Raw genomic sequence first — 55,172 nt, forward strand, 5'->3', positions numbered from 1 at the left:
GGAAGGACCAACAAGAATGTCCGCAACAAAAATCCTCTGGGGCCAACTCCTCGTCGTCATCCTGATCGTCATCATGTCGATCTGGACGGCAACACAGTGGACCGCATGGCAACTCGGGTTTCAGGCGCAGCTTGGAACCCCGTGGTTCGAGCTGGGCGGAATGCCGGTCTATTATCCGCCCGCTTTTTTCTGGTGGTGGTATTTCTACGATGCCTACGCCCCCGACATTTTTACCATGGGCGGGATGATCGCCGCATCCGGCGGCTTCATCGCCGTCGCTGTCGCCATCGGCATGTCGGTCTGGCGCGCACGCGAGGCGAAGAACGTCGCGACCTACGGATCGGCCCGCTGGGCGCAACCCGACGAGGTGAAGGCGGCGGGGCTGCTCGAACCCGGCGGCGTGGTGCTCGGCAAACTCGATCGTACCTACCTCCGCCACGACGGACCGGAGCATGTGCTGTGCTTCGCCCCGACCCGCTCCGGTAAAGGCGTCGGGCTGGTGGTTCCCTCGCTCTTGACCTGGCCGGGATCGGCGATTGTCCACGACATCAAGGGCGAGAACTGGACGCTGACCGCGGGCTTTCGGTCGCGGCATGGCCGGGTGCTGCTCTTCGATCCGACCAACAGCAAATCCTCCGCCTATAATCCGCTGCTCGAGGTGCGCCGCGGCGAGTGGGAGGTCAGGGATGTGCAAAACATCGCCGATATCCTCGTCGATCCTGAAGGCAGCCTAGAAAAGCGCAACCATTGGGAAAAGACATCCCACGCCCTGCTGGTCGGCGCCATTCTGCACGTCCTCTATGCCGAGACCGACAAGACGCTGGCCGGCGTCGGCGCCTTCCTCTCCGATCCGAAGCGACCGATCGAAACCACGCTCGCCGCGATGATGACGACGGCCCATCTTGGCGAAGCCGGGCCGCATCCCGTCATAGCCTCAGCCGCGCGGGAGTTGCTGAACAAATCCGACAATGAACGCTCCGGCGTGCTGTCCACCGCCATGTCGTTCCTCGGCTTGTATCGCGATCCCGTCGTGGCGGAGGTGACGCGCCGCTGCGACTGGCGCATCGGCGATATTGTCGGCGGAAAACTCCCGACCACGCTTTACCTCGTCGTCCCGCCCAGCGACATCAACCGCACCAAACCGCTGATCCGCCTGATCCTCAACCAGATCGGCCGGCGGTTGACCGAAGATCTGAACGCCAAAGGCGACCGTCATCGGCTGCTGATGATGCTCGACGAGTTTCCGGCCTTGGGGAGACTGGACTTCTTCGAGAGCGCGCTGGCCTTCATGGCGGGTTACGGCCTGAAGGCGTTCCTGATCGCGCAGTCGCTGAACCAGATCGAGAAAGCCTACGGCCCGAACAACTCGATTCTCGACAACTGCCATGTCAGGGTCTCGTTCGCGACGAACGACGAGCGCACGGCTAAACGGGTGTCAGACGCCCTCGGCACAGCGACCGAGATGAAGGCGATGAAAAACTACGCCGGGCACCGGCTGTCCCCCTGGCTCGGTCATCTGATGGTGTCGCGCTCTGAGACCGCTCGGCCGCTGCTGACCCCCGGCGAGATCATGCAGCTTCCACCCGTCGACGAGATCGTCATGGTGGCGGGAACGCCACCGATCCGGGCGAAGAAGGCCCGCTATTTCGAGGACGCGCGGTTTCAGGAGCGCGTCCTGACCCCGCCGACGCTCTCGAAACCGAAGACCGCAAAGCCCGACGACTGGAGTGCGCTGCCCGTGCCGGCACGGCCCGAGATGGCGGCCGCGTCATCCAGCGGCGGCAAAACCGATGACGACGATCCGACCGAATCCGAACGCCGCCATCAGCCCGAACTGAACAAGGCCAAGGCCGTCGAGAAGCGAGAACCCATCAACAACGAGTTCGAGCCGGACCCAGCCGATGAAACCGAGGATGATGCGGCGCGCAACAGCCGGATGAACCGGCTCATGCAGCGCACGGCCCGCCTCGCCTCGCTCGATCCCGGCGACGGCATAGAGATGTGAGACGCCCGATGAAGAAACCCGCCAAGAAACAGCGCCTGTCCGTCTATCTCGACCCGGATATCATGAAGACGCTGGCCGGCTATGCCGCCCGCCGCGATCAATCCCGTTCGTTGATCGCCGAAGCGGCCATCGCGTCCTTCCTGTCGCCGGACGCAGCCGAACGGCAGGAGGCGGCGACAACCAGGCGCCTGGACCAGCTCGATCGCCGCATGACGCGGATGGAGCGGGATCTGGGCATCTCGGTCGAGACGCTGGCCGTGTTCGTGCGGTTCTGGCTGACGACGACCCCGGCCCTGCCCGAGCCTGCGGCACAGGCAGCGCGCGCCAAGGCCGGTGAGCGTTACGACGCGTTTATCGTTGCTCTTGGACGACGACTCGCGAAGGGGCCGAAGCTTAATCAGGAAATCTCCGAAGACGTCGAACCTCCACGCGACGCGGAATAATCATCGTTCCGCGCCTTCACAAGTCATCGGCCATTCCGCCGATCCCCTGTTGTTCTACGCTAGGCCGCTACTACGTCCAAGACCTTGTTGCGACGCCCTGATTTCTGCCTCTCTTACTCATCCCCGATCCAGGGCTGGCCGAACGGTCCCTGAACGCAAGGGGACGACATGGCGGAATCTCACCAGACATCACAGGCGACAACGCGGGGTGCGCGCATGCTGCGTACCGCCCTTGGCCCCGCCATCGCCCGGTTTCTGGAAGACCCGTCGATCGTCGAGGTGATGCTCAATCCTGATGGCCGGCTCTGGATCGACCGGCTTTCCGAAGGTCTGTCCGATACGGGCGAGAAGCTGTCGCCGGCAGACGGCGAGCGCATCGTCCGCCTGGTCGCGCACCATGTCGGAGCCGAGGTGCATCCCGGCTCGCCGCGCGTCTCGGCCGAGTTGCCCGAAACCGGCGAGCGTTTTGAAGGCTTGTTGCCTCCCGTGGTCTCGGCCCCGGCCTTCGCCATCCGCAAACCCGCCGTCGCGGTGTTCACCCTCGATGATTACGTCGCTGCCGGGATCATGTCGGTCGACCAGGCCGAGGCGCTGCGCGTCGCGGTCGCCGCGCGCAAGAACATCCTCGTCGCGGGCGGCACCTCAACCGGCAAGACCACGCTGACCAACGCGCTGCTGGCAGAGGTCGCCAAGGGCACGGATCGCGTCGTCATCATTGAAGATACGCGCGAGCTGCAATGCGCCGCCCCCAACCTCGTCGCCATGCGCACCAAGGATGGCGTCGCCTCGCTCTCCGATCTGGTCCGGTCCTCACTGCGCCTGCGCCCCGACCGCATCCCGATCGGCGAGGTGCGCGGCGCCGAAGCCCTCGACCTGCTCAAGGCCTGGGGCACCGGCCATCCGGGCGGCATCGGCACCATCCATGCCGGCAGCGCCATCGGCGCTCTGCGGCGGATGGAGCAGCTCATCCAGGAAGCCGTCGTCACGGTCCCCCGCGCCCTGATCGCCGAGACCATCGATCTGGTCGCCGTGCTGTCCGGCCGCGGATCGCTGCGCCGCCTTGCCGAACTCGCCTGCGTCGAGGGGCTAGGCCCCGACGGCGACTACCGCGTCACCCCTTCAACCCAGCCCCCAACAGGAGAACTCACATGATCCGTCATGCCATCCGTATCCGCCGTCATGTCGCGACGGCCGCCGCCGTCACCTATGTCAGCCTGTTCCTCGCACCCGCAGCTCATGCGTCGGGATCGTCGATGCCGTGGGAGGCCCCGCTTCAGTCGATCCTGCAATCGATCGAAGGGCCGGTCGCCAAGATCATCGCGGTAATCATCATCATCGTCACCGGCCTGACGTTGGCCTTCGGCGACAGCTCCGGCGGCGCGCGCAAGCTGATCCAGATCGTCTTCGGTCTGTCGATCGCCTTCGCGGCCAGCTCCTTCTTCCTCAGCTTCTTCAGCTTTGGCGGCGGGGTGCTCGTCTGATGGCGACGTCGCTGGAAAACCTGGCCGAGGTGCCGGGCTTCGTGGCCCCCGTCCACAGGGCGCTGACCGAGCACATCCTGCTCGGCGGCGCCCCGCGCTCGCTCGCCATCGTCAACGGCACGCTGGCCGCAGCCCTCGGGCTCGGCCTGCGGCTCTGGCTGGTCGGCATCGCGCTTGGCCTGCTCGGCCACTTCGCCGCCGTCTGGGCCGCCAAGCGCGATCCGCTCTTCATCGATGTGGTCCGCCGGCATCTGCGCATCCCCGGTCATCTCCGCGTCTGAGGACCCCCCCATGATGAATCTCGTTGAATATCGCCGCACCGCTACGCGCCTCGCCGACTTCCTGCCCTGGGCGGCATTGGCAGGTGACGGCGTGGTGCTGAACAAGGATGGTTCATTCCAGAGGACGGCGCGGTTCCGTGGCCCCGATCTGGACAGCGCCGTTCCCGCCGAACTGGTCGCCGTCGCCGGGCGATTGAACAACGCCTTCCGTCGCCTCGGAAGCGGCTGGGCGATCTTCGTCGAGGCGCAGCGCCATGCCGCCGCGACCTATCCGGCAAGCCGGTTTCCCGATGCTGCATCGGCCCTGGTCGACGCGGAACGCAAGGCGGATTTCGAGGAGGCAGGCAGCCATTTCGAGTCCAGCTATTTCCTGACCTTCCTCTATCTGCCACCCGCCGAGGACGCCGCTCGCGCCGAGACCTGGCTTTACGAGGGTAAGGCCGAATCCGGCGTCGACGCCCGCGCCATCCTCTCCGGCTTCATCGACCGCACCGACCGCGTGCTACAACTGGTCGACGGCTTCATGCCGGAGTGCGACTGGCTCGATGATGCCGAAACCCTGACCTATCTGCATGGCTGCATCTCGACCAAGCGCCACCGGGTCCGCGTGCCCGAGGTGCCGATGTATCTCGACGCGCTGCTCGCCGATCAGCCGCTGACCGGAGGGCTGGAGCCGCGTCTGGGCGATTCCCACCTGCGTATCCTCACCATCGTCGGTTTTCCCACGGCGACCACGCCCGGCATTCTCGACGAGCTCAACCGGCTGGCCTTTTCCTATCGCTGGTCGACGCGGGCCGTGATGCTCGACAAGACCGACGCGACGAAGCTGCTGACCAAGATCCGGCGGCAATGGTTCGCCAAGCGCAAGAGCATCGCGTCCATCCTCAAGGAAATCATGACCAACGAGGCCTCGGCCCTGGTCGATACCGACGCCTCCAACAAGGCCGCCGACGCCGACCTGGCGCTTCAGGAACTGGGCGCCGACTACGCCGGTCAGGCCTATGTCACGGCCACGGTGACGGTCTGGGACGACGATCCGCGCATCGCCGACGATAAACTGCGGCTGGTCGAGAAGGTCATCCAGGGCCGTGACTTCACTTCCATGCCTGAGACCATCAACGCGGTGGACGCCTGGCTCGGCAGCTTGCCAGGCCATGTCTATGCCAATGTCCGGCAGCCACCGGTATCCACCCTGAACCTCGCCCACATGATCCCGCTTTCGGCGGTGTGGGCAGGGCCGGAACGGGACGAGCATTTTGCAGCGCCCCCTCTGCTCTTCGGCCAGACCGAAGGCACGACCCCGTTCCGGTTTTCCCTTCACGTCGGCGATGTCGGCCACACCCTGATCGTCGGCCCGACGGGTGCGGGTAAATCCGTGCTGCTGGCGCTAATGGCGCTCCAGTTCCGCCGTTATGCCGGCGCCCAAATCTTCGCCTTCGACTTCGGCGGCAGCATCCGCGCCGCCGCGCTCGCGATGGGCGGCGACTGGCACGATCTCGGTGGCGGGTTAAGCGAAGGCGCCGCGGATAGCGTCGCGCTGCAGCCGCTCGCCCGTATCCATGACACCTACGAACGGGCCTGGGCCGCCGACTGGATCGTGGCGATCCTGTCGCGCGAAGGCATCACCATCACCCCGGACGTCAAGGAGCATCTGTGGTCGGCGCTGACCTCGCTGGCCTCGGCCCCGGTTCAGGAACGCACCATCACCGGGCTGGCGGTCCTGCTGCAATCCAACGATCTCAAGCAGGCGCTACGCCCCTACTGCGTCGGCGGCCCCTACGGCCGGTTGCTCGATGCCGAAGCCGAACATCTGGGCGGCGCATCCGTCCAGGCATTCGAAACCGAGGGCCTAATCGGCACCGGCGCCGCGCCCGCTGTGCTCGCCTACCTGTTCCACCGCATAGCCGACCGGCTCGACGGATCTCCGACCCTGTTGATCATCGACGAGGGCTGGCTGGCGCTGGACGACGACGGCTTCGCCGGCCAGCTCCGCGAATGGCTGAAGACGCTGCGCAAGAAGAACGCCAGTGTCGTCTTCGCCACGCAATCGCTTAGCGACATCGACAATTCCGCCATCGCCCCGGCCATCATCGAAAGCTGCCTGACCCGTCTGCTGTTGCCGAACGAAAGGGCGATCGAACCGCAGATCACAACGATCTATCGCCGTTTTGGTCTCAATGACCGGCAGATCGAGATCCTCGCACGGGCGACGCCCAAGCGCGAATATTACTGCCAGTCGCGGCGGGGCAACCGGCTGTTCGAGCTGGCCTTGAGCGACGTGGCGCTGGCGCTGTGCGCCGCTTCCTCGAAAACCGACCAGACCAGCATCGCACAGATCGTCGCCGAGCACGGCCGCGAGGGCTTCCTCACCGCCTGGCTGCGCCACCGCGACGTGGCGTGGGCCGCCGACCTCATCCCTGACCTTACCAACCTGGAGACACCATCATGACCATCCGCCGTTCCCGCGCGGCCTTCATCGCCGCCACCATCCTCGCCACTCCCCTGGCGCTGTCTCCGATCCTGACGACGCCGGCGCACGCCATCATCGTCTATGACCCGACCAATTATGCGCAGAACGTGCTTCAGGCCGCGCGCGCGCTCCAGCAGGTCAATCAGCAGATTACCCAGCTTCAGAACGAAGCGACGATGCTGATCAATCAGGCGCGCAATCTCGCGAGCCTGCCATATTCGTCGCTCCAGCAGTTGCAGCAATCCGTGCAACGGACGCAGCAGCTTCTCGCCCAGGCGCAGGGCATTGCCTTCAACGTCCAGCAGATCGATCAGGCTTTCCAGACCAAATACGCCAACGTCTCGCTATCCGCATCCGATTCCCAGCTTGTCGCCGATGCCCGCTCGCGCTGGCAGAACACCGTCGGCAGCCTTCAGGACGCCATGAAGGTGCAAGCGACCGTCGTGGGCAACATCGACACCAACCGCACCGAGATGTCGGCGCTGGTCGGCCAGAGCCAGGGCGCCACCGGAGCCTTGCAAGCGACGCAGGCCGGCAATCAGCTTCTCGCCCTTCAGGCCCAGCAACTCGCCGACCTCACAGCCGTCGTCGCCGCCAACGGACGAGCGCAGGCGTTGCAATCGGCTGAAGCGGCAGCGGCGGCCGAACAGGGGCGCGAGCAGCGCCGCCGGTTCCTTACCCCCGGCTCCGGCTACCAGCCGGGGAACGCCCAAATGTTCAACAACAACTGAAAGCCGAAACGGGGGAATCCACCATGGACGGCAAGATGCTCGCTCGCCTCGGCGCCGTCGTCTTTGTCGCAGTCGCGATCACCGCGACCGCGATCGAGATGACCCGCAAGGAAGAAGTCCCGGCGCCAGCCTCCACCCGGCAACTTCAGCCGTCCACCCCCGATCCACTGCGCGCCGGTCAACGCCGCTGCCAGCAGCTCGGTGAAGCCGCGACCCGCGACGCCGAATGCCTGGGCATCTGGGCCGAAAGCCGTGATCGCTTCCTCGGAACCCCGTCGCCAGTCGCACCGGCCGCTCCCCATCAGGACGAAGGACAATAATCATGGGCGGCACCGGCGTCATCGACCAGTTTCTTCAGGTCTTCACCAGCTACATCGACTCAGGGTTCGGCCTGCTCGGCGGCGAGGTCGCCTTCATCGCCACCACGCTGATCGTCATCGACGTGACGCTGGCCGCTCTGTTCTGGTCGTGGGGCGCCGATGACGACATCATTGCCCGGCTGGTGAAAAAGACCCTGTTCGTCGGCGTCTTCGCCTACCTGATTTCCAACTGGAACAATCTGGCGAAGATCGTCTTCGACAGCTTTGCCGGCCTCGGCCTCAAGGGTTCCGGCACCAGCTTCACCACGGCCGATCTGCTCCGCCCCGGCAAGGTCGCCCAGACCGGCCTCGACGCCGGACGGCCGCTGCTGGAGTCGATCTCCGGCCTGATGGGCTACTGGGCCTTTTTCGAGAACTTCATCCAGATCGCCTGCCTCCTGTTTGCCTGGGCGCTGGTGTTGCTCGCCTTCTTCATCCTGGCCGTCCAGCTCTTCGTCACACTGATCGAGTTCAAGCTGACGACGCTCGCCGGCTTTGTCCTCATTCCCTTCGGCCTGTTCGGCAAGTCCGCCTTCATGGCCGAGAAGGTCCTCGGGAACGTCATTTCCTCCGGCATCAAAGTGCTCGTCCTCGCCGTCATCATAGGCATCGGCTCGACCCTGTTCGGCCAGTTCACCGCAGGCTTCGGCGGCGCAACGCCGACCATCGACGACGCCATGGCCATCGTGCTGGCGGCGCTTTCCCTCCTCGGTCTCGGTATTTTCGGCCCCGGCATCGCCAACGGCCTTGTCTCCGGCGGTCCCCAGCTCGGCGCCGGCGCCGCTGTCGGAACCGGCCTCGCCGTCGGTGGTGCAGCCATGGCGGCAGGCGGCGCGGCAGGTCTCGCTATGAAGGGTGGTGCCGCGGCTTTGTCCGGTGGCGCGGCCGCCGTTCGCGGGGGCGCCGCCGCTGCCGGCGGAGCCTCTACCGCCTATGGCCTCGCCTCTGCTGGTCAGTCCGGCGCGAGCGGTGTCGCTTCCGGCCTTGGCGGCGTGGCGAAGGCAGCGGGCAGCGCAGCCGTATCGCCACTGAAGCGCGCAGCCTCGAAAGCCGCTGAGAGCGTCAAATCCAGCTTCTCGGGCGGCGCGAAATCCGCCTTCGAGACCACCGGCGGCTCCTCGACCATGGGAACGGTCGGCGGCGAGGCCGAAGCCGCTGCCCCGTCATCTCCCGCCGCCCCGAACGGCCCGCCTGACTGGGCCAAACGGATGAAGCGCTCGCAGGGCCTGTCCCACGGCGTTTCCGCCGCCGCCCATGCGGTGCGCTCCGGCGACAGCCACGGCGGCGGCTCTTCCATCAACCTTTCTGAAAGTGACCGCTGATGTTCAAACGACCCGCCACCCATTACGGCAAGACGCCCGAACCCGAGACCCCTTACCAACGCGCCGGACAAGTCTGGGACGAGCGCGTCGGCTCCGCCCGCGTCCAGGCGAAGAACTGGCGATATATGGCCTTCGGTTCGCTGATCCTGTCTGCCGGCTTCGCCGCCGCCCTCGTCTGGCAGTCGGCGCGCGGCACCATCGTCCCCTGGGTGGTGCAAGTCGACCGTCTCGGCCAGTCGCAGGCGATCGCGCCCGCGGTTGCCGACTATCGCCCGACCGATCCCCAGGTCGCCTGGCACCTGGCCCGCTTTGTCGAACAGGTCCGCTCGATCCCGGCCGACGCCATCATCGTGCGCCAGAACTGGCTGCGCGCCTATGACTTCACGACCGATCGAGGCGCGATGGCGCTCAACGATTACGCCCGTACCAACGACCCTTTCACCAAGGTCGGCAAGCAGCAGATAGCCGTCGACGTCTCCAGCGTGATCCGAGCCTCGCCGGACTCGTTCCGCGTCGCCTGGGTGCAACGCACCTATCAGGACGGCTCACTGGCCTCGACCGAACGCTGGACCGCCATCCTCACCATTGTCGTGCAGTCGCCCCGCGACGCCGAAAAACTCCGGGCCAATCCGCTCGGCATCTACGTCAACGCAATCAACTGGTCGAAGGAGCTGGGGCAATGAGCCGGCAGACGATGAACCCTGCCGGACTTCCGGCTTTCCGCAAAACCGCCATTCTGGCCGTGCTGCTGGCGACGACAGCGCTGGCCGGCTGCGCCACCATGAAGAAGCCGCCGGAAATCTCTTACGACGATGCCGCGCCCGCTGTGCAGACCGTCGATCCGGCCTCGCCGGTAAGAGTGGTCGAACTGCCGCGTCCGCTGCCGCTACCTGGACAGATGAAGCCGGTCGAGGAGTCCCGCCGCGCACCTGAGCCGACCGATCCGGCTGCCCGCGTCAATCAGGCCAATGCCGCCGCCCGCATCCAGCCAGTGCGCGACGGCTTCATCAACGCCATGCAGGTCTATCCCTATACTGGCGGCGCTCTCTATCAGGTCTATACCGCCGTCGGCCAGATCACCGACATCGCGTTGCAGCCCGGCGAACAGCTTGTGGGGTCAGGCCCGGTCGCCGCCGGCGACACCGTGCGCTGGATCATTGGCGACACCGAAAGCGGCTCTGGCGCGACGCGCCAGATCCACATCCTCGTCAAACCCACCCGCGCCGAGCTGATGACCAATCTCGTCATCAACACCAACCTGCGCACCTATCACATGGAACTGCGCTCGACCGAGCGCACCTATATGGCGTCGGTCTCCTGGCAGTATCCGCAGGACCAGCTCATTGCGCTGCGACGCCAGAATGTTGAAGCCCAGGCCCAGCAGCCCGTCGCGACCGGCGTCGATCTCGCCAATGTCAATTTCCGCTACGCCATCGAAGGTGACCGCGCGCCCTGGCGGCCGCTGCGCGCCTATGACGACGGGCGGCAGGTGTTCATCGAATTCCCGCGCGGCATTGGCCAGGGCGAGATGCCGCCGCTGTTCGTCGTTGGCCCGGAGGGCAATACCTCGGAACTGGTGAACTACCGTGTCAGCGGCCGCCACATGATCGTCGACCGCCTGTTCGCCGCTGGTGAGCTTCGCCTCGGTTCCGGCAATTCCCAGAAGCGCGTCCGCATCACCCGCACCGATGGGAGGCCTGCATCGTGAGTGAAGAAGAATCCCGAAAAGAGGACGTGGACGCGCCGCTGGTCGGAGCGCCGGGCGAACCGGCGGCGCCCATGCGTCTGCGCGCGGAAGCCCCACGCGTCACCCGCCTGTCGCGCAAGGTGCTGGCGGGCCTCGGGCTCGTCGCCAGCCTCGGTGTCGGCGGTGCGCTGATCTATGCACTCCAGACCCGCGATCCCGGCACCGGCAATGAGGAACTCTATTCCACCGACAACCGCGCCACGGCCGACGGCATCGCCGGCCTGCCGAGGGACTATACCGGCCCTGTCCTGGGACAGCCGCTCCCCGGTGATCTCGGGCGTCCCATCCTCGATGCGCAGAACAGAGGCCAGGCCGTGCCGGTCCCCGGCATGGCGGTTCCCGATCCGGGCCTCAGCGCCGAGGAGCAACGACGGATTCAGGAGCTGGAGGCAGCGAGGACCGCGCGGCTGTTCGCCTCGACGGAAACGCGGACGACGACATCCGCTGTCACGGCTGGCGACAACCATTCGCCTGCGCCACCGTCGCTGGCCAGTCTCGGACTAGGCCCGCAGCCTTCCACACCCAACGCCCAGGATCGCCAGCTCGCCTTCCTCAATGCCGCGGTCGACCGGCGCACCGTGTCGCCGGATCGGATCGCCGCACCTGTATCGCCTAACGTCCTGCAGGCGGGCTCCATCATCTCGGCCGCGCTGATCACCGGCATCCGTTCGGATCTTCCCGGCCAGATCACCGCCCAGGTGACGGAAAACATCTATGACAGCCCTACGGGCCGCATTCTGCTTGTGCCGCAGGGCACGCGCATCATCGGCGAATACGACAACGGCGTCGGCTTCGGACAGCGCCGCGTGCTGCTGGTGTGGAACCGCCTGATCCTGCCCAATGGCAAGTCCATCGTGCTGGAACGCCAGCCGGGCGCCGATGCCGAAGGCTATGCCGGTCTCGAGGATGGTGTCGACTATCACTGGTGGGACCTGGCCAAGGCCGCCGCTCTTTCGACCCTGCTCGGCGTCGGCGCAGAACTCGCCACCGACGACAATGACCGTCTGGTCAGCGCCATCCGCGATGGCGCGCAGGACACCATCAACGACGCCGGCCAGCAGATCGTCCGCCGTCAGCTCAATGTCCAGCCGACGCTCACGATCCGACAGGGTTTTCCGGTCCGCGTGGTTGTGACCCGCGATTTAGTCCTCGAACCTTACGGAGGCTGACATGACCAAGCTGAAACTTGGACCGATCACCGAAGACAAGCCGGTCAAGATCACAATCGATCTACCCGGCAGCCTGCATCGCGATCTGGTCGCCTACGCCGAAGCCCTGGCTAGAGAGATCGACCAACCGGCGACCGATCCGAAGCGGCTGATCGTGCCGATGCTGGAACGATTCATTGCGACGGATCGGGGGTTCGCGAAACTTCGCCGTGCGCCGGAACACGCTTCACGCCCTGTGAAGCATCCGTCAGACCCTTCGCAATGACGCACTCCCCACAGCTTTTCGAGATGACCTTCGCCAGGCTCAGAAACCGCCGGAAGGCGGGGTTGTCGTTGCGGGGCGACCAGACCGCGCAGAAGGGCAGGATCTCGCCTGCGAGCGGGCGATACACAACACCGGGGAATTGCGCGGCAACGGTCGCTTCGCTGGTCAGCGTCAGGCTGTGTCCACCGGCAACGATCTGCATCAGGGTGTCGCGATAGACCGCATGATGCTGGATGTCAGGGCTATAGCTAGGCTCGGAAAGATGCTTCACCAGATAATCGTGGATTTCCGGCCCCGACTGCGCCTCGCTGACAATGAATGCCTGGCCCCGAAGGTCGCTCCACTTGATTTCCGCCTTACCGGCGAATTCGTGTGCGATCGACATAGCCACATAGATCCGCTCGTTCCACAGATGCGTAACATCGCACCCCTCGACCGCAGGCGTGCCGGTCAAGAAGGCGACATCCAACCGATTCTGCTGGATCGCCGGAATGTGTTCGGAAGCGTCACCTTCGATATAGTCGATCCTCACCTCTGCATGGTCAGCACCGTAGGCATCTAGCAGTGTGGCAATAAAGCCCGATGCCATTGAGGACATCAGGCCTATTCGAACGATCCCCGCCTGCCCTCGCCCGACCATGCCAACCTCTTGCGCAGCATAAGTGAGTTGGTTCAACGCTCGGCGCGCTCTTCTTATGAACCGTTCGCCCGCAATAGTGAGGCTGACGCCGCCATGCCCTCGAAGGAACAGAGCAGCGCCAATCTCGTCTTCCAAGTCGCGGATTCGACGGCTGACAGTGGATGGCTGGACATTGAGCGCCCTAGCCGCACGCCGGACACTCCCAAGCTCCGCCATTGCGATGACGTAGCGCAAATGGCGGATTTCAAATCTGGGAGCCTTTGCGTCGTCCATAGCGCCTCGCATCGCGGATCAGCTCAGTACGGGAAGCCGTCGGTGCCTGTTAGTCCCACCTCCGTGAAGAACGTTTGTAGTGCGGCAGCCTCGTCTGCGGTCACTATCGCGGCGACATAGCCGTCAGGTCGGACCAGCACCCATTCGCCGGATGCCAATTTGTACGCATCGCGGAAATGACTGCCCACGTCCTGTAGCTCGCAGCCGGCTCCGACCCTGTGAATGTGCAACCCACGTCGCGGCTCGATAATATCGCGCTCTGTCTCGAAACCGATGAGCGTCCAGTGCGAGCCGCTGAACAGCTCGAAGAGGCGTCGGGAACATCCGGCCGCGCCACGAAGCGGTGCGTCAGGCGCCCGATCTCCTGCAAGCAGGGTGCCGACGCGACCGGAAGGATCAAGCGCAAGCGGCGACTGGGGATACCCTATGTCGAGCTGGCGCACCTCACGACCGCGCCGCATCTCTCCTCGTTTTGCGGCCTCGAGAAGGCCGGTCGCAAGCCCTAGCATCGCTTGGGCGATCGGCCGCCGCTCGTTTTCATAGCTGTCAAGCAGACGTTCCGAAGCACCATTGAGCACTGCCGCCAGCTTCCAGCCCAAATTGTAGGCGTCCTGCACGCTGGTATTGAGGCCCTGGCCGCCAGTGGGCGGATGGATGTGGGCGGCGTCGCCGACGAGGAGCGCGCGGCCGACCCGGTAGCGATCGGCAAGCCGGGCATTCATGAAATAAGCCGACGCCCAGGTCACCGATTGAACCTTCACGTCATTGCACGCGGTTCGCTCGGCGATCACTCGCTCGATCCCTTCGGCCGAGAGGTCGACTTCACCGTCCAGCGGCACGGGCGCCTGGATCTGGAACAGATCGGTTCCGGCGAGCGGGCAGATCGAGACCATACGCTCCATGTCGCCGTCGTTGAACTGATGCCAGGCCCCGCGGTCGAGGCCGGTCAGCGCCACGTCCGCCACTACTGCCCTCACACCGAGCGTCTTCCCGGGGAAATCTACACCGAGGGCACCCCGCACAAAGCTTCGGCCGCCGTCAGCTCCGACGAGGTAACGGCTGCGCACGATCTCTTCGCCGGCTGGTCCCACCAGGTGCGCCGTAACGCCTTCCTCGCCCTGCTCGAAGCCGATCAGTTCGCATCCGAATTCGACCTCTCGACCAAACTCCGCCAGCCGATCGCGCAGCACCCGTTCCGTCAGAAACTGCGGAACCATCAGCGCGATTTGATAGGGCTCTGCCGGCGTTGGATCGTCCTGCTCGGCCATATCCTTTTCGACATAGGTGCCATCATTCCGATACTCGCGCATCCGCGGATAGGTGCCGCCTGCCGCGACGATCCGGTCGATGATACCGAGGTCCTCGAAGACTTCCTGGGTTCGTGGCTGAATGCCCTTGCCGCGCGAACCTGAAAATGGCTGAGCCATCTTCTCGATCAGGCGGAACGGCACGCCGCGCCGCGCCAGGTCGATAGCCAGTGTCAGACCGGCGGCGCCGGCACCGCAGATCAGCACCGCCGTAGTGTTTTCATCTTCCATTACCGCCTCCAATGTGTATGATGCACATATCATCAGGAGGCTTAGGCGTGTCAATAAAAAAAGTGCAAAATGCACATATCAAGAAGTCACTGCCCGAGTTGCACCGGTCGCTCATTGACATTGCCGGGCTCATGAACCGCCCTGAGCGGGATGCGCAATTGCTGGAAATGGCCGGCCTTACGCTGGAGCGTGCGCTGTTTCCTCTTCTCGTGTCGATCGAGCGGCGGGGACCGATCGGCGTTGTCGAACTCTCCGACGGGGTTGGGCGCGACTACACCACGGTCAGTCGCCAGGTTGCACGTCTGGAGGCGCTCGGCCTCGTCGAGCGCCGCTCAGGCGCGACTGACAAGCGAGTGCGCGAGGCGGTCATTACACCGCGAGGGAAGGCTGCGACCGATGCAGTCGATGTCGCGCGGGAAAAAATGGTGCTGACCCTGTTTCAGGATTGGACGCGCGAAGACTTCGACGAGCTACTGCGGGTCATGCGGATGCTCGCCGACAGCATGGGTGCCGAGCCAGTTCTCGAACGTTGAAAATGACGCGAGAGGGCTGACGGATAGGGTGCAGCCAGCTCTGGCACGAGTGCCTCATTTCGCTACGCTCAACGCTTGCCTACGCGCTCAGTCGGACTCGGCCGTCAGACAGTGAATACAGTGCGGTTCTTGCTGTCGTCCGCATTCCACGCCTGGCTCCCGCCCGAAAGAGCGGCCGACTTGAATGCGATCTTGAAGTTTCCAGGCAGCACCGCTCGCAACAAGGCTGTCACCGCGCCGAGATGACGCTCAAGCGAAATGCTACCATGGCCGCTGCCCATGAGTTCAATTGGAGATGATCTCAGAACGGCGCTAGGCAGCGTGATATCCGCGCCGCTGACGGAGCCGATCTGAACGAAGCGGATCGGGATTGCATCCGGCCCGGCCTTGGCACCCGCGATCAGCAGGCGCTCTGCGCTAGGCCCCCAAAGATAGTCCACGACCACGTCGATTCTCTCTGCGAATTGTTCGATGAACCTTTGCTCAAGCGCGTCTCCATCTGCGACCAGTGGAATGGTCACATCAGCGCCCAGTGCAGCAACGTCGCGAAGAGCTGCTTGATCGCGGCCGGTCGCAATGACCTTTGCTGCGCCCATATGCTTGGCGATCTGAACGGCGAGCCTCCCTGCGGTCCCGGTAGCGCCGTTAACGAGAACAGTCTCGCCAGCCTTGAGGTTCGCGCGCTCCGCATAGGCGACCCAGGACGACATGCCGGGGTTGGCGATTGCCGCGGCCGTCAGGTCGTCAAGTTCGGGCGGTAAGGGAAGGCATTGGGCTGCGGAGACGACGGTCCGTTCGGCCATGCTGCCGAAGGGGGGCCGCGGCAGGACAAAATAAACTCTGCGGCCATCATCCAGCAGGCCTACCCCGTCAATGCCCGCGACAAACGGGAGCATCCTCGACGAGCTGTAATGGCCACCCGAGGCCCGGCTCTTGACCAACTGGCTCATCGCAGCGGCCTTCACGGCGACCCGCACCTCGTCCGGTCCGACGATCGGATCGGCAAAATCCATATAAATCGGCGACTGCCCGATTTTTTGAACAACCAAAGCCTTCATAGCGCTTCCCTCATCCATTGCGTGCACGATGCACATATAAGGGATGGAAAATAACGTCAACATAAATGTGTATTATGCACTTTTCTGTTGACGACCTTCATCTATCGTCGTTATGTGCATACTACACATTGATCAGGTGATGACAAATCCCTGCGCAGCGAATTTGGTCATCCGCGACGCATGTCCGGTCAACAGCAGGGAGTCGCGAGATGAACGTCGGCGCATCAATAGTAGGGAACGATAAGGCAACGCCAAGACTTGATTGGCGAGTGATGCTGCCGGTCTTCCTGGTCGTCAGTCTCTACGCAGCAAGTGCTGCCGCCGTTTTGCCAATCCTGCCTTTCTACCTCAAAGAAATGGGCGGAACGCCGCTCATCTTCGGTATTGTGATAGCCACGGAAGCTCTCACGCAGTTTGTGGCGGCGCCTCTTGTCGGTCAGCTTTCTGACCGCTTGGGACGAAAGAAGATCCTGCTGTCAACTCAGGCGGCTGCTTTCACCAGCCTCCTACTGCTCGCTCTAGCAAAGGCCGTGTTCCCGGTCCTGCTGGCGCGCATATTGTTCGGCTTCACAGCAGGGACTTTCACCGCTGCTGCCGCCTACGCCGCAGACCACAGTTTCCCGGCCAACCGCCGCCAGGCAATCGGCATTCTACATGCCGGTGTCGGGCTCGGTGGCATCGTCGGAGCGAGCCTGTCAGGCTATCTGTCCGGAATCTCGCTGACCGTTCCAATTTACGCCGCTATGGCGCTGTCGGCGGCCAGCCTCGCCGTGACAGCTATCTGGATCAAGGGCAGTTATGCGGCGTCCCACCGCTTCGATGAGTCGGCTCCAAACGAGGCTTCCCTCGGTAAGGTCTCATTCAGATCGATCGTCAGTTCTCCTTTGATCCGCGTACTTGTGATCGTACTTCTCTGCTACTTCTTTGCCTATGGCATGTATAGCTCTCAGATCGCCAATTACCTCCAGGCAACCTTTGTCAGTGAGGGCAATTCATTCGGACCTCGCGAACTCGGTTACATCTTGGCCGCGGACGGTGCTATCAACATCATCGTCCAGTTGTTCCTGCTGCAATGGCTCGGGCGGTACTTCACGGAACGTCGGCTGATCGTTCTCATATGCGCCATTGTGGCCATCGGCTACATCACTGTCGGCTTTGCGATGACGCTTCCGGTTCTCGTCTTTGCCATCCTTTGCGTAAGTGCCGGTGACGCTTTGGCCCGCCCCACCTTCTTCTCGGCGCTTTCCGTCCATGCCCCGCAGGAACGGCAGGGCATCGTCATCGGAACGACCCAGGCACTGATTGCGATGACGGATGTCATGTCTCCCGTTCTGGCCGGCTTTCTCATTGGTCAGGCGCTGTACGGGGTTTGGACGGGCGGGATTCTCGCGTTCGTTGCAATCGCAGGGGCAATCGCCTGGACGCGACTTCCGCAGACCGACCCTGAGGTAGTAGCAGGAGCGAGCCGTTCCAACGATCAAATGCCTCGAAACGCCGATGACTGAGGGCGACGGCAAGAGACGTCCCGCCGGTGAACCCTCGGCAATGCAAGATCATCCGGCATCTGCCCAGCGAAAACGATCGAACTCTGCTGGCGGGGCGCATTCAGTGACAAGCCAAATTCCGATTGAGTGCGCCAAGGCTGATATCCTGCCCTCGCCCGACATAGCTACGGCTTCTGCTGCCCAATATATCTCGCGCTCCTTGGCCGGCTTGATGTCTCCCAGAATTGCTCTAGGAACGATCCGCCGTTCAGTCTGCACAGTCACGTTTCTCCTTTTCGTTGCAATGATCCTGTCGGGATGCACCCAGACGTTGGAGCGCGCTTCCGATGCGCAAGAGGCCAATAATGCGTTCGTTGTCGGTTATGGCGAGATCCGCGCCCAGCGGTTTGCGTCCCGCAACGAAACCCTCACGAAGCATCGCGACTGGGCACTTACAGCGCAGTCCGATCAGCAAAACATCCTGATGATTTCCGGCGGGGGCGCCGGAGGCGCTTTCGGTGTCGGCGTCCTCACGGGCTGGACTGCCTCGAAAACACGCCCACACTTTGATGTCGTAACCGGCGTCAGCACGGGTGCACTGATCGCGCCATACGCGTTTCTCGGCACCGCCTACGACGACACATTGGTGCATCTTTATACCGGCGGCGTCGCTCAAGACCTCGTCGCGATCAATGGTCCGTTCGGAGTGTTCGGATCGAGTCTGCTCAAATCCGGGCCGCTGAAGAGACTCGTCGATCAATTCATCACGCCAGATGTCCTCAACGAAATTGCTGTCGAGCATCGCAAGGGCCGCCGACTGTTCGTCCTCACGACGAACCTAGATACTCAACGCGGCGTGATCTGGAACATGGGCGCCATCGCTGCAAGCGGAAACCCCGATGCGCTGAATCTGTTTCGAGATGTCATCGTTGCTTCTTCAAGTGTTCCGGGCGTCTACCCGCCCGTTATGATCCAAGCCGCGTCCAATGGCCGACATTTCCAGGAAATGCACTCGGATGGAGGCTCGACCTCGCAGATCCTGACTCCCCCGCTCCTCACCGCAAGCGCCCATCCTGCAAAAACGTCCATCCGACTACAAATCAATCTCTACGTCATCGTCAACAACGCACTCATACCGGAGTTTAACGTCACGCCGAACAGAACGGTATCCGCTCTCGGGAGAGCTTACTCGACTTTCCTTAAGTCCCAAGCACAGAGCGAATTGACTGCTCTTTACAACTACGCCAGTCGAACTGGGGCACGTTTGCAAGTAGGATCGATCGAAGCTCAAGTTCCCTATTCGATGCTCAATCCGCTTGATGGCAGTTATATGCAAGCGGTGTACAAGCTCGGATACGATCGGATCACTTCAGGAACCTTGTGGAAGAACACGCCGATTTTTCGCTAATGCTGTGGCATTAGCCAGTGCACCAATGGCTTCCTCACCGCGGGTCGCTGTCGCTCGCCGGGTTCTCGTAAATTCTCATTCGGCAGCCAGACGTGACGTCATTGCGACCAATTGTTGTTCGGTGAGACTACGGCAGTCCATCCGAAGAATGCGATAGCGTAGTCAAATAATGTGCATCATACACTTTTATCATTGACACGGCCTCGCCTCTGTCAACTATGTGCATAATGCACATAGAGGTAGACTCAGGATGACAAACGAAACTGATGCACGGCGTCCGACAGAGACAAGGACTGTGCTGCTGCCGATTTTCGCGGTCGTCGTCGTGGACACCGCCAGTGCTGGCCTTATCTTGCCCCTCCTGCCATTTTATGCGCAGGAGTTTGGTGCCACTCCGCTCATGATCGGTCTATTGATCGCAAGCTTCGCCATCTGCGAACTGTTTGCAGGGCCGATCCTGGGGAAGGCGTCTGACCGATACGGCCGCAAGCGTCTTCTACTGATCAGCCAAATCGGCACATGCGCGAGCTTTCTTATCCTCGCCTCAGCGCATAGTCTTCCCATTGTTTTTGCCGGACGCATCGTGGACGGTTTGTCCGCGGGCAACGTTGCGATCGCCATCGCTTACGTCTCGGATCGGAGCGAACCCGGAAAACGGCGCCAAGCTATCGGCGTCGTGAGCGCGGCGATGGGTTTAGGCACCATGATTGGGCCGGCCCTTGGTGGCATGCTCGCTCCAATCGGACCCGCCGTGCCTTTTTGGCTAGCTGCGGCCGTCTCTTGTGCCAGCATCGTATTGACCTGCGCTCTCCTCCCTGTTGACGTTCGCACTTCGTCCGGCGCCCGGGTCTGGAGCCGCGTCTTTGGGACGGGGCAACCGTCGGCAGCTCAATCGCATTTCGACGAACAAGCTGACGTCGTGGGGGCAGCCATTACCCCGTTGCCATCGAAAAGATTCTTTCGTGAGATCAGCGACCTAGTTAAGCTGCCAAATGTGAAGGCGCTTCTGACCGCAATCGCTTTGTTGTATATGGCGTTCAGCTTGTTCAGTTCGCAACTCGCTCTTGTGCTTCAAGCGCGATACCATTGGGGCGGCGAATCCTTTGGCCCGACAGAAATCGGGCTCCTATTCACTGCCGCCGGCGCAACAAACATTCTGATTCAGATTGTGGTGATGCGCGCCATTGGCTCGACTTTCCACGAGAGGACGGTCGCCGTAGCTTCGTTCGCCTTGCTTGCGTCCGGTTTCGTCCTCATCGGTTTCGGCAATACGATCCCTGGGCTGGCAGTTGGAGTTCTTGCGATCGCCTCCGGCGTAGGGCTGGCAAGACCCACACTCGTCGCAGCGCTAAGCCTTGCGGTGCCGCCCACCTCGCAGGGCGTTGCGATGGGGATGGCTCAGTCGCTTGCCTCCCTCATCAATATCATAGCGCCCATCGCGGGTGGGCTTTTGATCCAGCAGCAAAACTTCATAGGCTGGGCCGTGGCCCTCACCGCCATCGCACTGACTGGATTGGGCGCGGTTGGGCTACTCTCTATGTTCCCCAAAAAGTCTGCTTCCGAAAGAGTGTGATGAGACATCTGCAGGTTTTCGCGGACCGAATTAACCCGCAGTCGCCGAGCTTGGAGATCAGACCTGCTCGGCCGACACTACGACACGACACTTACCTCAGCTTCGATCATCGTCTCGAATGTTTGCATACATCCGCCTAAGAAAAGATAGTAAAACATTGACGTCCTCCGGCGAAAATCCCGCAAGGGAACGGTTGTTGCCTTTCTGAAGTAAATGTTTACTCTGTGGCAAAATCTCGTGAGCTGCGGGCGTCAGGTCAATTCGCTGTATGCGTCTATTCGAACTAAGCGGAGTTCGAGTTATGAAACCGTCTCGTTCAAGTCGCGCAAGCGTTTGGGCCATGGAAGGTTGTTCAACGTGGAGCAACCTCGCGAGATCTGCCTGTGTAGAAGCCTCGCCGGTCTTCAGCGCTGTCAACACGGGGAGGCTTCCCATCCCCAAGTTAAGAGGCCGTAGCTCAGCTTCTGCCAAGCGCGTCAGTTCCTGCGCCACCCGCTTGATATAAAAGGATGGCGACTGTCTGGGATCTATGTCGTCCATAGTGTGCCTGCCGCCGCCTTCCCATCTCCAATATTCGCCCGTTCGCTCATCAGCCCAACCACCTCTCCATCGCATCAGCCAGTGAGGCGCTAGTTGATGGCTCGCCCTCTGCCTCAACCCAAGCGACGTAGCCGTCCGGCCGAACGAATGCCGCCGCCAATGCTGGAATTGAGCCAAGCACAGGAAGGTGCCAGTTCAGCGAGTTGCCGTCGACGTCGGGGCTGACTTCGAAGTAGTCGACCGCCGAGATCCAGCGGTCTGGTACGACTGTTCCCTTCGTTTGATTGAAACTCAGCAAAAGCGGGCGCGCTGAGTGCATCAGCGTAAATGTATCCTGCTTCCCATGGTCCGTAAGCAGGGAAAGATTCGGCATGCGTCGTCCTACGAGGGGATGCAGATCCGCGCCCCATGGATACCGGAGCGCAAGACCGCTCAACGTCCCTGCCATCCCACGCATCACTTCCGGTATGTCGAGCCACATTCCAACGACGTTGCGCAATGCGTCGATCTGATGTCCAGGCTTGATGAGCGCCGTCTGCGCTCTCGCCAACTCCAGCACCCGCTCCGCGACCGGATGGCGCTCCTGATGATATGTATCGAGCAAAGGCTCGGCCGACGCGCCAGCTACAACTGCACCGAGTTTCCAACCCAAATTCACCGCGTCCTGGATCCCGAGATTGAGGCCTTGGCCGCCAATTGGCGAGTGCGTATGCGCGGCATCTCCCGCGAGGAAGACTCGTCCGTGACGGTACTGATCTACCTGTCTGCAACCATCCGCGAACCTCGACATCCAACGAGCCTTGAGCAAGCCGTAGTCGGTACCGAGACCTTCGAGCATAGCTTGACGTAACTCGTCCAACGTGACCGGCGCGTTCCGATCGTTCGGAGCGGCGAGTTTCATCAAGCTGACGCGATACCAATCCGGCTCCGCGCGCGAGACTTGGTAGGTTCCGATCCGTGTATTCCGCCCAAACGATTCACGTTCGTTGGGAGGATTACCAAGCTGAACATCGGCGACGATCCAGTGGGAAACTGGGTCATCTCCAGGGAAGGCCAACCCGCAGATTCGCCGCACGGCGCTATGACCACCGTCACATCCGACAACATACTGTGCCCTCAGCGCTCTCGCCTCGCCCCCATCGTCGACGATGAGATCCACGCCGAACGTGTCCTGAGCAAGGTGCAAAAGCTCCGTCGACCATCTGATGGGCACCCCAAGCTCCTCGACGCGTTCTCCCAATATCCGTTCGGTTTCAGACTGCGGCAGGATAAGAGCATCCGGCCAGTCCGGATCCACCTCTTTCGGCATCATGGGAAGACCCGAAAACAGCACGGCTGGAAGTTGGCGTCCCCGCTCGAGAAATCGTTGGGCCAAATTTCGCTGGCCGAATATCTCCATTGTGCGAGCATTGATGCCGGGAGCGCGTGACTCGCCAAAAGTGCCCGTGGAGCGCCGTTCGATCACCGTGACATCGGCACCTCCCAAACTCAACTCGGCGGCCAGCATCAGGCCCGTGGGGCCCGCGCCAACGACGATCACCTGCGAACTAGATCTTTCATCCATTTGACAATCCAAGGCTTGAACAAAGTTCATCATAGGTACCTATGATATGCAGCTATGTAAAGTCTCCTGAAATGTTTTCCGGCGGCGCGTCCCTCGCCTTTCTATCGCGAGACCAAAATGGCTGGCCTTAGCCATCGTGTCCTGCACTCGCGCTCCCGACAGGGTGCTGACCAACGGCAATTTGCCGACCGGTGCCGAGAAGATCGCCTCGATGCGGGCCCGCCGCCGCAATAGACTCGCAAATTGGCTTCGCGACCGAGGGACGCAATGCAGTTCTGAGGCACGGGTATCCACGACAATCTCGCCGACAAGGCCAATAAGCGTGGCGCCCCGGTCTGAAGGTTCGGCAGCGCTGAGCGCCGCCAGACTCGGCGCTGATGTTACAACTCAGGCTTCGCCTCGTTCATCCCGCCTGCATAATCGCCAGAATAATGTGCATTATACATATTTTTAGTTGACGCCACCGACTCCAAATTATATGCATATTACATATTTCGGCATAAAGATCATTTTACCGGAGCAACTGCTTTGCAGCGCCGCCAAGCGGGGCTCGGAGCCGCTCGCCCAGCACGTGAAGCAGAAAGGTAAGCATGTGACCGTACCGCTCCTTACAGCAAATCTGGCTACGCAGACGGGTGCCATTCCAACAAGCGTCGACATCGTCGCTGATCTGGCACACAAACCCGGATACACGCTCAACTCGTGGTTTGCTATCGGCCACTTCGAGTCTCAGGGACATACGCTCAACTACTTGGTCCACCTGTTCGCACTCAGCATCCGGGGGATCACTGTTGGCGTGGACAGCGCGGTAAGCATCACCGATGAGACTACAGGCTGGTATGGCGTGCAGCATGGCTTTCACTCGATTTTTCGCGCGAAAGCCAGCTCGGATCGGCTGCTTGTCAGAACGCCGAACAGTTTGATTTCGGGAACGCTGGACGAATTGCGTATTCGTGCACAGATCAAGGGCGCCAGCATCGATGTGACCCTTAGGGCCGTCGGTCATCCGCTCTACAATAAGGGGACGGCGCGGTTCGACATGCTGGGCATGGACGTCTACCAGTACTCGATCCCGACGCTGGAAACGACAGGCCGTCTGCTCGTGGATGGTCGTGAATTCCCGGCCTCGGGTATGAGTTGGTTCGACCGGCAATGGCAAAAGCAACCGCTTGGCCCGCCGCGCGGCAAGTGGACTTGGATGGACCTCAACCTCAGCAACGGTTGGCGGATCAGCCTTTGGGATGCCGCTGGCCTGGACGGCAAGTCAGACGCATGGGTGACTGTGATTGACGAAAGCGGCAGGCATAGGGTTGCCGAGTTGGTCCCGCTCGTCGACGACGCCTGTGACTACTGGGTCAGCCCGCAGTCCGGCTCCCGCTTCCCGACCAGATGGCGGGTGAAAGTGCGTGCGCTCGACATGGATCTTCAGGTGGTTGCGAAGCCGCGTGAGCAAGAGGTCAGGGGCATGCACGCGCGCTATGAAGGCGCTAGCTCGGTCAGCGGCACCGTGCGCAACGAGAAGGTCAGCGGCTACTGTTACGTCGAGATGGTCGGCGATTGGCAGGCCTGAGGGTCGATCTAGCCACTAAGTAACTCAGTGGCTAGATCGAATGTCCAGAAAATGAGCCGTTGAACACAGTCTCGGCTAGGAAGCCTTCAGGTTATGAGCCTGAAAGCAAAGCCGTCTGCCTAATGAAGAAGTGCGTTGCAACGCTGGTTAGCGCTGCCGAGAGACGGCAAACCCTCCGTTTTTTAACCTACGCTAGCCCTTCTCCCTACTACGACATTTACCCCCTTCCCTGGCGGACGTGACCGAGTGTTCATTAATGTGTCAACACGTTAATGGAGGACATTCAACATGATCGATCAGACGTATCTCACACCCGAAGAGGTCGCTGAACGCTATCGAGGCACAGTTAGCATTGGTACACTGCGAAACTGGCGATCCATGAGAATTGGTCCCGCTTACGTGAAGGTGGGCAAGTCGGTTCTCTATCCGGTCAACCAACTTGAGATTTGGGATCAGACGAATATCGTGAAGTGCCGTGCGTCAAAACGACTCGGAATGAGAGGGGGGGATCAACGATGATAGATGGAGGGGTCGGCAAAACCTCCGATCCCAAAAACCTACCCCAGCGGATTTAGAGTTTCAAAATTGCATAACATTTTCAAATACATAATTTATAAGCTAGAGTGGTCCACAACCACCCTTCGGGCGATCCCACCCCCTCGCGCGCCGACATCGACATGACGCGCAAGATCATCGACATCGCCAAGCCGCTCGGCATCGACGTGCACGACCACATCATCGTCGGGCGCGATGGCCATGCCAGCCTGAAGGGGCTGCGGCTGATGTGAGGCCTGCGGGGCGCGTGCTCTGGAGGCCGTGCAGGGCCGGAAACATTCGGCAAGCCTCGCGCACGCTTGCGCCCGCATATGGTCCTAACGGTGCCTCATTGAGCGGGCTTGGTGCGCATATGCAGACTTTCGGCAGAAGACCCATGCCCTTTTGCTTCCCTTCCAGCGCCAAGCGGCGCTCCACATTCGGCCTACTGGCCCTTGTCGGCGGCGCGGCGACGCTCGCGGGCGAACCGGCGCGGGCGCAATATTATCCCTATCCGCCAACGGTGTATGGCGCCCCGGCCGAGATGCCGCGGGTCTATCGCGCGCCGCCGGGCTATGTGACCGGAACGGTGATGCTGCCGCCGCAGGAAATCCGCTCCATCGTGCTCAATCTCGGCTATGGCCGGGTCGGGCGGCCGGTGCTGCGCGGGCGCACTTATATGATCGACGCGGTGGATGATCGCGGACCGCTGATCCTCGCGGTGGATGCCTATTCCGGATTGGTGCAGCCGGCCGATCCCTCCATGTTCGGACCGCCCGGCGGTCCCTATGGCCCGGGACCCGCCTATGGCGTCGCACCTCCCCCGGGGGCTTATGATGCGCCGCCGCAGGGCGCTTATGGCGGAGCCCCGCCACAAGGCGCCTATGGCGCGCCGCCGCAGCGCGCGCAGCCGGTGGCCCGCGCCCCGCTGCCCAAGCCGCGGCCCGCCGATAGCGAAATCGCCAGCACCTCGGGGCCGGATATCACGGCGCCCGCCGTGCCGCCGGCCGACGACGGCGCGGCAGACAACGGCGTGGCAAACAACGGCGCGGCCGATGACGATGCCCCCGATACGGCAGAAAATCCCGGCGCCCTGGCCGTGGCGCCGTCCGATGGCGCCAATGCGCCGAAGGCTGGAACGCCCGGCCTCGCCTCGCCGACGCCCAGCATGTCGGCTCCGGTGGTCGGCCAGCCGGCTCCGGCTCAAGCGCCGGCCGCGAGCAAGCCGCAGACCGCCGCGAACACGCCGATTCCCGCCTTGCCCGCGGTGCCGCCCCAGGGCCCGACGGGCGCGGGAACGGCGACGCCGGGCGATGGCGTTTCCGCCGGAACCGCCTCGGTCCTCTCGCGCACCGCGCCGCCGGCCAATTGAAACCCGTTTAAGCCGGTCCTCCTAATCCAGCCCGACTTGCGCCAGCGCCGCAGCTTGGCGCGACGCGACGCCGTCCAGGCTGAAATCGGCCATCGCCTCTTCGAACAGGCGATGGAAGTTCAGCTCGGCCTTCAGGTGCAGGAACACCGCGCCGAGGCCGATGGCCGCGCGATCCATGAACACGAATTCGCGCGGCACCGTCACCGGCCCGAGCTGCTTCAGCGCCGTGTGCACGCGGAACGCCTCGCGCCGCCCATATTCGCCCGGCGCCACGCCATCGGCGATGGTGCGGACCCGGTCGTCCATGAGCGGCCCATAAATGAAGCGTGCCCAGATGTTCAGCACGTCGATCAATTCCCGCTTGAGGCCCTTGAAGCCCCAGGTCTCATAAGCGTGCACCACCCGCGCCTCATCGTTCGCCAGCAGGCCGCGATAGAGATCCATCACCCCCGCCACGAAGGCCGGGGGAAAGATGCGGACGCAGCCATAATCCAGCAGATTGATGCCGCCCGGCGTGCCGGCCTCATCGGTAAAGACCGTATAATTGCCGAGATGCGGGTCGCCGTGGATCACCCCGAACCGGCTGAACGGCAGCCACCAGGCGGTGAACATGGCGCGCGCCAATTGATTGCGCTCTTCCAGCGCATGCTCGGTGAAGCCGAGGATCTTTTGCCCCTCCAGCCAATGCAGGGTCAGAAGACGCCCGGTGGAGAGATCGTTGCGCACGCTCGGCACGCGCACATGGTCCTGCCCCTCCAGCATCAGGGCATAAAGCGCGGCGTGCTTGGCCTCCCGGCGATAATCCAGCTCCTCGCGCACCCGCGCGCCGATCTCCCCGGCAATCTCGCGGGTGTCGATGGCGGGGTCCATGCGGCGATGGAGCGAGAACAGAAGATCGAGCTGGCTCAAGTCGGCTTCCACCGCCGCCTGCATGTCGGGATATTGCAGCTTGCAGGCCAATTCCTCGCCGTCGAGCGCCACCGCGCGATGCACCTGCCCGAGGGAGGCGGCGGCGGCCGGCTTGTGCTCGAAAGAGGCAAAGCGCGCCTCCCAGTCGCGCCCCAGCTCCGCCATCATGCGGCGGCGCACGAAGGCCCAGCCCATGGGCGGGGCGTCGTTCTGCAGTTTCTGAAGCTCGGCGGCATATTCGGGCGGCAGCACGTCGGGAATGGTGGACATGAGCTGCGCCACCTTCATCAGCGGCCCCTTCAGCCCGCCCAGCGCCGCCGCGAGCGCCGCCGCATTGCCCTCGCCCCCCTTGTCGAGCCCGAACAGCCGCGTGCCCGCCATGCGCGCCGCGACGCCCCCCACATTGGCGCCGACCCGTGCGTAGCGGGCGGCGCGGGCGGAAAAGCGGTTGCGCTCGGCATCTTCGGTCATGGGGCGGCTCGCTGTGCCCGGAGGCCGGGCTCAGCCGCGCGCGGTGCGGCGGGTGAGCGCCAGCAGCACCAGGAGGGTGAGGGGCGTGAGAATGTCCGTATAGAGAATGGGGCCGGCATTTCCCGCCGCAAGGTTCCCGGTCTCGGCAATCTGTACCACATGCCCCACCGCCGCCCCGCCGAGGAAGCCTGCGGCCACCACCGCGACGCCGAGGCGAAAGCCCCAGTTTCCATAAAAGGCCGCGATCACGCCGGCGACGCCCATGCCGAGATTGGCCATGCCGACCTCGAACTGGAACGGGCTCGTGGCCCAGCCGATGGCGCGCGCCGACTCCGCCGCGAAGAACACATGGCCCATGAAGGCCCACAGCCCCATCAGCCCGAGCGGCACCAGGAAGAGATAGCGCAACAGCCGATCCGCGACGAAACCGGGCGGCAAGGGACGCGGAGCCCGCGCGACCGCGAAGGCGGCGAGCACGAGGGCAAGGCCCCATGACATCAGGGGAACCCAGAATACCATGCGCGCGTCCCTCCACCCCGAGGCCGCAAACTGCCACCCTTTTTCCCGCGCGGCCAGCCTTCCACCCAAGCGCGCACTTGCGGGCGTGCTTGCGGGCGCGCGCGGCGCGGCCTATGGCAGGCGCATGAGCGGGTCCGGCAGCGCAAGATCGACAAAGACGGGGTGGCTGCTCCGCCTCGCGCTTGCCTATGCGCTGCTGCTCCAGATGGTGCTGTCGGCGGCGGCGATGGCGCAGCATGCCACCGCCAACCTGGCCGATCCTTGGGGCGATCCTTGGGCCGCCACCTGCGCCGGGCGCGCCGCGACCGACACCGATTCCCCGCCGCCCGGGGCGCCGCACATGGATCTGTGCTGCGTGCTCGGCTGCCTTGCCACGCCCCTGTCGCCGCTGGCGCCGGACGGGGCGGTCGCGCGCCTGGAGCCGGCCCCGCGCATCACCGCCATCGTGTTTGCCGAGCGGCCGGCCGCCAGCCCCGCGCGCCATGCCTCCCGCCCGTTCCACGCCCGAGGACCTCCCCGCGCCGTTTGAGCCTGCCCGCAGAATCTCAAACCCGTTCGGAGACGTTCCATGTCCATTTCGTTCGCGCGCACCGCGCCGCTCGGCCTTGCCGCCGCTCTTCTCGTGACCTTCGCCAGCCCGACCTTCGCCCATGTGACTTTGGCCGAGGGCCAGGCCACCTCCGGCACCTCGTACAAGGGCGTGCTGAAGGTGCCGCACGGCTGCGGCGAGGCCGCCACCACCGCCATCAAGGTCACCATTCCCGAGGGCGTGCTGTCGGTGAAGCCGCAGCCCAAGGCCGGCTGGACCCTCGCCCTGGAGAAGGGGCCTTACGAGAAGACCTATGATGTGATGCATGGCAAGGCGGTGAAGGAGGGGGTGAAGACCATCACCTGGTCCGGCGGCAACCTGCCCAATGCCTATTATGACGAGTTCGTCTTCATCGCCTATCTCGCCCCCCAGGCGCAGGCGACCACGCTCTATTTCCCGGTCTTGCAAAGCTGCGAGGGCGCCTCGACGGATTGGGCGCAGATTCCCCAGCAGGGCGGCCCGCGCCCCGAATACCCCGCGCCGGCACTGAAGCTTGCCGCCGCCATGCCGGCCGCCACCCCCGCCACCTTCAAGGCCGGGACCCTGACCATCGAGCAGCCCTGGGCCCGCGCGACGCCCGGCGGCGCCAAGGTGGCCGGCGGCTATGTGAAAATCACCAATACCGGCACCCTGCCCGACAAGCTGATCGGCGGAACGTTCGAGCAGGCGGGCCGGTTCGAGGTGCATGAGATGGCGATGAACAATGGCGTCATGACCATGCGGCCGGTGTCCGGCGGCCTGGACATCGCCCCCGGCGCCAGCGTGATGCTCGCACCCGGCGGCTTCCACATCATGCTGATGGATCTCAAGCAGCCGCTGAAGGAAGGCGAGAGCGTGAAGGGCACGCTGACCTTTGAGAAGGCCGGCACGGTGGACGTGGTGTTCGCCGTGCGCGGCATCGGCGCCGGTGCACCCACCGGCGGCGGCATGGGCAGCATGGAGCATCAGCACTGACCGCCTGAAGAGACGCAGCGCGGCTCAGGCGGCCGCGAACAGCGTCCGCTCGCGCTGCAATTCCTCGCGCATCACCTCCCGCGCCAGCACCAATGCGGGAGACAGGCTCTCGGCCCGGCCATAGAGCGCGAAATCCACGCACGGCAGCACCGCCGTGCCGAGCCCGGTCACCGTCACCATATCGGCCCGCCGCGCGCGGGCCGTGCGCACCGTCACCCCGACCCCCGCGCCGACCGCCGCGAGCAGGCCCGGCAGGCTGGGGCTCGTAAAGGCGATGCGGAATGCCTGCCCCGCCGCGTTGAGGGCGGAAATCGCGGCATCCCGGAACACACACGGGGCCTCGAACACCAGGAGCGGCACCGGCGCGTCGGCGGGAAGGCGCAGGTCGCGCGCGCCGAGCCATTCCATGGGCTCGCGCGACAGATCCAGAACCGGAAGATCGCTTTCGCCGCGAAACCCCGCGGCAAGATCAAGGCTGCCCGCCTTCAGCCCCGCCATGAGGCGCCCGGTGGAGGCCACCTGCACGGTCAGCGGCGCGCCGGGCACCAAAGCGGAGACGCGCGCCAGAATGCGCTGCAACGCCCCCTCCCCCACATCCTGGACAAAGCCGAGACGCACCGGCTCGCAGGCCGCGCCGGCCGCATGATGGCCGAGCACGCGGTCGTTGAGATCCAGCAGCGCGCGCGCATCGTCGAGGAACGCGGCACCGCGCGGCGTAAGCGCGACACCGCGACCGCGCCGCTCCAATACGGCGAAGCCCAGCATGTCGGAGAGCCGGTCCATCTGCAGGCTCACGGCGGATTGCGAACGCCCGACCCGCACGCTGGCGGCCGAGACCGAGCCGAGGGTGGCGACCGCAACGAAGGTCCGGACCAGGTCGAGATCGAGAGTGCGCGTCATATTATGAGAATATCGAAATCATCATGGATGATAAATCAATTTTTCTCAAATAATATGCGGCGCTAGGGTCTTCTCATCCCTCACGGAGACCCGACCCCATGCCCATTCTTCAACTGAAGCTCTCCGGCCCCAGCGATGCCGCAAAGGCTGCAAAGGCCGCGTCCACCCTCTCCGCCCTCACCGCGAAAATCCTGCGCAAGGATCCCGCCCTCACCTCGGTGGCGGTGGATTTCCTCGATGCCGGATTGTGGTTCGTCGGCGGGCGGAGCCTCGCGGACGCCGGCCTTGCCAGCTTCTGGCTCGATATCGCGGTGGTGGACGGCACCAATACCAAGGATGAGAAGGCGGCCTATATCGCCGCCGTGTTCGCCGCCATGGGCGATCTGCTCGGCCCCCTGCACCTGGAAAGCTATATCCTGGTGCGCGAGGTGAAGGCGGATGCCTATGGCTATGGCGGGCGCACCCAGGAAAGCCGCTATGTGGAAAAAACCCTGAAGGCGGCCTGAGGCGTCCCCTGCGCGGGGCGGAGGCTCAGCCTCCGATTTCCTCGCGCAGGATTTCCAGACGCAGCCATTCTTCCTCCGCCGCGTCCAATTCCTTCTGCACCTTGGCGAGCGCGGCCGAGGTGCGTTCGAACGAGCCGGGATCGCGCTCGTACAGCACCGGATCGGACAGGACACCGCCCAGCTTGTCCGCCTCGTTGCGCAGCTTCTCCAAGGTCTTGGGCAAGGTCTGGAGCGCATGCTTCTCGTGGAAGGTCAGGCGGCGCTTCTTGCCCTCGTCGGCCGCGACGGCCTTGGGCGCGGCTTTTCCCGAAGCCTTCGCGGGCGCGGCGCTCTCGCCGCGCTTTTCCTTCGCCTGAACGCCGTGGCCGCGCTGGTTCACCATGTCGGCATAGCCGCCAGCATATTCGCTGAACACGCCCGCCCCTTCCGCCGCGATCACGCTGGTGACGGTGCGGTCCAGGAAGTCACGATCATGGCTGACCAGGATCACGGTGCCGGGATAATCCGCCACCATTTCCTGCAGCAGGTCGAGGGTTTCGAGATCCAAATCGTTGGTGGGCTCGTCGAGGATCAGCATGTTGGACGGCAGGGCGAGCGCGCGCGCCAGCATGAGCCGCCCCCGCTCGCCGCCCGACAGCACCGACAAGGGTGAGTTTGCCTGGTCGGGCGTGAACAGGAAGTCCTTGAGATAGCCCATCACATGCTTGGGCACGCCGCCCACCAGCACCTGGTCGCTGCCGCCGCCGGTGAGTGCGTCGCGCAAGGTGGTGTTGGGGTCGAGCGCCGCGCGCTTCTGGTCGAGCGAGGCGATTTCCAGGTTCGCGCCGAGGCGCACCGTGCCGCTGTCCGGCTTGAGCTCGCCGGTGAGCATCTTCAGCAGCGTGGTCTTGCCGGCGCCGTTCGGGCCGACGATGCCGATCCGGTCGCCGCGCACGATGCGGGTGGAGAAATCCGTGACGATGGGCGCGCCGTCATAGGATTTGGAAATGCCCTTGGCCTCGATCACCAGCTTGCCGGAGGTTTCCGCCTCGGTCACGGTGATCTTCACATTGCCTTGAGCGCGGCGCTCGTCGCGCCGGTCGGTGCGCATGGATTGCAGCAGGCCGAGGCGGCGCACATTGCGCTTGCGGCGTGCGGTGACGCCATAGCGCAGCCAATCCTGCTCGGCCACGATCTTGCGGTCGAGCTTGTGGCGGTCGGTCTCCTCCTGCTCCAGCACCTGGTCGCGCCAGGCCTCGAAACCGGAAAAGCCCTGGTCCAGCCGGCGGGTGGTGCCGCGGTCCAGCCAGATGGTGGCGCGCGAGAGATTCTGCAGGAACCGCCGGTCATGGCTGATGACCACGAGCGCGGACCGCAGGGATTTCAGCTCGCCTTCCAGCCATTCGATGGCGGGCAAGTCCAAATGGTTGGTGGGCTCGTCCAGCAGCAGCACGTCCGGCTCGGGCGCGATCACGCGCGCCAAAGCGGCCCGGCGCGCCTCGCCGCCGGAGAGGTGGGCCGGATCCTCATTGCCGGTGAGGCCGAGCTGATCGAGCAGATATTGGGCGCGATAATCCTCGTCGCCCGGCCCGAGGCCGGCTTCCACATAGGCGAGCGTGGTCGCGAAGCCGGAAAAATCCGGCTCCTGCGGCAGGTAGCGCACGGTCGCGCCCGGCTGGAAGAAGCGAACGGCGGCGTCGGCCTCGATCAGGCCGGCGGCCACCTTCAGCAGGGTCGATTTTCCCGACCCGTTGCGCCCGACGAGGCACAGCCTTTCGCCCGGCGACACGGAGATTTCCGCGCCGTCGAGCAAGGGGGTGGCGCCGAAGCGCAGATGGACGTCTTGAAGCGAAATCAGCGGTGGAGCCATGGCGTCGGCTTAGTGGGTTTTGTCGGCGGATGGAACCCATCCGCGCCGGCAAAGACGCCAAGGGACGCCCGGAACATACACGCCCGGAACACGGCGGAGTGTGCGTCCGGCCGGCCACTCTGCGCCGGAACCGGGACCTCCGCTTGATTTTCGCTTAATGCACCGTCGCTTCGCCGCGCAGGCGGGCGATCTGATCCTTCAGCAGGAGCTTGCGGCGCTTGAGTTCAACCACCTTGAGCGGGTCCGTGGAGGCGTGGTTGAGTTCGTGTTGTATGGCCATCTGAAGGGCTGCGTGGCGACGCTTCAGCTCTTCGAGGTGCGACTGGACGGACATGCGTTTCGTCTCCCTGTCTACAACGAAGGACAGTCTGTCATGGAGGCGGCAAAGAGTCCAAGGGCTATTTTTGCACCCATTCCAGCCTGCGGCGCCGTGCGGCTTGCGGCTTGGGGAGGCGGTGCGGTATGCGAGAGAAGGCAGCTCGGACCGCGACGGATATGGCATGACCAGTGACGAGGAACGGGAGCTGAGATTGCTGCTGGAGCGCCTGCGGCAGGAGCATCGGGACCTGGATGCCGCCATCGACGCGCTCACCGCGGTGACCGGCTCGGATATCCTGCAAATTCAACGGCTGAAGAAGCGCAAGCTCCAGCTGAAGGACCGAATCTCCCACCTGGAAGACGAGCTTTTTCCCGACATCATCGCCTGACGGACGGCGCATAAAGCCGGCCAGAAAAAAGCCCCCCGGATGCACCGGAGGGCTGGCTTCAGCGGGACTGGCTTCAGCAAAGCTGAGGCAAAAACCCTCAGATCTGGCCCAGCATTGCCTGCGCCGAGGAGACGTCCGCCTTGGAGGGTACGTCCTCGACGTTCAGGGACTTCACGACGCCGTCTTCCACCAGCATGGAATAGCGCTTGGAGCGCACCCCGAGGCCGGCCATGGAGCCGTCGAAGGTCAGGTCCAGCGCCTGCGAGAACTCGCCGTTGCCGTCGGACAGGAACACGATCTTTCCGTCCGCGCCGGAGGCTTTCTCCCACGCGCCCATGACGAACGGATCGTTGACGGACACGACGGCAATGGTATCGACGCCCTTCGCCTTGATCTCATCGGCGCGCGACACATAGCCCGGAAGATGATTCTTGTGGCAGGTGGGCGTGAAAGCGCCGGGAACGGCGAACAGAACAACGCGCTTGCCCTTGAAGACGTCATCGGTGGTCTTGGGCACCGGGCCGTCTTCCGTGGAAACGCGGAAGGTCGCCGCGGGCAGGGTATCGCCGACTTGGATTGCCATGGGTGGTTTCTCCGCAGACTGATCGGCGCTCTTGGGCCGAATGCGGCGCAGAATAGGCAGATTTGCGCGCGAGGAAAGGCGCGATGGCCCTTCCCCCCGTCATTTCCTCTTGAGCGGGACCATCGCCTCGACCGATTTGTCGGAATCCACCAGCGTCAGGCGCACCTGCTTGCCCTCCCAGGATTCCCCGGAGGGCAGGCCGTCGAGTTCCAGGGTGAAGCGGGCTTCCCCGTTCGGGCCGAAAGCGCGGCTCGGTACGGGCAGCGCCCAGCTGTCGTCCGGGCCCTCCACGAACAGGTCCGCCTTGTCGGAGGAGACGCTCGCCGTCACCACCAGAAGCGGCGCCGGCGCGCGGGCCTCGCCCGGCGTGGCGTCCGCGGGCAAGGCTTCCTGTTCGATCACCTGCGCCGAGACCAGCGCCGGAGCCGGGCCGGCACCGAGGGTCACACGTGCCGGCACCTTCGCCCGCGCCGCCGCGAGCGCAGGGTTCGGGGCCTCCGCGCCGGCGGGAATATCGAGGCTGGCCTGCGCATGGACCGGCACGCACAGGGCCTCGCACACCGCGAAATCCAGCGACAGGTCGAGCCGCGTCGCGCGTCCCGGCTCGGCGAGCCGCACCTTCAGCGGCAGCAGCACGCTGCCGCCCTTGTAGCCGATGGAAAAGCCGCTCGCCCCATCCGAGAAGCGCTTGGGCGCGGGGAATGCCACATCCACCCCCGCGACATTGCGCGAGCCGCTCCAGTCGAAGCGCGGCGGCACGCCGCTGTCGCCGGGATAGCGCCAATAGGTCTTCCAACCGGGGGTAAGGCGGATCTCGATCCCGGCTTCCAGCACGCCGTCCGCCACCGCGCCGGAAACCAGGCGCACGTCGGCATTCTGGGCGCGGCTCCACGGGGTTTCGGCCGCCGCCAGCGGCGCCGCCGGGGCAAGCAGGGCAAGCAGGAGGGCCGGGGCCAGCACCGGCGATCGGGGACGGGGAAAGCTCATGGTGTGCGCCTACAGCCTCGGGTCCGCGAGCGCAAACGGGCAACGCGCACTTTCATGTGACGGCACAAGGACGTGACCGCCGATCCCGCCAATGTGGCTGCATCCCTCTCCGGTTCACCGTTTTCAAATCCGGGCGGTCGGGTTAGGCTGTGGGAATGATGGTCGATCGCAAGGCCCTTTCCCTCGGCGCCCCGCCGGATTTCCTCGACGGGCAGATGCTTATTGCCATGCCGTCCATGCAGGACGAGCGTTTCTCCCGCGCCCTCATCTATGTCTGCGCCCATTCCAATGAAGGGGCGATGGGCATCATCGTCAATCAGGCGGCCTCCCATATCAATTTCGCCGACCTGCTGGTGCAATTGGATGTGGTGCCGGAGGACGCCCGCATCCTGCTGCCCCAGCGCGCGGGCGCGGTGAAGGTGCTGCGCGGCGGCCCGGTGGAGACCGGGCGCGGCTTCGTGCTGCATTCCTCGGATTATTTCATCGAGAATTCCACCTTGCCCATCGACGGCGGCATCTGCCTCACGGCGACGCTGGATATCCTGAAAGCCATCGCCGGCGGCACCGGGCCGCACAGCGCGGTGCTGGCGCTCGGCTATGCCGGATGGGCGCCGGGCCAGTTGGAGACTGAGATCCAGGCCAATGGCTGGCTGCATTGCCCGGCCGACCCGGACCTGATCTTCGGCGAGAGCGTCGAGACCAAATATGATCTCGCCCTGCGCAAGCTCGGCATCGACCCCGGCATGCTCTCCAGCGAGGCGGGCCACGCCTGAGGGGCCGGTTCACGGGTGTGGAACGGGACAGATTGGGATCGCCGCTCGGGAGGCGCCGAGGCCGGAATGCTACAGCCCGAACGCGAGGCCCTGAACGCCCGCCTCAGCCGGCCGCCGCGCGGCGCCGGTCCTTGGGGGTGGAGGGCTCGAACAGGGCGCGGCACTCCTCCGTGGTCAGCGGCTCGCCGAACAGGACGCCCTGCGCGTATTCACAGCCGAAGCGGCCCATCTCTGTGGCCTCGGCCTCGCGCTCCAGGCTCTCGGCCACCACTTCCATGCCCAATTGATGGGCGAGGGACACGATGGAGCCGACGATGATCGGCCGCGCCGCGCGTGCCGCGCCCTTGGCGCTGTCGCGCACGAAGCGCTGGTCGATCTTGATGGTGTCGAACGGAAAGCGCTGGAGATAGGCGAGCGCCGACTGGCCGGTACCGAAATCGTCCAGGCACAGGCCGGCGCCCAGCTCCCGGATGCGGGCCAGCATCACCGCGGCATATTCCGGGTTTTCCATCACCAGGCTCTCGGTGACTTCCAGCTTGAGCGAGCCCGGCGCCACCGCATTGCGCGCCAGCACCGCCTTCAGATCCTGGATCAGATCGTGCCGCAGCAATTGGCGGGACGAGACGTTCACATGCATGAACAAAGGCGGATCCACCCGCACCAGGCGCTGCCATTGGCCGAGCTGGCGCGCCGCATGTTCCAGCGCGAACAGGCCGAGATCGAGGATCAGCCCGCTTTCCTCCGCCACCGGCAGGAAATCGGAGGCGGCCATTTCCCCGAGGGTCGGATGGCGCCAGCGCATGAAGGCCTCGAACCCGCCGATGGCGCGGTCGTGCATGCGCACGATCGGCTGGTAGCGCATGAAGATCTGATTGCGCTCCAGCGCGTGGCGCAATTCGCCTTCCAGCGAGACGTGGTCGATCTTCTGCTGGCGCATGGCCGGGCGGAACACCTCAATGCGGTCGCCGCCGATGCGCTTGGCGTAATACATGGCGAGTTCCGCGTCCTTCAGCACCTCGCTGCGCTTGCTCTGCTCCTGGCCGGGCAGGACAAGGCCGATGGAGGCGGTGATGAACACCTCCTTCTCGGCGAAGGTGATGGGCGCGCGCAGCGAGCGGCGCATGGTGTCGGCGAAAGTGGTGATGCGCTCGGGATCGCGCTCGGACATGAGGATCATGCCGAACTGGTCGCCGGAGATGCGCGCCAGCGTATCCTGCGGCTTCAGCAGCCGCATGAGGCGGCGGGCGACGGTGAGCAGGATGGAATCACCCACCCCCATGCCCACCGAGACGTTCACCTGCTTGAAGCGGTCGAGGTCGATGACCATCACGGTCGGCTTCAGGCTCTCGTCCATCTTGGCGAAGGTGAGCGCCTGGTCCAGCCGGTCGAGGAACAATTCGCGATTGGGCAGGCCGGTGAGATTGTCGCGCACCGCATCGTGCAGCAGGCGTTCGGCGGCGATGCGCTCGCCGGTGACGTCGATCAGCGTGCCGATGCACCGCACCACCTCGCCGTCCGCGCCCACCACCGGGCGAGCGCGCAGGTTGAAGGTCATGTAATGGCCGTCGATGGCGCGCAGGCGGAAATCCTGGTCGATGCGGCCGCGCCGCTGCTCGATAATGCCGTCGAGGGTGGCGCGGAAGCGGTCGCGGTCGGCGGGGTGCAGCACCTCCAGCCAGCCGGCGGCCTCGGTCTCCAGCGAGCGGCGCTTCAGGCCCAGCGCCTCCTCCGCCTCGGGCGAGGTGTAGATGCGGTCGCTGTCCACGTCCCAGTCCCACACGATATAGCCGGAACCCGCCAGCGCCAGCGCGCGCCGCTCGAGATCCGAGGTCGAGCCCTGCACCGCGCCGAGGCCGGCGAAGGCGTGCTGCATCACCGTGAAGCCGATCAGCATGACGATCAGCACCAGGCCGCCGGACAGAGCGGGGGCGACGAGATCATTGGTGACGAGACCGCCCACCGTGAGGCCGGCCATCACCACCCACACCACCAGCAGCAGCCAGGTGGGGATGATCAGCACCGCGCGGTCATAGCCGTGCTGGGAGAGCCAGATGACCACGCCGAGCCCGGCCACGGCCACCGCCAGCAGCGAGAGGCGGGCGATGCCGGCGGCCATGGGCGCATCGGCCAGTGCCACCGCCACCAAAGCGGCGAGGAACACCAGCCAGCCGGCGGCCACATGCATATAGCGCACGTGCCAGCGGTTGAGGTTGAGATAGGCGAACAGGAACACCAGCAAGGTGGCGGTCAGGATCGCCTCACCGGCCGCGCGCCAGAATTGCTCGGCGATGGGGGAGAGGCCGAACACCTTGGACCAGAAGGAGAAATCAAGCCCGATATAGCCCAGCACCGCCCACGCCAGCGCGGCGGCGGCGGGGAACATCACCGAGCCCTTCACCACGAACAGAATGGTGAGGAACAGCGCCAGCAGGCCCGCGATGCCGATCACGATGCCATGGTACAGGGTGAAGCTGTTGACCTTGTCCTTGTAGGCGTTGGGTTCCCACAAATAGAGCTGGGGCAGGTTCGGCCCGGTCAGTTCGGCGACGAAGGTGACGGTGGAGCCGGGATCGAGCGTGACGGCGAAGACGTCGGCATCGGGGGCGGCCTGGCGCTCGGGCTTGAAGCCCTGGCTGGGCGTAAGCGACAGGATGCGCCGGTTGCCGAGATCGGGCCAGAACAGGCCGGAACCCACCATGCGATAGAACGGTGCGACGATCAGCCGGTCCACCTGCTCGTCGGTATTATTGGCGAGCGCGAAGGTGACCCAATTGCCCTGCGGCCGACCGTCGGTGGTGCGCACCTCGATGCGCCGCACCACCCCGTCGGCGCCTGGAGCGGTGGACAATTGGATGCGATCATTATCGGTGTGCTGGCGTTCGACCGCGGGCAGCAGGTCCGTCACCTTGGCATCGAGGCGGACGGCGATGGTCTCGACGGCGCGCGCCGCCGGCGCACCGAGCCCGAGAACCGCCAACAGTGCGATGCAAAAGACAATGGTAGAACGCAACGGCAACCCTCCGCACCCGGCTTTCAGCCGGGCCGAACGCGCATGACTAGCGCTCCGATGCGGCGCGAGCAAGGCATAGCCGACGCTGTGCCTGTTGCGGCGCATCATGCACGGGCGCTGGCCGTTCACGCGACGATCAGCATGATTTTGCCGATATGCGCGCTGGTGTCCATGCGCGCGTGCGCTTCATTCGCCTTCTCCAAGGGGAAGGCGCAATCGATCAGCGGCCGCACCGTGCCCGCCGAGATTAAGGGAATCACATGCTGGGTCAAGGCGTTGGCGATGGCTTCCTTGTCCGCCACCGGGCGCGCGCGCAAGGTGGAGCCGGTGTGCGTCAGGCGCTTGAGCATCAGGCGCATGAAGTCGACGTTCACCTTCGAGCCGTCCTGGAAGGCGATCTGCACGATCCGCCCCTCCACCGCCGCCGCTTCGTAATTGCGCTGGATATAGGCGCCGCCCACCACGTCGAGGATGACGTTCGCGCCCTTGCCGCCGGTGGCGCTCTTCACCTCGGCGACGAAATCCTGGGTCTTGTAGTCGATCGCGAGGTCGGCGCCGAGCTTGAGGCAGGCCGTGCACTTCTCCGGCGAGCCGGCGGTGGTGATGACGGTGGCGCCGAACGCCTTGCCGAGTTGGATCGCCGTGGTGCCGATGCCGCCGGTACCTCCGTGCACCAACAGCGTCTCGCCGCGCTTGAGGCCGGCGCGGTCGAACACATTGCTCCACACGGTGAAGAAAGTTTCCGGGAGCGCGGCGGCCTGGACCATGTCGAGGCCGTGCGGCACCGGCAAGGCGGTCGCCTCGTGGCTCAGGCAATATTGCGCATATCCGCCGCCGGTGACGAGCGCGCACACCGCATCGCCCAGCTTGAAGCGCGTCACCTCGGCGCCCAGCGCCACGACGGTGCCTGCGATCTCCAGGCCGGGAATGTCGGAGGCACCGGGAGGGGCGGGGTAGAGGCCACGCCGCTGCACCACGTCGGGGCGGTTCACGCCGGCGGCTTCGACCTTCACCAGAATTTCCCGCGCGCCCGGCACCGGCACCGGCCGTTCGCCGGGCACCAGCACCTCGGGGCCGCCGGGGCCGGTGATGTTGATGGCGGTCATGGTGGCGGGAAGCTGTGAAGAGCGTGTCATGGCGCGGTTCCGGGAGAGGGCGGCAGGCGCCCGACCGTGACGGTGCGGGACGGGAAAGGGGGCCCGGCGCGCGCGCCGGGGTTCGCCCTACTACCCCATGCCGGGCGGGGAAAAAACGGAAAGATGGACGCGCCGCGCGCGAGCAGCTTTTATCCCGCCCGACGATCCCGCGCGGGCCTGCCCGTGTTCGGGATGCTTTCGGTTCCGCCGCCGGCGTTTATCGGCCGGCAGCGCAGCAGGCGGCAGTGCAGCGGCCAGCGGTACAACGACCAGGAGTGCGCGCCATGGATGACGACCGCCTCATCGCCCCGAAACCCGCCCCGGTGCTCGCCCCGGCGGATCTCGACCGGCTCTCGGTGGACGAGATCGATGTCCGCATCGCGCAGCTACGCGAAGAGATCGACCGGCTGGAGCGCGCCAAGGCGGCCAAGATCGCCTCGCGCGATGCCGCCCATTCCGTGTTCAAGTTCTGAACCGGGCGCTTCGCCCGGGGCGAAGAGCATCAGGCGAGAAGCGCCGGGCGAGAGTGCCGAGCATCGGAACGCCAGACATGCCAAAGCCGGCTCGGATGAGCCGGCGCGAGAGCGCGGCGAAACAGGCCGCACGCGGATCTGTGAACGGCAAGACGGTGCGACCGAGCCCCGCAGGGCGCGGCGCCGCACCTTGCGCGATCAGCCCTTGAGCAGGCCGCCGAACTTGTTCTTGAAGCGGGAAACACGGCCGCCGCGGTCGAGCAGCTGCTGGGTGCCGCCGGTCCACGCCGGGTGCGTGCGCGGATCGATATCGAGCTGAAGGCTGTCGCCCTCCTTGCCGAAGGTCGATCGCGTCGTGTACTCGGTGCCGTCAGTCATCACCACCTTGATGAAATGGTAGTCGGGGTGAACGTCGCTCTTCATGGGTTGCGTCCTTCTCGCCGCGCCGAGCATTCAAGCCCGCAGCGGTATGAATTCGTTTCCTGAGGGAATGAGGCGGGTCTATAACCGAGAGCATCCGTTGACACAAGCCGACACCGCACTGGAACCCGCCGTCGATCCCTCCAAATCGGCTAAAAGCCGCCGCAGCATCGGTCCGCTGCTGGCGCTCGGCCCTTATATCCTGCGCTATCGGGCGCGGGTCTGCGGCGCGCTGATCGCATTGACGGTGGCGGCGCTCGCCACACTCGCCATGCCGATCGCGGTGCGGCGGATGATCGATTACGGCTTCGCCGCCGACCATGCCGGGCTGATCGACCGCTATTTCGCGGTGCTGATCGTCGTCGTCGCCGTGCTCGCCCTCGCCTCCGCCTCGCGCTATTACCTCGTGACCACGCTCGGCGAGCGGGTGGTGGCGGATCTGCGGGCCGCCGTGTTCGCCCGCCTCACCACGCTGGATGGCGCCTTCTTCGATACCGCGCGGGCCGGCGAGCTGACCTCGCGGCTGGTGGGAGACACCACGCAGATCAAGTCGGCGGTGGGCTCTTCCGCCTCGGTGGCGCTGCGTAATCTCGTCATGTGCATCGGCGCCGTGATCATGATGGTGGTCACCAGCCCGCGCCTGTCGGGCCTGGTGCTGATCGTCATTCCCTTGATCGTACTGCCCCTCGTCGCCTCCGGCCGCAAGGTGCGGGCGCGCTCGCGGGCGGCGCAGGACACGCTTGCGGAAGCCTCCGCTTATGCCTCGGAAGTCATCGGCGCCATGCGCGCGGTCCAGGCCTCCACCGCCGAGGGCGCGGCCCGCGCCCAGTTCGACCGGGCGGTGGAAAAATCCTTCGCGGCCGCGCGGGGCGCCACCTTGGCGCGCTCCTGGCTCACCGGGGTCATCATCTTCCTGGTGTTTTCCAGCGTCGTCGGCGTGCTCTGGGTGGGCGCCCAATCGGTGCTCAACGGCTCCATGTCGTCGGGTCAGCTCAGCCAGTTCCTGCTGTTCGCGGTGCTGGCGGCGAGCGGGCTCGGGGAATTGTCGCAGGTGTGGGGCGAGGTTTCGGCCGCATCGGGCGCCGCCGAGCGCATCGGCGAATTGCTCAAGGAAGAGCCGAAGGTGAAGGCCCCGGCCGCGCCGGTGGCGCTCGGCCGGGTCTCCGGCGCGATCCGGTTCGACCATGTGGGCTTCACCTATCCCACCCGCCCCCATGCGCCCGCGCTGCGCGATGTCTCCTTCACCATCCGCCCCGGCGAGCGGGTGGCGCTGGTGGGCCCCTCCGGCGCGGGCAAGAGCACGGTGTTCCAGCTGCTGGAGCGCTTCTATGATCCGCAGTCCGGCGCCATCCTGCTGGATGAAATCGACGTGACGCGCTGCGACCCGGTGGCGGTCCGGCTCAATCTCGCCTTGGTGCCGCAGGATGTGGCGATCTTCGCCGACACGGTGCGCGAGAACATCCGCCTTGCGCGGCCGCAGGCGAGCGATGCCGAGGTGGAAGCCGCGGGCCACGCGGCGCTGGTGGATGAATTCGTCACCCGCATGCCCGGCAGCTGGGACACGATGGTGGGCGAGCGCGGGGTGACGCTTTCCGGCGGCCAGCGCCAGCGCATCGTGATCGCCCGCGCGATCCTGCGCGCCGCGCCCATCCTGCTGCTGGACGAGGCCACCAGCGCGCTGGATGCCGAGAGCGAGACCCTGGTCCAGACCGCGCTGGAGCGCTCCATGGAGGGGCGCACCACGCTCGTCATCGCCCATCGCCTCGCGACCGTGCTTTCCGCCGACCGCATCCTGGTGATGGAGGACGGGCGGATCGTGGACGAAGGCACCCATGGCGAGCTGGTGGGCAAGGGCGGCCTTTATGCCCGCCTCGCCGCGCTTCAGTTCAACGCGGGTGCCTGAGGCGGCGCGCGTTCCGGCAGGGCGTCAATCGACCACGAGGTCGGCCACCTCAGGATGGCGCGCCGCCCACGCCACCAGGAAGGAACAGCGCAGCACCGCCTTGTGCCCATCTTCCCGGATATGCGCGAACACCCCGGCGGCAAGGCGCGAGCCGATGCCCTGGCCGTTCAGGGCCGGCGGCACTTCGGTATGGGTAAGGATCACCCGGTCGCCCTCGCGCCGGTAGGTTGCCAGCGCCAGGTCCGGGCCGATCTTCAGCTCGAAGCGGTGCTGGGCGGGATTGTCGATGACATCTGTTTCCATGCGCGATCCGATCTGCGTGCTGCGTCGCTGAAAGCATAAGGCCGAAGGCGGGCGGATCGCAGCGCCGGTGCGTCATCACTTTCCCGTTGTGCACTGCCGCGTTCGCCCGAACGCGCGGTGACCTCAGGCCGGCGGGCGCCATTCCATGTGCCAGATCGCCCGGCCGGACATGGGATTTTCCCCAGCGGAGGCGATCGCAAATCCGAGCTTCTGGTAGAAGGCGACGGCGCGCGGATTGTCCTGGTTCACTCCGAGCGCGATGCCGGCGGGCGCGCGCCGGCGGGCGGCATCCATCAGCGCCTCCGCCGCCCCCTTTCCCCAGAAGGCGGGCGCGACCGCCAATTGGTCGAGATAGCCGGTGGCCGGATCAATTGCCACGAAGCCGGCGGGAGCACCCTCATCGCCCGCGAGCGCCACATGGAGTTCGCTTCCGGCCGCGCGCAGCCCCGCCACATGCTCCAGGAACCAGGGGCGGCGGGCCTCGAAATCAATGTCCGGCATGGTCCGCGCCCAGGTTGCGACCCAGAGGTCCGCGAGCGCGGGCAGATGGGCGGGGACGAACGGCACGATGGTAAAGGGGGAAGCCATGTTGTGCCTTGGCTGAGGAGCGAGCGGCCAGTCTAGGCTCCAGACTCAATCAGGTCCACCAGATGACGATAGCGGCAAGCGTGACGGCGGCAGCGAAGTTCACGGCGAGCTTGTCGTAGCGGGTGGCGATGCGTCGAAAATCCTTGAGGCGACAGAACATGCGCTCGATGAGGTTGCGCTGCTTGTAGGCGACCGGGTCGAAGGGGTGCCGGTGTTTCCGGGTTGGATTGTTCGGAATCACCGGCATGGTGCCGCGATTTACCAGAAACTGGCGAAGCCCATTGCTGTCGTAAGCGGTATCGGCGGCACACATACGTCCCGGCGGCAGCGGTGCCAGCAGAACGGCTGCCGCCCTCACATCACCCAGTTGGCCGGCCGTTATTTCGAAGGCGATGGGGCGTCCGCAGCCGTCGACGACGGCATGGATTTTGGTGGTGCGTCCGCCGCGCGAGCGACCAACCGCTTGCGCCGCCTCCCCCCTTTTCCCCCACCTGCAGAGCGGTGAGCTTTGGCAGTCGTGCTGTCGATCATCTGCACGTCATCCGGGGTCACGACGATGAGCGCCTGAAAGAGGCGCTGCCATAATCCACGGCCGGACCAGCGATGAAACCGATTGTAGATGGTCGTCGGTGGACCGTAGAACGCGGGACAATCTTGCCAGCGGCATCCCGACTTAAGGACGTGAATGATACCGCTTAGCACCCGACGGTCATCAACACGGCGGGCACCAGGCCTATTACGCGGAAGGTGCGGTTCAATCGCGGCCCACTGCAGATCACTTAGCCAGAATTCGCCTGCCATGACCCAAGCTCCTTCGATTGGAAGTTTGAATCACGACAGGCATTCCAGCTCAAGAGCTTGATTGGGTTTTAACCCTAAAGCGTTTTCAGCAAAAGTGGATTCCGGTCTTGCGTTAAGAAAACGCGTCAAAACAAAAGCCTAGCGCGTTCCGGCGGTGGCACACGCACCGCCGGGCGGAGGAAAAGGCGGGGAGGGGTGAGGTCCAGGCGGACGAGACCTGTCCGGCGGAGGCGGCCGGCCCCTCCCCGGGCGCGCATTGTCTGCGCGCAGGGGAATTTCTGTCGCGCTCAGTCCGGCAGCACCAGGTGGCCGGCTTCGTCGAACGGGAAGAAGGGATTGTGCGCCACTTCCCATAGATGCCCGTCGGGATCGGTGAAATAGCCGCCATAGCCGCCCCAGAACACGCTCTGCCCCGCCTTCACGACCGTCCCGCCGGCCGCCTGCGCGGCCGCGAGGGTCGCATCCACCTCGCCCGGGCTGGCGACGTTGAAGGCGAGCGCGATGCCGGAAAATCCGCCCGCGCCAGTGTCCGCAAGCATCGCGTCGGCGGCGAGCGCCGGGCGCGGGAACAGGGACAACACGGCCCCGCCGGCATCGAAGAAGGCGACGCCCTGCGTGGTCCGGTCCCGCCGCGCAAGGCCGAGGGTTTCATAAAAGTCGATGGCGCGGGGAAGATCGGCCACCCCCAGCGTCACCAGATGCAGGCGAAGCTGTGGCGCGGCGCCGGGACGGTCGGCGGAGGGGGCCGCCTCCTGCGATGCCGGCGGCGTGGGGACGGTCATGGCAGGGACGCTCATGGGACAGCCTTATGCGAAGAGGGACAATTGCTCGCCCACCTGGGTGGCGCGCTTGAAATGCTCGGTGGTCAGCTTCAGCCCGCGCCCCACGAGGCCGAGCCGGCGCGCGGCGATCTCGAACCGCCGGCCGATGGTCCAGGCATAGGGCCCCTCCCCCCGGCCGCGCTTGCCGAAACCGGAGTCATAATCCTTGCCGCCGTGCATCTCGCGCACCAGCGACATGATGTGGCGCGCTTTTTCCGGGAAATGGGCGGCCAGCCATTCGCGGAACATGTCGGCGATCTCCAGCGGCAGGCGCAGCGTGACATAGCCGGCCTCGATGGCGCCGGCCGCCTTGGCGCTGTCGAGAATGCGCTCGATCTCCATGTCGTTGAGCGCGGGGATCAGCGGGGCGGCGAGCACGGCGGTGGGAATGCCGGCCTCGCTGAGCCGCCGGATGGTCTCCAGCCGCCGTGCCGGGCTCGCCGCGCGCGGCTCCATCAGGCGAGCGAGCTTGGGATCGAGGGTGGTGATCGAGATCGCCACCTTCACCAGGCCGCGCGCGGCCATCGGGGCGAGAATGTCGATGTCCCGCGCAACCAGGCCGGATTTGGTGACAATGCCCACGGGATGGCCGAAATCCCGCAGCACCTCCAGCAGCTTGCGCGTGACCTCATATTGCCGCTCGATCGGCTGGTAGGGGTCGGTATTGGTGCCCATGGCGATGGTGCGCGGCGTATAGGTGCGGTGCATCAGCTCGCGCGCGAGAAGCTCCGGCGCGTCCGGCTTGACGAACAGCTTGCTCTCGAAATCCAGCCCCGCCGACAGCCCGTGATAGGCGTGGGTGGGACGGGCGAAACAATAGATGCAGCCGTGCTCGCAGCCACGATAGGCATTGATGGAGCGGTCGAAGGCGATATCGGGGGAGGTGTTGCGGGTGATGACGGTGCGCGCGCGCTCCTCCACCACCTCGGTGCGGAACGCCGGCAGGTCCTCCAGGCTCGCCCAGCCGTCATCGAACAGGATGCGCGCGGCCGGCTCGAAGCGCCCGGCGGCGTTGGAGACCGCGCCGCGCCCCCGGCGGCGGGCTTCGCCCACCTGCGCCAGCGGGTCCACGTCCACCGCCGTCAGCATGTGGTCCGGCGCGGCCGATGCCGTAGCGGCAGAGGTATCGGGGACCGCCGCACCTTCCGCTTCGGCAAGCGCCGCGGCCAGGGCCTGGGCTTTGGCGGCGGCGCGCTGGCCGCGATCGGTGGTCAAGCGGCCAACAATCTGGTCGCTTTTGTTGCTTTTTTTTGTCGCGGAAGCGACGGAACGCTTCGCCTGGGCCCGCGCCGGCCGCGACGCGGACCCGGCGGCCGGGGCGCCGGCTGAAGCTACCGGAAGGGCAGAATCGCGCTGAGAATCCATGGTTTCATGCTACATCAGCCTATGAACAAAACAAGAACAAATGCGCGCGATGACGCTGCGTTTTTGGCCTTGAACCTTGGCGTATCTGGTATATTGTCCACCAGCGCGAGTTGCCACAGAAGCCCTTCTCCGCTAAAGGGCCAAGGCCACCGTCAGCTGAGGGGGAACGCCAATGGCCGAGCACGGCTCGATTGAATATGTGACAGCCGAGGGCAACGATTACGCCGAGCATGCCCGGACGTTTGCGCTCTTTACGCAGCTCACGAAATACGGCGCGATCACGGTCGCCGTCATTCTCGTCCTCATGTGGATTTTCCTGCTCTGAGTCACGCACTCGGACTTCGGAGACGTTTCAATGAAAATCGCTGTCCCCGTCGAGATTGATCTCGGCGAGCCGCGGGTCGCTGCGAGCCCCGATACGGTGAAGCGCCTGACCGCGCTTGGCGCCAATGTCGTGGTCGAAAGCGGCGCCGGCGTGAAATCCGGCATCCTCGACGCGGATTATGAAGCCGCCGGTGCCACCATTGCGCAGACCGCCGTCGACGCGGTGACCGATGCCGATGTGGTACTCAAGGTGCGCCGTCCGACGGAAGCCGAACTTTCGTCCTATAAGCGCGGCGCCCTGGTGTTCGCCATCATGGACCCCTACGGCAACGAGGCCGCGCTGAAGGCCATGGCCGACGCCGGCGTCGCCGCCTTCGCCATGGAGCTGATGCCCCGCATCACCCGCGCGCAGGTGATGGACGTGCTGTCCTCCCAGGCCAATCTCGCCGGCTATCGCGCCGTCATCGACGCCGCCGAGCAGTTCGGCCGCGCGCTGCCGATGATGATGACCGCCGCCGGCACGGTTCCTGCCGCCCGCGTGTTCGTCATGGGCGCCGGTGTCGCCGGCCTGCAGGCCATCGCCACCGCCCGCCGCCTCGGCGCCGTGGTGACCGCGACCGACGTGCGCCCCGCCTCCAAGGAACAGGTCGAATCCCTCGGCGCGAAATTCGTCGCCGTGGAAGACGACGAGTTCAAGCAGGCCGAGACCGCCGCCGGCTACGCCAAGCCCATGTCGGCCGAGTATCAGGCCAAGCAGGCGGCCCTGGTCGCCGAGCACATCAAGAAGCAGGACATCGTCATCACGACCGCCCTGATCCCCGGCCGCCCGGCGCCGAAGCTGATTTCGGCGGCCATGGTGGCGTCCATGAAGCCGGGTTCCGTGCTGATCGACCTCGCGGTCGAGCGCGGCGGCAATGTGGAAGGCGCCGAGCCCGGCCAGGTGGTGGACGCCAATGGCGTGAAGATCGTCGGCTATCTCAATGTCGCCGGCCGCATCGCCGCCTCCGCCTCGCTGCTGTACGCGAAGAACCTCTACGCCTTCGTCGAGACCCTGGTGGACAAACAGGCCAAGGCCCTCGCCGTGAAGTGGGACGACGAGCTCGTGAAGGCGACGCTCCTCACCCGCGACGGCGCCGTGGTTCACCCGAACTTCGCCCCCAAGGTTGAGGGAGCCGCCCAATGAACCCCATCACTGCCCAGACCGCCGCTGACGCCGCCGCCCAGGCGCGCGCCGCCGCCGAGGTGGCCCGCCAGGCCGCCGAAGCCGCCCAGATCTATGCCGATCAGGCGGCCACCGCCCTCGGCGCGGTCGCCCATGCCGCCACCGGCGGCGCCATCGACCCGTTCGTGTTCCGCCTGTCCATCTTCGTGCTGGCCGTGTTCGTCGGCTATTACGTCGTCTGGTCGGTGACGCCGGCGCTCCACACCCCGCTCATGTCGGTCACCAATGCGATCTCCTCGGTGATCGTGGTGGGCGCGCTGCTGGCAGTCGGTGTCAACACGGTCGGCGATGCCGGCCATTCTCTGTGGGCGCGCGGCTTCGGCTTCATCGCTCTCATCTTTGCATCGGTGAACATTTTCGGCGGGTTCCTCGTGACCAGCCGCATGCTCGCCATGTACCAAAAGAAGAAGTGAGGGCGGACCCATGAACGCCAATCTGGCCGCGCTTCTTTACCTGGTTGCGGGCATTCTCTTCGTGCTGGCGCTGCGGGGGCTCTCGCACCCCACCACGTCGCGTCAGGGCAATATGTTCGGCATGGTCGGCATGGCCATCGCCGTGCTCACCACGCTCGCGCTCTCGCCCCCCTCCGACATTCTCGGCTGGGTGCTGGTGATCGCCGGCATCGGCATCGGCGGCGGCATCGGCGCGGTTGTCGCCCGCCGCATCGCCATGACCGCCATGCCGCAGTTGGTTGCGGCCTTCCACTCGCTGGTGGGCCTTGCGGCGGTGCTGGTGGCGGCGGCGGCGCTCTATGCCCCGGCGGCGTTCGGCATCGGCGAGCCTGGCAACATCCATGGCGCCAGCCTGATCGAAATGACGCTGGGCGTCGCCATCGGCGCGATCACCTTCACCGGCTCGATCATCGCCTTCGCCAAGCTCAACGGCAATATGTCCGGCAAGCCGATCATGCTGCCGGGCCGGCACTTCATCAATGGCGGCCTCGCGCTGCTGCTGCTGGTGCTGATCATCGCCTTCGTGATGACCGGCTCGATCCCGCTGTTCTGGATCATCACCATCCTGTCGCTGGTGCTGGGCGGCCTGCTGATCGTGCCGATCGGCGGCGCCGACATGCCGGTGGTCGTCTCCATGCTCAACTCTTATTCGGGTTGGGCGGCGGCCGGCATCGGCTTCACGCTGGGCAATACCGCGCTCATCATCACGGGCGCCTTGGTGGGCTCCTCGGGCGCGATCCTGTCCTACATCATGTGCAAGGGCATGAACCGGTCCTTCATCTCGGTCATCCTCGGCGGCTTCGGTGGCGAAGTGGCGGCGGGTGCCAGCGGCGCGGTGGAAACCCGTCCGGTGAAGAAGGGCTCGGCGGACGACGCCGCCTACATCATGAAGAACGCCCAGAAGGTCATCATCGTGCCGGGCTACGGCATGGCGGTGGCCCAGGCCCAGCACGCCTTGCGCGAGATGGCCGACAAGCTGAAGGAAGAGGGCGTCGAGGTGAAGTACGCCATCCATCCGGTGGCGGGCCGCATGCCCGGGCACATGAACGTGCTGCTGGCGGAAGCCCAGGTGCCCTATGACGAGGTCTTCGAGCTGGAAGACATCAACAGCGAGTTCGCCCAGGCGGACGTCGCCTTCGTCATCGGCGCCAACGACGTGACCAACCCGGCCGCGAAGACCGACCCGACCTCCGCCATCTACGGCATGCCGATCCTGGATGTCGAAAAGGCCAAGACGGTGCTGTTCATCAAGCGCGGCATGGGCTCCGGCTATGCCGGCGTGGAGAATGAATTGTTCTTCCGCGACAACACCATGATGCTGTTCGGCGACGCCAAGAAGGTGACCGAGGAAATCGTCAAGAACCTCTGATCTAACCTCTGATCTCTTGCCGCGTCTCACCCTTCCGCCGCTGCGGCGCGAAGGGAGGAGACGGGACGAAAAGAAAGGCCGCCGGGGCGCAAGCCCGGCGGCCTTTTCATGTGCGGTGACGCGGTCGGCGACGGCTTCCTGCCTCTCGCGGCTTGAATTCTTCTTGCCGCTTGAATTTGTCCTGCCCCCGATTGCCCGCTCACGGGCTGCCCCGGCGGATAGCCCACGGGAATAAGCTTCCCCGGAAGCCCTCAGGCGGCCGGGGGCTCCTTCGGCGTGGTGTCGAACCGGGCTTCGCCGATCTCGTGGCCGTGGCGGGAGATGAAGCGCGCGAGCGCGAAGGCGCCGGCCACGGCCACCCCCAGAATCAGCGCCAGGAAGCCGATGTCCCCGCCGTCCTCATGGAGCTTGGCGATGGCCGCCATGCCGGTCAGCAGGATGACGCTGACGCCTCCGGTCACCGCCCAGCTGTTGGACCGTTGCGGCTGCGGCTGCGGGTCGGGCGTCGGCATTGCGGGCATCTCCTGGTCCCCATCCATATGGGCGTCCTTCCCCGCGTGCGGGAGAAAAGGATAGAATGAATGGCTCGTCCGCGATACCGCGCGGGGTCAGCGACGGCGGGCGGAACTGCGCTACGGAACTGCGCTCAGGCGGCGAAGAAGGCCACGAGGCGGGGAATGACCTTCCCCGGCGCCTCGTCCATCAGCCAATGGCCCGAGCCCTCCACCACCACGCCCTCCACATGCTCGGCCACGAGGCGGCCCTGGGCGATCAGGAATTCGCCGGAAGCCTTCTCGCCGGTGAGCACCAGCATGGGCGTGGAGAGCTTGGTTTCGGCATAGGCCGCGAAATCCGCCGCGTCGCGCTCGAACGCGCGGAACACCTCGAACCCCGCCGCCATGCCACCGGGCTGGGCATAGGCCGCGGCATAGAATTGCCGGTCGGCCTCCGAGACCGAATGGGCGGGGTCGGCCGCGAAATCATTCCAGAAATGCTCGAAATAGATACGCTCGCGCCCCTCCACGAGGGCCAGCGGCGTCTTGCCGTAGAAGTGGAAATGCCACAAATCACGCATCAGCCAGACATGCGTCCAGTCGCCGACGCCGGGAAGGAAGGCGTCCATCAGCGCGATGCGCGTCACCGCCTCGGGATATTGGGCGGCATAGGCATAGGCCACCATCAGCCCGATATCGTGGCCGACCACGCCCGCGCGGTCGATGCCGAGCGCCGTTGAGAGGGCGCGCACGTCCTGCGCCAGGGTGGTCTTGTCATATCCCGCCTCGGGCTTCGAGGAGGCGCCGAAGCCGCGCAGATCGGGCGCGATCACGCGATGCGTCTTGGCGAGTTCGGCGATCAGAGGCCGCCACATATGGCTGGTCTGCGCATAGCCGTGCAGCAGAAGCACCGGTTCGCCTTCGCCCGCCTCCAGATAATGCAGGCGCACCGCGCCAAGCTCGGCGAAGCGGCTCGCGATGTCCAATCCCGCGCCGTCTTCTCCCGGCGTCCCGGATATCCCGTGGTCCGCATTCATGTCGGCGCCCTCCCCCCGCGTGCAGGAGGAGGAACGATAGCAGGAAACGCGCCGCCGGGGCCGGCAGATGCGCGCCGTGCGCGAACGCCCGCGCTTTTGACCGCGCGGGCGCCGCGCGTCCTCAGCCTTCCTTGAAGCCGTATTCCGGCGTGCCCTGCTCGGCGCCGTAATATTTATAGGGCAGGAATTTGCCGGTCATTGTCAGCTTCACGCGGTCGCCCTTGGGATTGGCGAGGCGCTCCATGTCGATGTCGAAATCGATGGCCGACATGATGCCGTCGCCGAATTCCTCCTCGATCAGCGCCTTGAACGCCGGGCCGTTCACCATCACCATTTCATAGAAGCGATAGATCAGCGGGTCGGTGGGCGGCATGGGCGTGCCGCGATAGGGCACTTCATTCAGCATGCGCTCCTCGACCTCGGAGAGGCCGAACAGCTCCGCCGCCGCCTTGGCCAGCGGCTTCACCAGCTTCATTTGGCCCAGCAGCGCGCCCACCACCAGCATCGGCGACATGCCGCCGATTTCATCGGTGATATACTTCCAGGTCCAGCCCTTCTCGCGCTTGATGTCGAGGATCTTCTCGGTGAGTTGTTCGCGCTTCATGGGTTCTTCTCCTTGAGTCTTAGCGTCACGAGGTTTGGGATCACGCGGCCCGCTTGTCGCCGTCGGGCGAGGGCTGGGGCGCGGCGGTGGGGCGCACCACTGGGGGATGGCGGTGGTCGTATCCGGCGGGGCGCTGGTCCTTGAAGGTCTTCGAGCGCTCCACCAGGAAGTCGATGAGATGATTGCGCACCGCGTAGAAATCCGCCTGCTTGTGGATGTCGAGGCGGCGCCGCTCGCGCGGCAGCGGGTTCTGCACAATCTCGGCGATGGTGGCGTTGGGGCCGTTGGTCATCAAGACGATGCGGTCGGCGAGATAGATCGCCTCGTCCACGTCGTGGGTGATCATGAACACGGTCTGCCCGGTCTCCAGGCAGATCCGGCGCACTTCGTCCTGCAGCGTGCCGCGGGTGAGCGCGTCGAGGGCGGAGAAGGGCTCGTCCATCAACAGCATCTTGGGCTCGATGGAGAGCGCGCGGGCGATGCCGACGCGCTGCTTCATGCCGCCGGAGAGTTCGGACGGGCGCTTGTTCTCCGAGCCCTTGAGCCCGACCACCTCGATGAAGCGCATCGCATGCGCGCGCACCTGCGCCCGGCTCCAGCCCTTGTGGCGGGAGGAAACCGCATAGGCGACATTGCCGAGCACGGTCAGCCAGGGCATCAGGGCGTGGCTCTGGAAGATCACCGCGCGATCGAGCGCCGGCCCCTCGATGGCCGTTCCGTCCACCACCACCGCTCCGTCGTCCGGCTTGTCGAGCCCGGAGAGGATGTTCAGCACCGTGGTCTTGCCGCAGCCGGAATGGCCGATGATGCAGGCGAACTCGCCCTTGCTCATGGAGAACCACAGGTCCTCGAACACGGTGGTGGTGCGTCCGTCGGCCGCCTGGAAGCGGCGCGAGATGCCTTCGATGGAAACATAGCGGGGCTGGCTCATGCGCCTCACTCCGGAAAGGTGACGAGGCGGGCGACGAAGGCCAGGATCTGGTCGAGCAGCATCCCCATGACCCCGATCACCAGGATGGCGATGATCACATTGGTCAGGGAGAGGTTGTTCCACTCGTTCCAGACGAAATAGCCGATGCCGGTGCCGCCCACGAGCATCTCGGCCGCGACGATCACGAGCCAGGCGATGCCGATGGAAATCCGCATGCCGGTGAGGATGGTCGGCGCGGCGGCGGGCAGGATCACGGTGAAGGCGCGCTTGAACGGCCCCACCTCCAGCGTGCGCGCCACGTTCAACCATTCCTTGCGCACGCTGGCGACACCGAAAGCGGTGTTCAGCAGCATCGGCCACACCGAGCAGATGAAGATGACGAACACCGCCGAGGTGTCGGAATCCTTGATGGTGTAGAGCGCCAGCGGCATCCAGGCCAAGGGCGATATGGGCTTCAGCACCTGGATGAAAGGATCGAGCGCCTTGCTCATCAGCGGCGACATGCCGATGACGAAGCCGAGCGGAATGGCCACCAGCACCGCGATGCCATAGCCCAGCAGCACCCGGCCGAGGGAATAGGCGAGCTGGATGCCGACGCCCTTGTCGTTCGGCCCCCGGTCGTAGAACGGGTCGGTGAGGACGCTCCAGAGGCCCTTGCCCACGTCCACCGGGCTCGGCACCGCCGATTTGCCGGTGGTGGCGGTGAGGCCCATCAGCTTGGCATATTCCGGGTCCATGCCGGACGCCGCACCCGCCCCGGCCCCTCCGAAGCCGGCGGTACTCCCCTGCCAGACCAGCAGGAGAGCGACCAGGAGCAGCACCGAAACGAGGGCGGCGCGCAAAGTCAAAGTCGACGACATCCGCTCACGTCCGCTTGATGGCGAAGCTCTCGACATAGGCGTCGGGCTTGGCGGGATCGAACGGCTTGCCCATGACGACGATGGTCTTGGTGGGCGCCGGCGGGGTGAGGCCCATGTCCTTCATCACGGCGGCGCACTCGGTGGCGAGGAACACCTGCTTGGCGATGCCGGCATAATCCACGTCGCCCTTCACCTGGCCCCAGCGCTTCATCTGGGTGAGGATCCAGATGGCGAAGGAATCGTACGGGAAGGGCTCGAAGGTGACGCGGTTCGGGTCCTTCTTGATGTTGCCGAGGCCGTCCGCATAGGTGCCGGTGAGCACCTGTTCCAACACCACCGGGGGCGCGTTGAGATAGTTCGCGGGGGCGATGGCCTCGGCGATCTGCTTGCGGTTCTCCGGCTTCTGGGCATAGGCGCTGGCGTCGATGATGGCGCGCAGCAAGGCGGCATAGGTGTTGGGATTGGTGGTGACGAATTCCTTGCTGGCGGTGAACGAGCAGCAGGGATGACCGTCCCAGATCTCCTTCGACAGGATATGGATGAAGCCCACCCCGTCATAGACCGCGCGCTGGCACACATTGTCCGGCGCCAGGAAGCCGTCGATATTTTCCGCGCGCAGGTTGGCGACCATCTCCGGCGGCGGCACCGAGCGCAGCTGCACGTCCGCGTCGGGATCGACACCATGCTCCGCCAGATAATAGCGCAGCAAATAATTGTGCATGGAATAATCGAACGGGATCGCGAGCTTGAAGCCCTTCCAATCCTTCGGGTCGCGCTTGTCCTTGTGCTTCATCGCCAAGGTGATGCACTGGCCGTTGATGTTCTCGATCGCCGGCACGGAGAAGGGGATGGGATTGGAGCCGAGGCCCATCGAGATGGCGATGGGCATGGGCGAAAGCATGTGGGAGGCGTCGTATTCCTTGTTGATGGTCTTGTCGCGCACCACCGCCCA

General features: G+C 64.9%; 57 protein-coding genes and 1 pseudogene (1 of these 58 cut by a window edge). 32 read left to right on the forward strand and 26 right to left on the reverse strand.

From position 1 onward, the window contains the following. The first annotated feature begins 16 nt into the window (after window positions 1-16). From V5G24_RS22210 to V5G24_RS22270, 13 genes are all read left to right on the forward strand, one after another. Entirely contained in the window at window positions 17-2,005 is a 1,989-nt protein-coding gene (locus V5G24_RS22210) for a conjugal transfer protein TraG (RefSeq protein WP_394083177.1), read from the forward strand. An 8-nt stretch (window positions 2,006-2,013) separates the two neighbouring features. Continuing rightward, window positions 2,014-2,448 carry a CopG family transcriptional regulator gene (locus V5G24_RS22215; RefSeq protein WP_394083175.1) on the forward strand — a complete coding sequence of 145 codons (435 nt, stop codon included), beginning with the start codon at window positions 2,014-2,016 and terminating at the stop codon, window positions 2,446-2,448. Between the two features lie 168 nt (window positions 2,449-2,616). After that, window positions 2,617-3,600, forward strand: a complete 984-nt coding sequence (trbB, locus tag V5G24_RS22220; protein ID WP_394083173.1) for a P-type conjugative transfer ATPase TrbB — start codon at window positions 2,617-2,619, stop codon at window positions 3,598-3,600. Further along, window positions 3,597-3,929: a TrbC/VirB2 family type IV secretion system protein gene (locus tag V5G24_RS22225; protein WP_394083171.1), complete on the forward strand. Its 333-nt coding sequence runs from the start codon at window positions 3,597-3,599 to the stop codon at window positions 3,927-3,929. Before trbB ends, V5G24_RS22225 begins: the two co-directional genes overlap by 4 nt. Then, window positions 3,929-4,210 (forward strand): VirB3 family type IV secretion system protein, encoded by a 282-nt coding sequence (locus tag V5G24_RS22230; protein WP_394083169.1) that lies wholly within the window; start codon window positions 3,929-3,931, stop codon window positions 4,208-4,210. The genes V5G24_RS22225 and V5G24_RS22230 overlap by 1 nt, the downstream gene beginning before the upstream one ends. Window positions 4,211-4,220: 10 nt before the next feature. Then, window positions 4,221-6,659, forward strand: a complete 2,439-nt coding sequence (gene trbE / locus V5G24_RS22235; RefSeq protein WP_394083167.1) for a conjugal transfer protein TrbE — start codon at window positions 4,221-4,223, stop codon at window positions 6,657-6,659. Then, window positions 6,656-7,411, forward strand: coding sequence for a P-type conjugative transfer protein TrbJ (gene trbJ, locus V5G24_RS22240; protein WP_394083165.1), 756 nt, complete (start codon window positions 6,656-6,658; stop codon window positions 7,409-7,411). Before trbE ends, trbJ begins: the two co-directional genes overlap by 4 nt. 23 nt (window positions 7,412-7,434) lie before the next feature. After that, complete coding sequence (gene trbK-alt / locus V5G24_RS22245) at window positions 7,435-7,731, forward strand: putative entry exclusion protein TrbK-alt (RefSeq protein WP_394083163.1); 297 nt, start codon at window positions 7,435-7,437, stop codon at window positions 7,729-7,731. Between the two features lie 2 nt (window positions 7,732-7,733). Then, window positions 7,734-9,092 carry a P-type conjugative transfer protein TrbL gene (gene trbL, locus V5G24_RS22250; protein ID WP_394083161.1) on the forward strand — a complete coding sequence of 453 codons (1,359 nt, stop codon included), beginning with the start codon at window positions 7,734-7,736 and terminating at the stop codon, window positions 9,090-9,092. Beyond that, a complete protein-coding gene (trbF, locus tag V5G24_RS22255) occupies window positions 9,092-9,775 on the forward strand; it encodes a conjugal transfer protein TrbF (protein ID WP_394083159.1) in 684 nt (227 codons plus the stop codon). The genes trbL and trbF overlap by 1 nt, the downstream gene beginning before the upstream one ends. After that, window positions 9,772-10,800, forward strand: a complete 1,029-nt coding sequence (gene trbG, locus V5G24_RS22260) for a P-type conjugative transfer protein TrbG (protein ID WP_394083157.1) — start codon at window positions 9,772-9,774, stop codon at window positions 10,798-10,800. The genes trbF and trbG overlap by 4 nt, the downstream gene beginning before the upstream one ends. After that, window positions 10,797-12,008, forward strand: a complete 1,212-nt coding sequence (locus tag V5G24_RS22265; protein WP_394083155.1) for a TraB/TrbI/VirB10 family type IV secretion system protein — start codon at window positions 10,797-10,799, stop codon at window positions 12,006-12,008. The genes trbG and V5G24_RS22265 overlap by 4 nt, the downstream gene beginning before the upstream one ends. A gap of 1 nt (window position 12,009) precedes the next feature. Then, entirely contained in the window at window positions 12,010-12,273 is a 264-nt protein-coding gene (locus tag V5G24_RS22270) for a DUF2274 domain-containing protein (protein WP_394083153.1), read from the forward strand. Here the strand turns inward: V5G24_RS22270 and V5G24_RS22275 are convergent. Together V5G24_RS22275 and V5G24_RS22280 are read right to left on the reverse strand one after the other, a co-directional pair. Further along, window positions 12,182-13,186, reverse strand: coding sequence for a LysR family transcriptional regulator (locus V5G24_RS22275; RefSeq protein ID WP_394083151.1), 1,005 nt, complete (start codon window positions 13,184-13,186; stop codon window positions 12,182-12,184). The two genes, V5G24_RS22270 and V5G24_RS22275, sit on opposite strands and share 92 nt — an antisense overlap. Window positions 13,187-13,209: 23 nt before the next feature. Further along, entirely contained in the window at window positions 13,210-14,724 is a 1,515-nt protein-coding gene (locus V5G24_RS22280; RefSeq protein ID WP_394083149.1) for an FAD-dependent oxidoreductase, read from the reverse strand. 47 nt (window positions 14,725-14,771) lie between these two features. Here V5G24_RS22280 and V5G24_RS22285 point away from each other — a divergent pair, with 47 nt between their 5' ends. After that, the gene (locus tag V5G24_RS22285; protein WP_394083147.1) at window positions 14,772-15,257 is read left to right on the forward strand and encodes a MarR family winged helix-turn-helix transcriptional regulator; all 486 of its coding nucleotides are present in this window, start codon (window positions 14,772-14,774) and stop codon (window positions 15,255-15,257) included. Between the two features lie 104 nt (window positions 15,258-15,361). Here V5G24_RS22285 and V5G24_RS22290 read toward each other — a convergent pair whose 3' ends face one another. Continuing rightward, entirely contained in the window at window positions 15,362-16,315 is a 954-nt protein-coding gene (locus V5G24_RS22290; protein ID WP_394083145.1) for a quinone oxidoreductase family protein, read from the reverse strand. A gap of 209 nt (window positions 16,316-16,524) precedes the next feature. Here V5G24_RS22290 and V5G24_RS22295 point away from each other — a divergent pair, with 209 nt between their 5' ends. The 3 genes from V5G24_RS22295 (at window position 16,525) to V5G24_RS22305 (ending at window position 20,780) form a co-directional block, all read left to right on the forward strand. Continuing rightward, window positions 16,525-17,820, forward strand: a complete 1,296-nt coding sequence (locus V5G24_RS22295; protein WP_394083143.1) for an MFS transporter — start codon at window positions 16,525-16,527, stop codon at window positions 17,818-17,820. A gap of 211 nt (window positions 17,821-18,031) precedes the next feature. Next, window positions 18,032-19,207: a patatin-like phospholipase family protein gene (locus V5G24_RS22300; RefSeq protein WP_394083847.1), complete on the forward strand. Its 1,176-nt coding sequence runs from the start codon at window positions 18,032-18,034 to the stop codon at window positions 19,205-19,207. Between the two features lie 295 nt (window positions 19,208-19,502). After that, window positions 19,503-20,780, forward strand: coding sequence for an MFS transporter (locus tag V5G24_RS22305; RefSeq protein WP_394083141.1), 1,278 nt, complete (start codon window positions 19,503-19,505; stop codon window positions 20,778-20,780). Window positions 20,781-20,876: 96 nt separating this feature from the next. Here the strand turns inward: V5G24_RS22305 and V5G24_RS22310 are convergent, their stop codons facing one another. Further along, on the reverse strand, window positions 20,877-21,395 hold the full coding sequence (locus tag V5G24_RS22310) for a MarR family transcriptional regulator (RefSeq protein WP_509292268.1): 519 nt from the start codon (window positions 21,393-21,395) through the stop codon (window positions 20,877-20,879). Next, complete coding sequence (locus V5G24_RS22315) at window positions 21,370-22,884, reverse strand: FAD-dependent monooxygenase (RefSeq protein ID WP_394083139.1); 1,515 nt, start codon at window positions 22,882-22,884, stop codon at window positions 21,370-21,372. Before V5G24_RS22315 ends, V5G24_RS22310 begins: the two co-directional genes overlap by 26 nt. Window positions 22,885-23,362: 478 nt before the next feature. On the opposite strand from V5G24_RS22315, the gene V5G24_RS22320 reads away from it, so the two are divergent. The 4 genes and pseudogenes from V5G24_RS22320 to V5G24_RS22335 all read left to right on the forward strand — a co-directional run bounded on the left by V5G24_RS22320 (window position 23,363) and on the right by V5G24_RS22335 (window position 26,360). Continuing rightward, window positions 23,363-24,454: a lipocalin-like domain-containing protein gene (locus tag V5G24_RS22320; protein ID WP_394083137.1), complete on the forward strand. Its 1,092-nt coding sequence runs from the start codon at window positions 23,363-23,365 to the stop codon at window positions 24,452-24,454. 288 nt (window positions 24,455-24,742) lie between these two features. Continuing rightward, window positions 24,743-24,973 (forward strand): helix-turn-helix domain-containing protein, encoded by a 231-nt coding sequence (locus V5G24_RS22325; protein ID WP_394083135.1) that lies wholly within the window; start codon window positions 24,743-24,745, stop codon window positions 24,971-24,973. 104 nt (window positions 24,974-25,077) lie between these two features. Continuing rightward, window positions 25,078-25,242, forward strand: a pseudogene (locus V5G24_RS22330) (JAB domain-containing protein); the annotation flags it as partial. A gap of 143 nt (window positions 25,243-25,385) precedes the next feature. Next, window positions 25,386-26,360: a hypothetical protein gene (locus V5G24_RS22335; RefSeq protein WP_394083133.1), complete on the forward strand. Its 975-nt coding sequence runs from the start codon at window positions 25,386-25,388 to the stop codon at window positions 26,358-26,360. 21 nt (window positions 26,361-26,381) lie between these two features. Here V5G24_RS22335 and V5G24_RS22340 read toward each other — a convergent pair whose 3' ends face one another. Next, complete coding sequence (locus tag V5G24_RS22340) at window positions 26,382-27,740, reverse strand: ABC1 kinase family protein (protein ID WP_394083131.1); 1,359 nt, start codon at window positions 27,738-27,740, stop codon at window positions 26,382-26,384. A gap of 30 nt (window positions 27,741-27,770) precedes the next feature. Further along, window positions 27,771-28,259 (reverse strand): DUF6790 family protein, encoded by a 489-nt coding sequence (locus V5G24_RS22345; protein WP_394083129.1) that lies wholly within the window; start codon window positions 28,257-28,259, stop codon window positions 27,771-27,773. Between V5G24_RS22345 and V5G24_RS22350 the strand changes: the two genes are divergently transcribed. Further along, window positions 28,258-28,788 carry a hypothetical protein gene (locus V5G24_RS22350; RefSeq protein ID WP_394083127.1) on the forward strand — a complete coding sequence of 177 codons (531 nt, stop codon included), beginning with the start codon at window positions 28,258-28,260 and terminating at the stop codon, window positions 28,786-28,788. The two genes, V5G24_RS22345 and V5G24_RS22350, sit on opposite strands and share 2 nt — an antisense overlap. Window positions 28,789-28,827: 39 nt before the next feature. Continuing rightward, window positions 28,828-29,802, forward strand: a complete 975-nt coding sequence (locus tag V5G24_RS22355; protein ID WP_394083125.1) for a DUF1775 domain-containing protein — start codon at window positions 28,828-28,830, stop codon at window positions 29,800-29,802. 24 nt (window positions 29,803-29,826) lie between these two features. On the opposite strand, the gene V5G24_RS22360 is transcribed toward V5G24_RS22355, so the two are convergent. Beyond that, window positions 29,827-30,702: a LysR substrate-binding domain-containing protein gene (locus V5G24_RS22360; RefSeq protein WP_394083123.1), complete on the reverse strand. Its 876-nt coding sequence runs from the start codon at window positions 30,700-30,702 to the stop codon at window positions 29,827-29,829. Between the two features lie 98 nt (window positions 30,703-30,800). On the opposite strand from V5G24_RS22360, the gene V5G24_RS22365 reads away from it, so the two are divergent. Further along, window positions 30,801-31,208 carry a tautomerase family protein gene (locus V5G24_RS22365; protein ID WP_394083121.1) on the forward strand — a complete coding sequence of 136 codons (408 nt, stop codon included), beginning with the start codon at window positions 30,801-30,803 and terminating at the stop codon, window positions 31,206-31,208. Window positions 31,209-31,233: 25 nt separating this feature from the next. Here V5G24_RS22365 and V5G24_RS22370 read toward each other — a convergent pair whose 3' ends face one another. Beyond that, on the reverse strand, window positions 31,234-33,057 hold the full coding sequence (locus tag V5G24_RS22370) for an ABC-F family ATP-binding cassette domain-containing protein (protein WP_394083119.1): 1,824 nt from the start codon (window positions 33,055-33,057) through the stop codon (window positions 31,234-31,236). 154 nt (window positions 33,058-33,211) lie between these two features. Further along, on the reverse strand, window positions 33,212-33,391 hold the full coding sequence (locus tag V5G24_RS22375; RefSeq protein WP_348845509.1) for a YdcH family protein: 180 nt from the start codon (window positions 33,389-33,391) through the stop codon (window positions 33,212-33,214). 166 nt (window positions 33,392-33,557) lie between these two features. On the opposite strand from V5G24_RS22375, the gene V5G24_RS22380 reads away from it, so the two are divergent. After that, window positions 33,558-33,764 (forward strand): YdcH family protein, encoded by a 207-nt coding sequence (locus V5G24_RS22380; protein ID WP_394046331.1) that lies wholly within the window; start codon window positions 33,558-33,560, stop codon window positions 33,762-33,764. Window positions 33,765-33,861: 97 nt separating this feature from the next. On the opposite strand, the gene V5G24_RS22385 is transcribed toward V5G24_RS22380, so the two are convergent. Together V5G24_RS22385 and V5G24_RS22390 are read right to left on the reverse strand one after the other, a co-directional pair. Further along, window positions 33,862-34,347 carry a peroxiredoxin gene (locus V5G24_RS22385; RefSeq protein WP_394083117.1) on the reverse strand — a complete coding sequence of 162 codons (486 nt, stop codon included), beginning with the start codon at window positions 34,345-34,347 and terminating at the stop codon, window positions 33,862-33,864. Between the two features lie 99 nt (window positions 34,348-34,446). Next, entirely contained in the window at window positions 34,447-35,334 is an 888-nt protein-coding gene (locus V5G24_RS22390; protein WP_394083115.1) for a protein-disulfide reductase DsbD domain-containing protein, read from the reverse strand. A gap of 155 nt (window positions 35,335-35,489) precedes the next feature. Between V5G24_RS22390 and V5G24_RS22395 the strand changes: the two genes are divergently transcribed. Continuing rightward, window positions 35,490-36,107 carry a YqgE/AlgH family protein gene (locus tag V5G24_RS22395; protein ID WP_394083113.1) on the forward strand — a complete coding sequence of 206 codons (618 nt, stop codon included), beginning with the start codon at window positions 35,490-35,492 and terminating at the stop codon, window positions 36,105-36,107. A 103-nt stretch (window positions 36,108-36,210) separates the two neighbouring features. Here V5G24_RS22395 and V5G24_RS22400 read toward each other — a convergent pair whose 3' ends face one another. Both V5G24_RS22400 and V5G24_RS22405 read right to left on the reverse strand, forming a co-directional pair. Further along, a complete protein-coding gene (locus V5G24_RS22400; RefSeq protein WP_394083843.1) occupies window positions 36,211-39,222 on the reverse strand; it encodes an EAL domain-containing protein in 3,012 nt (1,003 codons plus the stop codon). Between the two features lie 20 nt (window positions 39,223-39,242). After that, window positions 39,243-40,253 carry an NAD(P)H-quinone oxidoreductase gene (locus V5G24_RS22405; RefSeq protein WP_394083111.1) on the reverse strand — a complete coding sequence of 337 codons (1,011 nt, stop codon included), beginning with the start codon at window positions 40,251-40,253 and terminating at the stop codon, window positions 39,243-39,245. 284 nt (window positions 40,254-40,537) lie between these two features. On the opposite strand from V5G24_RS22405, the gene V5G24_RS22410 reads away from it, so the two are divergent. Next, window positions 40,538-40,726 carry a DUF1192 domain-containing protein gene (locus V5G24_RS22410; protein WP_394083109.1) on the forward strand — a complete coding sequence of 63 codons (189 nt, stop codon included), beginning with the start codon at window positions 40,538-40,540 and terminating at the stop codon, window positions 40,724-40,726. A 198-nt stretch (window positions 40,727-40,924) separates the two neighbouring features. Here the strand turns inward: V5G24_RS22410 and rpmE are convergent, their stop codons facing one another. Further along, entirely contained in the window at window positions 40,925-41,149 is a 225-nt protein-coding gene (rpmE, locus tag V5G24_RS22415; protein ID WP_348845517.1) for a 50S ribosomal protein L31, read from the reverse strand. Between the two features lie 67 nt (window positions 41,150-41,216). Between rpmE and V5G24_RS22420 the strand changes: the two genes are divergently transcribed. Next, window positions 41,217-43,049: an ABC transporter transmembrane domain-containing protein gene (locus tag V5G24_RS22420; protein WP_394083107.1), complete on the forward strand. Its 1,833-nt coding sequence runs from the start codon at window positions 41,217-41,219 to the stop codon at window positions 43,047-43,049. 24 nt (window positions 43,050-43,073) lie between these two features. Here V5G24_RS22420 and V5G24_RS22425 read toward each other — a convergent pair whose 3' ends face one another. The 5 genes from V5G24_RS22425 to V5G24_RS22445 form a co-directional block, all read right to left on the reverse strand. After that, entirely contained in the window at window positions 43,074-43,352 is a 279-nt protein-coding gene (locus V5G24_RS22425; RefSeq protein WP_394083105.1) for a GNAT family N-acetyltransferase, read from the reverse strand. A 123-nt stretch (window positions 43,353-43,475) separates the two neighbouring features. Then, entirely contained in the window at window positions 43,476-43,940 is a 465-nt protein-coding gene (locus V5G24_RS22430) for a GNAT family N-acetyltransferase (RefSeq protein ID WP_509292269.1), read from the reverse strand. 49 nt (window positions 43,941-43,989) lie between these two features. Next, window positions 43,990-44,741, reverse strand: a protein-coding gene (locus V5G24_RS22435) for an IS5 family transposase (protein ID WP_509292270.1) whose coding sequence is annotated in 2 segments (ribosomal slippage) — window positions 43,990-44,411 and window positions 44,411-44,741 — 753 coding nt in all. Because the reading frame shifts where the segments join, the coding sequence is not laid out codon by codon here. A 287-nt stretch (window positions 44,742-45,028) separates the two neighbouring features. Continuing rightward, a complete protein-coding gene (locus V5G24_RS22440; protein ID WP_394086195.1) occupies window positions 45,029-45,538 on the reverse strand; it encodes a VOC family protein in 510 nt (169 codons plus the stop codon). Window positions 45,539-45,547: 9 nt separating this feature from the next. After that, entirely contained in the window at window positions 45,548-46,651 is a 1,104-nt protein-coding gene (locus V5G24_RS22445; protein ID WP_394086212.1) for a PA0069 family radical SAM protein, read from the reverse strand. Window positions 46,652-47,099: 448 nt separating this feature from the next. Between V5G24_RS22445 and V5G24_RS22450 the strand changes: the two genes are divergently transcribed. The 4 genes from V5G24_RS22450 to V5G24_RS22465 are packed head-to-tail and all read left to right on the forward strand — an operon-like array spanning window position 47,100 to window position 50,294. Further along, window positions 47,100-47,252: an aa3-type cytochrome c oxidase subunit IV gene (locus V5G24_RS22450; RefSeq protein WP_394072291.1), complete on the forward strand. Its 153-nt coding sequence runs from the start codon at window positions 47,100-47,102 to the stop codon at window positions 47,250-47,252. A gap of 30 nt (window positions 47,253-47,282) precedes the next feature. Further along, window positions 47,283-48,434 (forward strand): Re/Si-specific NAD(P)(+) transhydrogenase subunit alpha, encoded by a 1,152-nt coding sequence (locus V5G24_RS22455; RefSeq protein WP_394086196.1) that lies wholly within the window; start codon window positions 47,283-47,285, stop codon window positions 48,432-48,434. Beyond that, on the forward strand, window positions 48,431-48,886 hold the full coding sequence (locus V5G24_RS22460; protein WP_394086197.1) for a proton-translocating transhydrogenase family protein: 456 nt from the start codon (window positions 48,431-48,433) through the stop codon (window positions 48,884-48,886). Before V5G24_RS22455 ends, V5G24_RS22460 begins: the two co-directional genes overlap by 4 nt. A gap of 10 nt (window positions 48,887-48,896) precedes the next feature. Further along, complete coding sequence (locus tag V5G24_RS22465) at window positions 48,897-50,294, forward strand: NAD(P)(+) transhydrogenase (Re/Si-specific) subunit beta (RefSeq protein WP_394086198.1); 1,398 nt, start codon at window positions 48,897-48,899, stop codon at window positions 50,292-50,294. Window positions 50,295-50,545: 251 nt separating this feature from the next. On the opposite strand, the gene V5G24_RS22470 is transcribed toward V5G24_RS22465, so the two are convergent. The 6 genes from V5G24_RS22470 to V5G24_RS22495 form a co-directional block, all read right to left on the reverse strand. After that, window positions 50,546-50,806 (reverse strand): hypothetical protein, encoded by a 261-nt coding sequence (locus V5G24_RS22470; RefSeq protein WP_509292271.1) that lies wholly within the window; start codon window positions 50,804-50,806, stop codon window positions 50,546-50,548. A gap of 134 nt (window positions 50,807-50,940) precedes the next feature. After that, window positions 50,941-51,825 carry an alpha/beta fold hydrolase gene (locus V5G24_RS22475; protein WP_394086200.1) on the reverse strand — a complete coding sequence of 295 codons (885 nt, stop codon included), beginning with the start codon at window positions 51,823-51,825 and terminating at the stop codon, window positions 50,941-50,943. A 121-nt stretch (window positions 51,826-51,946) separates the two neighbouring features. Then, window positions 51,947-52,429 (reverse strand): cyanase, encoded by a 483-nt coding sequence (cynS, locus tag V5G24_RS22480; RefSeq protein ID WP_394046361.1) that lies wholly within the window; start codon window positions 52,427-52,429, stop codon window positions 51,947-51,949. 40 nt (window positions 52,430-52,469) lie between these two features. Continuing rightward, window positions 52,470-53,360 carry an ABC transporter ATP-binding protein gene (locus V5G24_RS22485; protein WP_394086201.1) on the reverse strand — a complete coding sequence of 297 codons (891 nt, stop codon included), beginning with the start codon at window positions 53,358-53,360 and terminating at the stop codon, window positions 52,470-52,472. 5 nt (window positions 53,361-53,365) lie between these two features. Continuing rightward, entirely contained in the window at window positions 53,366-54,220 is an 855-nt protein-coding gene (ntrB, locus tag V5G24_RS22490) for a nitrate ABC transporter permease (RefSeq protein WP_394086202.1), read from the reverse strand. Window positions 54,221-54,224: 4 nt separating this feature from the next. Further along, a protein-coding gene (locus tag V5G24_RS22495) for a CmpA/NrtA family ABC transporter substrate-binding protein (protein ID WP_394086203.1) crosses the window boundary here: on the reverse strand, window positions 54,225-55,172 show its 3' portion. The gene runs 408 nt beyond the window's last position; only the last 948 of its 1,356 coding nucleotides appear in the window; its start codon lies beyond the right edge, outside the window; the stop codon is at window positions 54,225-54,227.

Origin of the sequence: Roseixanthobacter finlandensis, assembly GCF_043195105.2 — a bacterium.
Taxonomy (GTDB): domain Bacteria; phylum Pseudomonadota; class Alphaproteobacteria; order Rhizobiales; family Xanthobacteraceae; genus NCEH01.

Coding starts and splice junctions, on each gene's coding strand:
- V5G24_RS22455 (WP_394086196.1), top strand. CDS start 47,283: ATGAAAATCGCTGTCCCCGTCGAGATTGATCTCGGCGAGCCGCGGGTC.
- V5G24_RS22345 (WP_394083129.1), bottom strand. CDS start 28,259: ATGGTATTCTGGGTTCCCCTGATGTCATGGGGCCTTGCCCTCGTGCTC.
- V5G24_RS22325 (WP_394083135.1), top strand. CDS start 24,743: ATGATCGATCAGACGTATCTCACACCCGAAGAGGTCGCTGAACGCTAT.
- rpmE (WP_348845517.1), bottom strand. CDS start 41,149: ATGAAGAGCGACGTTCACCCCGACTACCATTTCATCAAGGTGGTGATG.
- V5G24_RS22320 (WP_394083137.1), top strand. CDS start 23,363: ATGCATATTACATATTTCGGCATAAAGATCATTTTACCGGAGCAACTG.
- V5G24_RS22335 (WP_394083133.1), top strand. CDS start 25,386: ATGCCCTTTTGCTTCCCTTCCAGCGCCAAGCGGCGCTCCACATTCGGC.
- V5G24_RS22340 (WP_394083131.1), bottom strand. CDS start 27,740: ATGACCGAAGATGCCGAGCGCAACCGCTTTTCCGCCCGCGCCGCCCGC.
- V5G24_RS22400 (WP_394083843.1), bottom strand. CDS start 39,222: ATGCGCCGCAACAGGCACAGCGTCGGCTATGCCTTGCTCGCGCCGCAT.
- V5G24_RS22300 (WP_394083847.1), top strand. CDS start 18,032: ATGTCTCCCAGAATTGCTCTAGGAACGATCCGCCGTTCAGTCTGCACA.
- V5G24_RS22475 (WP_394086200.1), bottom strand. CDS start 51,825: ATGAATGCGGACCACGGGATATCCGGGACGCCGGGAGAAGACGGCGCG.
- V5G24_RS22280 (WP_394083149.1), bottom strand. CDS start 14,724: ATGGAAGATGAAAACACTACGGCGGTGCTGATCTGCGGTGCCGGCGCC.
- V5G24_RS22470 (WP_509292271.1), bottom strand. CDS start 50,806: ATGCCGACGCCCGACCCGCAGCCGCAGCCGCAACGGTCCAACAGCTGG.
- V5G24_RS22275 (WP_394083151.1), bottom strand. CDS start 13,186: ATGGACGACGCAAAGGCTCCCAGATTTGAAATCCGCCATTTGCGCTAC.
- V5G24_RS22360 (WP_394083123.1), bottom strand. CDS start 30,702: ATGACGCGCACTCTCGATCTCGACCTGGTCCGGACCTTCGTTGCGGTC.
- V5G24_RS22215 (WP_394083175.1), top strand. CDS start 2,014: ATGAAGAAACCCGCCAAGAAACAGCGCCTGTCCGTCTATCTCGACCCG.
- V5G24_RS22410 (WP_394083109.1), top strand. CDS start 40,538: ATGGATGACGACCGCCTCATCGCCCCGAAACCCGCCCCGGTGCTCGCC.
- trbB (WP_394083173.1), top strand. CDS start 2,617: ATGGCGGAATCTCACCAGACATCACAGGCGACAACGCGGGGTGCGCGC.
- V5G24_RS22315 (WP_394083139.1), bottom strand. CDS start 22,884: ATGGATGAAAGATCTAGTTCGCAGGTGATCGTCGTTGGCGCGGGCCCC.
- V5G24_RS22485 (WP_394086201.1), bottom strand. CDS start 53,360: ATGAGCCAGCCCCGCTATGTTTCCATCGAAGGCATCTCGCGCCGCTTC.
- V5G24_RS22390 (WP_394083115.1), bottom strand. CDS start 35,334: ATGAGCTTTCCCCGTCCCCGATCGCCGGTGCTGGCCCCGGCCCTCCTG.
- V5G24_RS22385 (WP_394083117.1), bottom strand. CDS start 34,347: ATGGCAATCCAAGTCGGCGATACCCTGCCCGCGGCGACCTTCCGCGTT.
- trbJ (WP_394083165.1), top strand. CDS start 6,656: ATGACCATCCGCCGTTCCCGCGCGGCCTTCATCGCCGCCACCATCCTC.
- V5G24_RS22425 (WP_394083105.1), bottom strand. CDS start 43,352: ATGGAAACAGATGTCATCGACAATCCCGCCCAGCACCGCTTCGAGCTG.
- V5G24_RS22310 (WP_509292268.1), bottom strand. CDS start 21,395: ATGCGATGGAGAGGTGGTTGGGCTGATGAGCGAACGGGCGAATATTGG.
- cynS (WP_394046361.1), bottom strand. CDS start 52,429: ATGAAGCGCGAACAACTCACCGAGAAGATCCTCGACATCAAGCGCGAG.
- V5G24_RS22225 (WP_394083171.1), top strand. CDS start 3,597: ATGATCCGTCATGCCATCCGTATCCGCCGTCATGTCGCGACGGCCGCC.
- V5G24_RS22290 (WP_394083145.1), bottom strand. CDS start 16,315: ATGAAGGCTTTGGTTGTTCAAAAAATCGGGCAGTCGCCGATTTATATG.
- V5G24_RS22230 (WP_394083169.1), top strand. CDS start 3,929: ATGGCGACGTCGCTGGAAAACCTGGCCGAGGTGCCGGGCTTCGTGGCC.
- V5G24_RS22465 (WP_394086198.1), top strand. CDS start 48,897: ATGAACGCCAATCTGGCCGCGCTTCTTTACCTGGTTGCGGGCATTCTC.
- V5G24_RS22380 (WP_394046331.1), top strand. CDS start 33,558: ATGACCAGTGACGAGGAACGGGAGCTGAGATTGCTGCTGGAGCGCCTG.
- V5G24_RS22420 (WP_394083107.1), top strand. CDS start 41,217: ATGAGGCGGGTCTATAACCGAGAGCATCCGTTGACACAAGCCGACACC.
- V5G24_RS22450 (WP_394072291.1), top strand. CDS start 47,100: ATGGCCGAGCACGGCTCGATTGAATATGTGACAGCCGAGGGCAACGAT.
- V5G24_RS22365 (WP_394083121.1), top strand. CDS start 30,801: ATGCCCATTCTTCAACTGAAGCTCTCCGGCCCCAGCGATGCCGCAAAG.
- V5G24_RS22355 (WP_394083125.1), top strand. CDS start 28,828: ATGTCCATTTCGTTCGCGCGCACCGCGCCGCTCGGCCTTGCCGCCGCT.
- V5G24_RS22210 (WP_394083177.1), top strand. CDS start 17: ATGTCCGCAACAAAAATCCTCTGGGGCCAACTCCTCGTCGTCATCCTG.
- V5G24_RS22350 (WP_394083127.1), top strand. CDS start 28,258: ATGCGCGCGTCCCTCCACCCCGAGGCCGCAAACTGCCACCCTTTTTCC.
- V5G24_RS22395 (WP_394083113.1), top strand. CDS start 35,490: ATGATGGTCGATCGCAAGGCCCTTTCCCTCGGCGCCCCGCCGGATTTC.
- V5G24_RS22460 (WP_394086197.1), top strand. CDS start 48,431: ATGAACCCCATCACTGCCCAGACCGCCGCTGACGCCGCCGCCCAGGCG.
- trbE (WP_394083167.1), top strand. CDS start 4,221: ATGATGAATCTCGTTGAATATCGCCGCACCGCTACGCGCCTCGCCGAC.
- V5G24_RS22270 (WP_394083153.1), top strand. CDS start 12,010: ATGACCAAGCTGAAACTTGGACCGATCACCGAAGACAAGCCGGTCAAG.
- ntrB (WP_394086202.1), bottom strand. CDS start 54,220: ATGTCGTCGACTTTGACTTTGCGCGCCGCCCTCGTTTCGGTGCTGCTC.
- V5G24_RS22370 (WP_394083119.1), bottom strand. CDS start 33,057: ATGGCTCCACCGCTGATTTCGCTTCAAGACGTCCATCTGCGCTTCGGC.
- V5G24_RS22445 (WP_394086212.1), bottom strand. CDS start 46,651: ATGCTGACGGCGGTGGACGTGGACCCGCTGGCGCAGGTGGGCGAAGCC.
- trbG (WP_394083157.1), top strand. CDS start 9,772: ATGAGCCGGCAGACGATGAACCCTGCCGGACTTCCGGCTTTCCGCAAA.
- trbK-alt (WP_394083163.1), top strand. CDS start 7,435: ATGGACGGCAAGATGCTCGCTCGCCTCGGCGCCGTCGTCTTTGTCGCA.
- trbF (WP_394083159.1), top strand. CDS start 9,092: ATGTTCAAACGACCCGCCACCCATTACGGCAAGACGCCCGAACCCGAG.
- V5G24_RS22375 (WP_348845509.1), bottom strand. CDS start 33,391: ATGTCCGTCCAGTCGCACCTCGAAGAGCTGAAGCGTCGCCACGCAGCC.
- V5G24_RS22405 (WP_394083111.1), bottom strand. CDS start 40,253: ATGACACGCTCTTCACAGCTTCCCGCCACCATGACCGCCATCAACATC.
- V5G24_RS22430 (WP_509292269.1), bottom strand. CDS start 43,940: ATGGCTTCCCCCTTTACCATCGTGCCGTTCGTCCCCGCCCATCTGCCC.
- V5G24_RS22440 (WP_394086195.1), bottom strand. CDS start 45,538: ATGAGCGTCCCTGCCATGACCGTCCCCACGCCGCCGGCATCGCAGGAG.
- V5G24_RS22295 (WP_394083143.1), top strand. CDS start 16,525: ATGAACGTCGGCGCATCAATAGTAGGGAACGATAAGGCAACGCCAAGA.
- trbL (WP_394083161.1), top strand. CDS start 7,734: ATGGGCGGCACCGGCGTCATCGACCAGTTTCTTCAGGTCTTCACCAGC.